We start from the raw sequence: 57,671 nt of genomic DNA, 5'->3' as shown, positions 1-57,671 counted from the left end.
CGACCTGCCAATCGGCAGCCACGCGTTCGAAGTGCACGTACTGGACGGCTGTGGCAACTCAGACCTTGCGATCCTGCCATTCGACATCATCGACTGCAAGGCGCCAGCGCCATTCTGCCTGAACGGCATTGCGATCGAGCTGATGCCAGTAGACGAGGACGGCGACAACCTGCCAGACCCGGGCGCAGGCATGGCTGAGATCTGGGCGAGCGACTTTGTCGACTTCTCCACTCAGGCGGGCGACTGCTCTGAGCCAATCAAGTACTCTATCAACCGTGTAGGCGAGCCTAACAACCCTGACCAGACCGGCCTTGTGCTGACTTGCGACGACGAAGGCACGCTGGTGATCGAGATCTGGGCGTACGACGCAGCTGGCAACAGCGACTTCTGCGAGACTTACATCCTGGTACAGGACAACATGGGCGTATGCGGTGCAGCAGCACCAATGGCAGCCGGTGCAGTCAATACCGAGGACAACGAGCCGGTAGAAGATGTACAGGCCAGCCTTTCCGGCCAGGCTTCTACAGCGATGACGACTCAGAACGATGGCGCTTACGTATTCACGAACCTGACAGCAGGCCTTGACTACACGATCACGCCACAGCGCGACGGCGACTACCTCAACGGTGTGTCTACGTTCGACCTGGTACTGATCAGCAAGCACATCCTGGGCGTAGAGCCGCTCAATAGCCCTTACAAGCGTATTGCAGCGGATGCGAACAACTCCGGCAGCATCACCACGCTCGACCTGATCCAGCTGCGCAAGCTGATCCTGTCGGTCAGCACGGAGCTGCCGAACAACACGAGCTGGCGCTTTGTGGAAGCAAGCTATGTGTTCCCTAATCCGGAGAACCCATGGCAGGAAGCCTTCCCTGAGGTGGTCAACATCAACAACCTGCCGGCAACGGGCATCCACGGAGCGGACTTCATCGCCGTGAAGATTGGTGATGTGAGCGGCGATGTAGTGGCCAATAGCTTCTCTGCGATCGACGAGCGGGGCTTTGATGGCCGCTTCCAGCTGGAAACGGCGGACGAAGCCCTGAAAGCGGGCAACGAGTACCGCATCCCATTCACCGCGCCACAATTGGCAGCCATTGAAGGCTTCCAGGGCACGCTGGAGTTTGATGCACAGGCACTGGAGCTGGTGGACATTCTGCCGGGTACCCTCTCAGAGGGGCACTTCGGCCTGACACAGGCTGCACAAGGCCGGGTAGCAATGAGCTGGAACTGGGCATCCGAAACGGTGGTGCCAACGGACAGTGAGCTGTTCACCCTGGTACTGCGCGCCCGCACGGACGTACAGCTGAGCGAAGCCATGGGCATGAGCGATGCGGTGACGCCGAGGGAAGCTTACGGCAATGGCGGCACGTTTGAGGATGTGGCGCTGAGCTTTGGCACAGCAGCTGAAGAGCAAGGCCTGTTTGCCCTCTACCAGAACCAGCCGAACCCGTTCCGGGAAGAAACAGTGATCGGGTTTGAGCTGCCGGAAGCGGTGCCGGCAACAGTGATGATTACCGATGTATCTGGCAGAGTACTAAAGGTTTATCCGGTTGATGGAGTTAAAGGGTACAATCAAATTAGTGTGAAAGCCTCAGATTTGGCGGTTCGGGGAATCGTTTCTTATACCGTCAAGACTAAAGACCACAGCGCAACCAAGCAGATGGTTATCGTAGAATAAGGAGTTTCAGGGGAACCTGGACATATATCAGAGACCGGGCATTCAATTGAGTGTCCGGTTTTTTGTTTGTATTCTATATTTTTCAAATGCCCAAGGCTGATCGATGTCTTCAGGCACCGCTTTGTACAGATTAAAACAAGGCAAAAGCGAGATTAAAACCTTTAGTTGACTTTCGGGTTTTCTCCTAAAAAAGCATGTTCCGCTCCTTCCTTTTTATGCTGGTCCTGCAGGTACTATGGATAGCTACCGGTACTACACAGTCAGATACTTTGCTTACCACAGGCTTAGACTCGGCAGTAATCGTCCGTACCACACGTCTGCCCGTACCCGCTATCAGAGCCCCTTACAGCATTCATCAGCTGCAGGAGGCAGACTGGCAAAACGGGCGGCAGCATTTGTCATTAGCTCCGGCGCTCAGTCAACTGCCCGGTCTGCTTATCCTCAACCCCAATAATTTTGCGCAGGACCTTCGGTTGTCGGTACGGGGCTTTGGTGCCCGCTCAGCTTTTGGCATTCGTGGCATTCAGATATGGGTGGACGGTCTTCCGGAGACCACGCCGGATGGGCAGGGGCAGGTCGATAACCTTGATGGGGGCATTTTGAATCAGGCCAGCTTGCTCAGTGGGCCGGCTTCGGGCATGTATGGCAATGCTGCTGGCGGCGTCATTCAGTTGCAAACGGAAGCCCCTCCGGAATCAGCGATGGCGGAAGCCCGGCTAAGTGCGGGCAGCTACGGTTTTCAACGGTATACGCTGAAGGGTGGTGGCCGGAGTGGAGCTTACAGTTGGCTGGCTTACGGCGCACACACCCGGCAGGAAGGCTATCGGGCGCACAGCAGGGTGGAAAATACCCTGCTCAATGGCCGGTTGCGTCGGCAGTTGGGCGATCGCGGCCAGGTAGAGCTGCTGCTGAATTATGTCAATAGCCCCATCGCGCAGGACCCCGGCGGGCTTCCCGCAGAGGCCCTGTCAGAAGACCGCCGTCAGGCCTGGGGGCGCAATTTCCTCTACGACGCAGGGGAATCCGTAGAGCAGGGTAGGGCAGGGCTGACCCTGGACTATGCCCTGACGGAGGACTGGCAACTGGAAGCTTATGGCTTTGCGTTGTTCCGGGACTTTTCCAATCTGTTGCCTTTCGAAGGGGGCGGGGCCGTAGACCTTTTTCGCCAATTTAGTGGGCTGGGAGGGCGCTTGCGGCATAGCGGGACCTTGCTTGGGCAGCCCTGGCGTCAGGTTTGGGGGGTAGATGCACAGGCACAGCGCGATCAGCGGGAACGCTTCGACAACCTGGAAGGCGAACAGGGCGATCTCGTCTTTAATCAGGATGAAGTCTTTCGGAGCTTAGGTTTGTATACGGTGCAGGAATGGCAGCCGGTCAACCGTATCTGGCTGACCGCTGCATTGCGCTATGATGCTAATTACCTTTCGGCAGAGGATGCTTTCTTATCCGATGGGAATGACTCCGGCGACCGGTCGTACCAAAATTTTAGTCCTTCCGCCGGCATCAGTTATGACTATGCATCGGGCCATCATACCTACTTCAATTACAGCTACAGCTTTGAAACCCCTACACTCAGCGAGTTATCGGCTAATCCGGGCGGGGCGCAGGGGTTCAACGAAGATTTACAGCCGCAACAGGCTCATAATTACGAGGTGGGGCTGAAGGGGCAGTTCGCCTCAAAGCTGGCGTACCGGATTGCTGCTTTTTATATCCAACTGGAGCAGGAACGCCTGCCCTATGAGCTGAGCGATAGCCCGGGTCGCGTATTTTACCGCAATGCGGGGCGCTCCCGCCGGCAGGGCGTAGAGTCCTGGCTGCAATGGTCGCCATTCTCCAACTGGAAAGGGCGGCTTTCTTACACCTTCTCGGACTTTGTCTATCAGGAGTATGAGGCATCAGGACTGGTATTTGATGGTAATATTTTGCCGGGGATTCCACGGCACCTGTGGTCAGGTATGATTGCCTGGCAGTATTTGCCAAAAGGCAGCGTAACCCTGGAGGGGCGCTACCTGAGTGAGTTGTTTGCCGATGACTCGAATACGGCAACAGCACCGGCTTTTCTGGAACTCAACCTCCGGGCTACGTATGGCATTGCATTTAAATGGGGTGAACTACAAGCCTTTGGCGGCATCAACAATCTGCTGGATGCCCGGTATGTCAGTAACATTCGGCTGAATGCCTTCGGAGGGCGCTTTTTTGAGGCAGCACCCGGGCGGAATGTCTACCTGGGGCTACAAGTTGGATTGCAGCGGGATAAGTCCTAGAGAAATATTCCGTACAGCACCGTATTGAAAATAGCCAGGAGGATAGCCAGGAAAAAGGCAGATTTGAAATTGTCAATATGAAACCCTTTTAGGAAGTAAGCCGCAATAAGTAGCAATGCACCATCCACCACAAAGCTAAATAGCCCCAGGGTGAGGTAGCGCAGAGGCGTGGTGATAAAGTCCAGCACACCGCCCAGCGTAGCGTTCAGGATGGCCAGAACTATAGCCACCAGCATGGCTCGTACAAAGTCGTCAATGCGTACGCCATTTAGGAAATGGGCGCCAGCCATGAGTGCCAGCGCGTTGAGGATGAACTTCAGCGCCCAGTAAGTGGGACCGTGGGCATCGAGTAAAAGCAATTCCATTACTGAGTGTTTTTCAGTTGTTCCTGTAAGTCTTTGATAGCCTGATCGCGTTCTTTGATTTCACGCTTGAGGCGGGCATTCTCCTTTTTCAGGGCTTCAATACTTTCTGTGGCGGGCTTTTCGGAAGTCTTTTCTTTAGGTTTGCTGTCTTTAGCAGGGGCTTCCTTTGGCTGTTCCGTGGTCTCCATGCCGGTTATCGATTTGAAATTGGCAATCGGGTCCTCTCCGTTGATGTAGGAGGCACCGGCAAAGGCCAACGGCACAATGATGATCATAGCGAGCAGGAAACGGGCGAAGGGCGTAACTTTTCTTCTTGGCATCGGTGGTATTCTGTGTTGATTACGGTACAAAAGTACATCCTGAGCTGACGAGTTGCCAGATATTTCTACTTAATCCGGCAGAAATGCGATATACGACCTCTGGTCAGGCCCTAAATTGATCGTTCTTATTTAGGATGGGGGTATTAAAATGATATTTTTGTGCAGGGCGGGGCATGCCCGCTCATCAAAAACTACTGCTATGCCAGAAGCTTTCATTTACGATGCCCTGCGCACACCCCGTGGAAAGGGGAAAAGCAGCGGTGCGCTCTACGAAGTCAAGCCCGTCGAGTTGCTGTCGGCCACCCTGCAGGCCCTGCAAAGCCGCCACCCGGTTGATCCTGCCCGACTGGATGATACCATTATTGGATGTGTGACGCCCATTGATGATCAGGGGCACAATATTGCCCAGGCTGCCTTGCTGCACAACGGCTGGAATACTTCAGGCGGAAGCCTTCAAATCAACCGTTACTGTGCCTCTGGTCTGGAAGCCGTCAATCTGGCGGCGATGAAAATACGTTCGGGCTGGGGAAATCTGTTGCTGGCGGGCGGTGTGGAAAGCATGAGCCGTATACCCATGGGCACAGATGGTGGTGCTCTGCTCTTCGATCCAGAAGTGATGGCCGGAGCGCACTACCTGCCACAGGGTGTTGCGGCTGACCTGATTGCCACCCTGGAGGGCTTCTCCCGGGAAATGCTTGATGAATATGCCTATCAGTCTCAGCAGCGGGCCCGGCACGCGGTGGAAGCCGGCTACTTCTCAAAATCACTGGTGCCTATTTATGATCGAAATGGCCTGTTGATCCTGGACCGGGACGAGGCGGTCCGTACGGATGTGACGATGGATAAGCTCAGTCAGCTAAAGCCTGCATTTGAGCACCTGGGGAGGATGGGGTTTGACGATATGGCCCTGGAGCGTTATCCGGTGCTGGAATCTGTCCAACACGCCCACACAGCCGGCAACTCCTCTGGTATAGTGGATGGAGCTGCGCTGGTGCTCGTAGGAAGTGCGGTCGCAGGAAAAGAAGCTGAGTTGAAGGCCCGGGCGAAGATCAGGGCTGCTGCGACCGTTAGCGTAGACCCTACTTTGATGCTAACCGGGCCGGCACCTGCAGCTGAGAAAGCGCTTCAGCTAGCCGGGATGACGGTAAAGGACATAGACCTTTGGGAGTGCAATGAAGCCTTTGCTTCGGTGGTCCTCAAATTCCAGCGCGAGCTCAAAATACCCGATGGCAAACTGAATGTGAACGGTGGCGCAATCGCCATGGGGCACCCTTTGGGAGCTACCGGTGCCATGCTGCTGGGCACCCTGCTCGATGAACTGGAGCGGCAGGGTAAGCAAACCGGTTGTGTAACGCTCTGTGCGGGCGGAGGGATGGGGATTGCCACCATTATTGAGCGGGTTTAGCCGTAACTCGTTTTCCATGAATTAATGCTCAGCGCCAAATCAATAAGCTAATGATTTATTACAAAAAAGATACGGACCATATAGTCACCCTTACCCTCGATATGGCAGGGCGGGATACCAATATCATCAATCATGAAGTCAGCCGTGCTTTCTTACCTGTAATTGAGCACCTTCGGGCAGAAAAACAGAAAGGGACTCTAAGGGGCGTCATTATCACCTCAGCCAAAAAGACGTTCTGTACCGGTGGTGACCTGGAGTACCTTTCCAAAACGGATGATCCGGAAGCCATCTTCCAACTGGCAGAGCAACTAAAGACCACTTTCCGGGCGTTGGAAAACCCAGGGGTTCCGGTAGTGGCTGCGATCAACGGTTCAGCATTGGGCGCGGGGTTTGAATTGGCGCTGGCGTGCCACCACCGTATTGCCATTGACAAGAATACCACCCGTTTTGGATTTCCGGAAGCCCAGTTGGGGCTCATCCCGGGAGGAGGAGGTATTGCCCGGCTTACCTGGCTGTTGGGCGTTCAGAAAGCCTATCCCATTCTTACCGGGGGGCATCGTTACAATCCACAGGAAGCCCTGCAACTGGGGCTGATTGATGAACTGGCGGTCAACGACCGGGAAATGAAGGAAAAAGCTAAAGCCTGGATCATGAATACCCGGGAAGCCCGCCGGCCCTGGGACCAGAAAGGGGCAACGATCCCGGGCGGAACTGCAAAGGACCCGGCAGTGGTCATCTTTCTGCGCAACGAATCAGCCCGTCTGTTTGCTACCGGTGCCCACCGCCTGCCCGCTCAGCGTGCTTTGCTCAACATTCTTTACGAAGGGTCAAAGGTGGATTTTGATACGGCCAGCCGTTTGGAAAGCCGCCATTTTACGAGCTTGTTGCGCAGCAAGGAGACCAAAAATATGATTAAAGCGTTTTGGTCAGACCAGAACTTCATCAAAAACGGCGGCAACCGTCCTAAGGGATTTGGGAAATTCCGACCGCGTAAAGTGGGGATTATCGGCGCCGGGCGCATGGGGTCCGGGATAGCCTACGTGTGTCTGGACTACGGTATGGAAGTAGTACTCAAGGATGTATCTAAGCCCATTGCCGAACGTGGGCTCGACTACGTCAGCAAACGGTTGGAGCAAATGAAAGCCAGCGGGCGCAAAAAGCCCGAAGAGTGCGAAGCCATGCTCAGGCGGATTCAAACCACCGAGTCTTCCGCTGATTTTGAAGACTGTGACCTGGTCATAGAGGCGGTCTTTGAAAACCGGATGGTCAAACAAAAGGTCATGCGGGAGGCTGAAGAATACATTGATGATTACAGCTTGTTTGGGACCAATACCATTTCAATCCCCATCACGAAACTGGCTCAGGGGTCACTCCGGCCAGCGAATTACATCGGGCTGCACTTTTTCCCACCTGCTGAAGAAGTGCCGCTGGTGGAGATCGTAAGGGGGGCTGAGACCTCAGACGAATCGGTAGCCCGTGCCTTTGACTTTGTGAGGGCGATTCGGAAGACACCAATTGTAGTGAAGGATGATTGGGGGTTCTTTGCAGCACGGGTACAGAACACCTTCATTTTGGAAGGCATAACCATGCTGTCCGAGGGTTATCCTCCGGCATTGATTGAGAACCTCGGCGTTCAGGCAGGTATGCCTAAAGGCGCGTTGGCCCTGGCTGACCATCTGGGGTTGAATATGGTATTGCGTTATGAGAATCAGGCTGCAGAGCACTATGGGGCGAAGTATATTCAGCACCCTGCAGTAGAGGTGCTCCGGGTGATGCTCGAGGAGCTGCAACGCCCGGGTCAGCAAAAGCGGGCTGGCTTCTATAATTATCAGGGCGAGCAACCCGCTGGGCTCTGGAAAGGGCTTGAGGAGGCATTTTCCAGTAGTAAGAAACGGGCGAAGCACGAAGAGTTGATGGAGCGCTTTCTGTTCGCACAGGTCCTCGAAGCGGTTTGGTGTATGCAGGAAAAGGTCATCCACTCGGTACCTGCTGCCAATTTGGGCAGTATTTTTGGCTGGGGCTTTCCGGCCTTCAAAGGGGGCGTCATTCAGTACGTTAATGATTATGGTGTAGAGGCTTTCATCAAGCGCTGCGGCGTCTTTAAAAAGAAATATGGCCAACGGTTTAGTGTGCCGAGTAAGCTGAGGTCAATCGTAAGCCGGTAAGGCGGTTCCGGCAGGCGGGGTTTTGGGCAGAGCTACCAAAAAAGTGCTGCCTTTGCCAGGCTTTGACTGAAGCGTAATCGTTCCCCCAAGGCGCTCCGCCACTTTTTTGCACATGGCAAGCCCTATACCGGTCCCGCTGTACTGATCGGGTGGGTGAAGCCGCTGGAACATGTCAAATACCTTTTCCTGGAACTCGGCAGGTATACCAATTCCATTGTCTTTGAATGTGATGACCCACTTTGCAGAAAGGGCGCTGGCCGATACTTCAATGGACGGATGGCCTGTTGAATTGTATTTTATGGCATTGTCCAGGAGGTTCATACAGAGTATGGACAAGAGGTTGGGCGAAGTCTGTATAGTGGGCAAGTCCCGTAGCTTTACCTCGAATTCGTCGCCATAGGTTCCGCGCAGCTGTTTGGTACAATCCATTAGCAGCTTGTTCAGGTCAGTGGACTCTATCTGGTGCTCATCGGGGTTATTCAGCCGGGAAAAGTCAAGGATATCTTCAACAAGAGTATTCATTTGCCGGGCGCCTGCCCTGGCAAACCTGAAGTAGGTATGCAGGTCGTCGTACTTGCCCTTTTCCAGATCGCGTTCTGCCAGTCCCAGGAAACTGGAGATATTCCGAATGGGTGTCTTCAGATCATGAGAGGCAATATAAGCGAACCGTTCCAGCTCAATATTTGCTTTTTGAAGCGCAGCGTTGGAGGTTTTAAGCGATTTCATCAGTTGAGCTTGCTCCTCTTCATACTTCTGGTTTTCATGAAAAAAGTAGGTGATCATAAGGCTGACGGCAAGGGAGGTGCCGATAAAGGTAATGATGCTGTCCAGTGGGTCAATCCTGGCCGCTAACGGAGGGCTGATCGAGAGCAGTGCAATACTGGAACCGGTAAAAAGCAGTATGATGAATACAATAAGTGCAATGCGGACCGTCCATTTTTGGTGGAAGATAATAGCGGTGGTAATAAACACGAACAGGGTATAGCCTGCACCTATTGAAGGACCGTAAAGTAGGAGTACCGCAGTCAGTAAAAGTGGCAAGACAATATTGGCCGCATACCGGGCTGCATGATGTAGAGTGAAGTAGGATAACAGGAGTTCTCCAATAAAAAAAAGCAAAATAGGCAGCAATACAGTGACTTCTGGACCTTTTAGCAGAAGATCTTTTATTCCAACCAGTAGCGCAACGCTCGCTCCTGCCAGATTGAGCCGGTTCAGGATTACAATGCGGGCAACTTCCACCCGGTTCAAGCCAGGTGTGACGCCCAACTGGGAAATCCATGAAAAAATGCCGGGTTTGGTGTACATAGTTGCTGAAAAATCAAATCTATCCACAATGTACTGGGTTTTCTGGTTTTATGGCACTTTCCGGTTGTGTTTTGTCGAAACTTATTGGGCTGGCCGGTTTCGGAATTAGATATTATTAATGTGGGTTTTTTCCAAAAAGAATTCTGTTTTGTAAACCTTTTTCAAGGTGCTTTGTCTCACTTTTATAATTTAGCGGGGCCTGTGTTGGCGCTGCAAAAGATGCATTAGTAAACATGTCGGAGCACTACGATTACATCATCGCCGGGGCAGGTGCCGCCGGGTTGAGCCTAGCCTGTAATATGGTGGACGGGGCACTGTCCAGCGCCCGGATTCTGCTGATAGATCAGGACCTCAAGCAGAGCAATGACCGGACCTGGTGCTACTGGTCTGATGAAACGGATGACCTTGAGCACCTGGTGTACAAATCCTGGTCTCATTTATCTTTCCTAAACGAGGCGCATCAACACGGCGGAGCGCTTGGTCGTCTGACTTACAAGATGATCAGGGGAGGAGATTTCTACGAATATGCCTGGGCTAAGCTACGCGATTACGCGAATGTATCCTTCCGGCAGGAGCGGGTACTTCATTATCATTCCACAACAAATGGCGCCGGGGTAGTAACCAACCGTGCATCTTACACCGGAAAGTACATCTTCAACAGTTGTACGCTACCTAAACCTGACCCCGGGGCACACTTTCTTCTTCAGCATTTCGCAGGCTGGTGGATAGAGACCGAATCACCTGCTTTCGACCCTCAGAAAGGCTATTTGATGGACTTCCGTACCCCACAGAAAGGAAGTACCCGCTTCTTTTACCTCTTACCAATCGACGAACGGCGCGCATTAGTTGAGTATACTGTTTTTTCTCCTGCCCGTTTGCAACCATCCGAGTACCAATCCGAATTAAAAACTTATGTTGAACAAACTTTAGGGATTTTGCATTACACCATCGCAGAATGCGAGTCGGGAGCTATTCCCATGACGGACCAGATAATGCCAAAGGAAATGTACCCTAATGTGATCAATATCGGAACAGCAGGTGGAGCCGTCAAGCCCACGACTGGCTATGCTTTCTCCAGAATCCGGCAGCAAGCGGCACAGGTTTGTGCACAGCTCGAGTCAGGGCAGTATCCGGACAGTAGAGTCAAAAGCCCCGTGCGTTTTCGGTTCTACGATCAGTTGCTGCTCAATATTTTACAGAACAGAGGCGATTTAGGGAAAGGCATTTTTTCCAGCCTGTTCCGGTATACGCCGATCGAGACGATATTCCGTTTTCTTGCTGAGGGGACAAAGCTGTGGCAGGAAGCAAAAATATTTTTGCGGTTGCCCATCCCAACGTTTCTTAAGGCAGTTTGGCGCGTATTCGGTCCGATGAAAGCAACACCCAGGGAGAGGAAGGCTTCTGATCCTGCTGAGAAGGCACCGGTTGCCTGGGCTATTCCTGTTCAGGATAAATTACAGACACCATGACATCCAGGTACCCTGTACTTTACCGGTCCATTCAGGGCATAGCGCTGCTTGCTGTGCTACTGAGTTTGCTGGTGCCAGGCTGGCTGTCGAGTGTACAGCTGATTGTTGCGCTGGTTATGATTCTGCTGATCGGGATCCCTCACGGAGCAACAGATTATCTTATTTTTCAGCAACTCTCCCGCCCGCTCTGGGGCAGTCGGGAAATGACCCGGTTTTACATCAATTATATTCTGCTGATGGCTGCTTTTGCTGCATTATGGTGGATACTTCCGGAATTAGCGCTCCTTGTGTTTCTCGGTATTTCAATCTACCATTTTGGTCAGTCCAACTGGAATTATGTAGGGTTTCAATCCAAGCTGGAAGCTGTAGGGACGCATGTGTTGTGGGGGAGCTTTGTGCTGTTTGTGCCCATACTCTGGCATTACGAAACTGCGGCACCAATTATTGGCAGTATAACGGGGGCCCCTGCTCCACAAATCAGCGGAGCCTGGAGAGAGGCGGTCAGTATCACGCTATTGGTGCTTAACCTATGGCTTTGTGTTTATTACTTTGTGCAAGACAAGGTCACGAGAAAAGAATTCATGGATGAAGTTGTCAATCTTTTCGCATTGGCGCTTTTGCTAATTAATCTGCCATTGCTGCTGGGGTTTGCCATTTATTTTGTCTGCTGGCATTCCTTGAGCTCGATGATGGATCAGATACGTTTTTTCAGGAGGCAGGTACAGTCCTATAATGTGGCTCAGTACATTAAAAATGCATTGCCTTTGAGTCTGGCTGCAATCGGAACACTTGGCGTATTCGCTTTCGCACAGGTGAAAATGGATATTCCGCTCAACATTGGAATTGTGTTTGTGTTTATCTCCGTGGTAACACTGCCACACATGATTTTGATAGACCAATTGTACCAGGAAGGCAATGCTGCTTCGGCATATAATTCCATGAACAAAGAATTTTGAATCATTTGGTTCGGCGGTTTGAAAATTTGACAAATTTTTAAACCATTTTTTCACGACGCTGTTAGTGCAGTGTCTTTTAACAGTTCTTTAACGTAATTCAATAAATCTAAATCATGGACGCATTAGTAAACATCCAACCCTTGCTGCTTGCGCAGCTCAAGTCCGGTGATTATGTAGGTTTTACCTTCTTCATCGGTTCAATGGCCATGGCAGCCGCCACGGTATTCTTTTTCTTCCAGTTTAGCCAGGTGAAAGGCAAGTGGAAAGACTCCATGCTGGTGTCTGGCCTCATTACCTTCATTGCAGCGGTACACTACTTCTACATGAGAGACTTTTGGGCAACCAATCAGGCTTCTCCAACGGAGTTCCGCTATATTGACTGGATCCTGACAGTGCCCCTGATGTGCGTTGAGTTTTACCTCATTCTGCGCGCTTTCGGTGCAAAGGTCGGTCTGCTTTGGAAGATGATCTTCTATTCACTGGTGATGCTGGTAGCCGGATATCTCGGTGAGACCGTTTTCCGCGATCAGTCTCCACTTTGGGGTTTCATTTCCACAATTGGTTACGTTGGCATTTTGTACGAAGTATGGTTTGGTTCTGCCAAGCGCCTGTCTTCTAACTCCAACGATCCTAAGCTGCAGAAAGGCTTCAATGCACTGGCATGGTTTGTCTTTGCCGGCTGGGCGATTTACCCGATCGGTTACATGACCATCGACACAGGTTGGCTGGCAGGGGTTATCCCGGGCGAGTCTATGGACATCATCTACAACATTGGTGACGCTGTAAACAAGATCGGCTTTGGTCTGGTGATTTACTCACTGGCGATCTCCAAGTCAGCTGAAGGCTCAGAGGAGTCTGTTGGTGTGGGTGCAGGAAAAACGACTACCAACGCTTAAGGAGCAGATACGGTTTGCATTGAAGAAAAAACCTGCACTCAGGTTTCCACCAAAGCGCAGGTCAATAATGCATTAGTAAACTATAACTGCAAAAGTAAGGGTTTTAAAGCATATCTGAAATCCTTTGATGGCGGATAGCATTCAAAAACACTTACAATCGTATCTTTTCAAAAAGAAACTTAGGGGCACGGCAGTTTTGCCGTTGCCCCTTTTGGTGTTTATACAGTCTAATGAGAAATTTTTTCTAAAGCCTACAAACGGAATTGGTAGGGAATTGACTAAAAACGACGTCTATTTCCAACTTTTTTTCCTTTCCGCTCTTTCCTGTGTGGATACTATACTTTTCAGAACTATCTCAAATTGATAGCTATGCGCAAAACCTTAAAGATCATTGGAATTGTCTTTGCGGCATTAGTGCTGCTGGCCTTAGGTGCTGCCTGGCTGGCCAACGAGCCGATTCCGGAAGGCACACCCGGGGCAAAAGCAGATGAGCTGGCGCGCGAGATGCAGCAGGCGGTCAATGTGGAAGCCTGGAATAACACCCGGTTTGTACGCTGGTCTTTTCCCGGCGGGCATGATTATGTGTGGGATAAGCAGGCGGGGCTTGTTCAGGTAAAATGGGGAAGCAAAGAGGTACTGCTTCGTACAGATGGGCCCAACGGGAAAGCGTGGGATAGCGAGCAGCTCCTGAAAGGGGAGGCTGCTGAGGCGGCGGTTCAGGAAGCCTGGGCTTATTTTTGCAATGACTCTTTTTGGTTGAATGCGCCCGCCAAAGTTTTCGACCCGGGTACTCAGCGGGCTTTGGTAGACCTGGAAGGCGGTGAAAAGGCACTGCTTGTCACCTACGAAAGCGGAGGCGTGACCCCCGGGGATGCCTACCTTTGGCACCTTGGAGCAGATGGTAAGCCGGAACGCTACGAAATGTGGGTTTCAATCATCCCGATCGGGGGGCTGGACGCCACCTGGGAAAACTGGACAACGTTGTCTACAGGTGCCCAAATCGCCACGACCCATAATCTGGGCATTTACGAGATGAAACTGACGAATGTAAAGGGAGGGCATTCCCTTGATCAGATTGGCTTGGAGTATTACCCTTTTGAGGCACTGGGAATCAGGCAGTAAGTGCCACTTACCTGATAGAAAGAGGGCGCGTTATGAGTTGTAAGGGTTGAGCAACGGAAGGTTAATCAATCAGGGCCTGAAGCTCTGATTTGATAAATGCACCCAGCTCGCTGACGTATGACCTGGAAAAATTAAACTCGATACCAGCGGCCTGGTAGATTTCCCGGACATTGCGGGTATAGCCGAGTTTAAGTGCGTTCAGGTAATCCTTTATGGCAGCCTCGGGCTCTTCCCGGTACCTTTTCCAAATAGCGATAGCGCCAAGTTGAGCCATACCGTACTCGATATAGTAAAAAGGCACTTCAAAAATGTGCAGTTGTTTATGCCAGAGGTGTTCCAGGTAATGCTCCAGTCCTGAATGGTCGATGGTTGGAGAATTAAAAGATTTCATGATCTGCATCCAGGCCTCCTGCCGGTCTTCCTGCTGATGCTCAGGGTGCGTGTACACCCAATGCTGGAATTTGTCAATCGTTGCGATCCAGGGCAATACCTTGAGGACGTATTCCAGTTGGTTGATTTTTGCCCGCCGCAGTTCTTCCGGGTCTTCGAAAAAGACATCCCAATGCTCCATAGTCAGCAGCTCCATGCTCATCGCTGCCAATTCTGCAACCTCGGAAGGCACGCGCTTAGCGGTCTTGAGTTTGTAATGGTTGGTAAGCCGGCTATGTACGGCGTGGCCGGCTTCGTGCATTAGCGTGCGCATATCGCTTAGGGAAGTCGTCGCGTTCATGAAGATGAATGGGATACCAGTCAGGTGGAGTGGCATATTGTAGCCACCAGGCCGTTTGCCCGGACGGGAATCCAGGTCAAGGTGCCCCAGCTCACTCATGATTTCCAGGGTCTGGCCGAACTCAGGGTGAACCTTATAAAGGCAGGCGGTAGATTTCTCTACCAGGTCATCAATAGTCTGGAAGGGGCGAAGGGGCTGGTCACCAGTAGGGTCGACAAACAAATCCCACGGGCGTAGCCGTTCCAGTTGAAGCGTTTCCTGCCGGTACTGGTTCAGCTCATCAACGAGCGGGACAATCTCCGTTTGAATAGAGTGGTGAAAATCCTCACAGTCCCGGACCTCATAGTCAAAACGGCCAAGTGCCCTAAACTTAAAGTCCCTGAAGTTTTCGAATCCTGCATTCTTTGCCATCTGATGCCGCATATCTTTGAGGGTATCAAAGAGGTTGTCCAGAGGCGCTGTTTCTTCCAGCAGACGGGCATGGATTTTGTGGTATACTTCCTCACGGTAGACCCGGCTGGGTTCTTCGAGTAGAGAAGAAGCTTTCTGCAGGGTCATTTGCTTGCCATCTACTCCTATGGTCATTTCGGAGAAGATCTTAACGTACTCTTTGGATTTTAGTTGGATTTCAGTAGCCAGAGGGATATTTTCCTCCCGGAACAGGTTTACGGCATTGCGGATACTACGCAGGTGAATGAGGTACTGGCCCTCATCTAATTGTGTAATATAAGGGCAGTTGACCAGTTTTTCATTGAGTTCGTTCTCAAGCGCGGTGATTTTAGGCGCCAGCTCCTGCACGGCATATTGATACAGGGATTCGGCTTTATCATCGGTACTGTCTATAGTGATTTTGATATAACGCCAGGAAAAAGCTTCACTGACCACAGCATCCAGTTCGCTCTTATCTTTCAGCCATTGTTCAAGTTCCTGCTTGGTATGAATCTGCCGCTTGAGCAAATCCCGGTAGTAAGGCTGAAGCCTTGACCAGGTCGTCACTTTGAACTCCTTAGGCACAAATGCTCTTTCATGTTCTTGCAGAACAGTAGCCGTCTTGGTCATGAGAATCATGATTTAGGGGTGCCGCACGTTTCTACAGTTATACGGGCACACAACGGGAATGTATATTTTCTCACAGTTGGTTGTTCCCCCCGGGAACCACAATCGTGAAATTTTCCCTTCAATGATCGAATGTTGTACCGGGGGGTACGTTAAGAAGGTTTACGCTACTTACTGCTATTTGTTACCCAATCTGAGGAATTTGTTTGGGAAAAGCGCCGAAGAGCAATCAAGGTGGGGGGATGGGCTGGCACGGAAGCGAGTCACTGGGCGCTTTGAGGGGGAGCGTCCGTGCCAGCTAAGTGCCGTTTTATTCTTCTTCTTCGCTTTCTGCTGAATCATTCAGCAATCCCGCTTCATCGAGGTAGTTAAACCACTTTATCACTTTCTTGATATCACCGTTGAAGACCCGGTCCCGGTCGTAGGTCGGTAATACCTCAGCGAAGTATTCGTGCAGTTCCTCTGATTTGGCAGATGCAGCAGGGGGCGGATTATCCTCCTGTTGTTGTTTCATGTTTCGGAACACTTTTTTTAGCTCCATGGAGTCTCCGTCATCCGTAAAGATGGAGATAGACTCCAGGGGGGTAAATTGGTGCTTCCGTGAAGATGCAAACCGGCGCTTGCCCGATTGGACATCTTCTATGATTAAGCCGTTGCTGCGGTTGGCTGCCATTCGGTATATGCCGGATAAGCCGCTTACCGCTATGAGTTGTTCTAAATTCATAAATTACGTGTCTCCTTATTTACTTAAGGCTGCAAATTTAACAACAAAAACCTGAATTGCTTAGCCTAAAGAACTTGTTCTTTTACGGAGATCACTATGAAGGGGGGATGGGGGCTATTTAGCCTTGAGGGTAGTACGACAAATCTACGGATTAATTTCAGCGAACACAATTATTAGCCCTGTTAATTGGGATATTCATACCAAACTTCTGCCATTATTAAGGATGCGGCCAGCTTCTTCTTTTGCAGGGGTATGGCCTGAACATACCGGGCTATTCCTCCTCTTCCCGTTTCGACAGCTGCCGGAGCTGGCTTGGGAGCAGGCTGATTTTCCCTTTGCTGAACCGCTCCAGGCTAAGCGCAGTAACAATATACAACTCTGTAATACCAGGGACGGGCATGAAAATCAGGCTAAAAAAAGGCAGAAACCTGGGTAGGTCTTTGAGTTGCTCTATGGCTGCCTTTATTTCCTGTTCAGATGGCAGGGGGGTATCTCCGTGAGGCCGGAACTTTCTGCGCAGCAAACGGCTAAGGGTGATGGCCATTTCGCGGGTTTCCACAGCTTCCATCTTTGCTGCCCGGCCCAGTTTAAGTGTGTTTTCTGCTACGGCTTCCCACACCAGGTACATCCCGGCTTTTCGGGCTTTATAGAACCGCAGTTGCTCGCCGTACTGAAACAGGAACAGGCCAAGGTTGGCTTTACTGCTGATCAGATCATCTTCCGTAAGGCGGAGCCTGAAGGCCAGCTCTTCCAGCAGGTGAATCTCCTGCAAATCAATTTCAGCATCAGCGTATACCCCCATCAGTGCAATATCCAGCAGGAAACGCCGCCCGGCCCAGTGGAGGTTTTCCGGTACCTGTATGTCCCAGGCAGAAGGGCCGGAACGGATGAGGTTGCGAATAGCATGCTGTTCTCCTGGTGTCAGGATGCGGGCAGATTTCCGGAACTGCCGGAGCAGAAACTTTTCCTGGCGCGTGACCTCCCAGTCGGCATGTACCGCTGCTGCGATAACCTTCAGCGTGAGGATCTTCAGGGCCTTCAGTTCTTCCTGCAAAGCGGCTGCCCATTCAGCAGAGGGCTCCCCGCTAAGTTGTTTTTCATAATACCGCTGAAAGCCGTAGATGTCCCAAAACAAGTGGCTGTTGATGCCGCTGCGGCGAAAATCAAAATAACTGCGCTTATACTGTACCCGCTCAAAGAGGATTTCCTCGACAAAGTTATGCGTTTGCCCGGCGCCCAGCCCGTGCAGTTGTTGGTAGTATTGGCGCAGCGTACGACCAAACCTCGCTACCATATCCTTATATGCCTGCCCGGTAGGTTGCCCTTCGATGAGAAGGGCAGTGTAAAGCAAGGTGTCAAGCAGGATGAATTTTGCTAAATCCGGGCGCTTCATCCGCTGTATACGTCCATCGGTGGCTTCAAACGGGTAGGCAACGGGAAAGCCGAAGGAAATCCCGGAGCGCTGCATGCACTGGTAAAGCGGATGGTGGAGGCTTTCAAACCGCTCCCCATGCTGTATGAGCGCTTCCGGCAGCTCAACCGGTACTGTGGGCATTAGCGGTTTGTCCTGACGGTAAGCCAGGTATTGTTCCAGCCAGCTCTTTGATTTAAAATTCAGCATGCAGTTGGGTAATGGCGTAAAATGTTTCCGTGCCTAAAATAATGCCCGTAAGTTAGCACCTTCAAAATTATTCGCTCTATGGACTATTCTGCTCTGCCAAAAGTAGAGTTGCACCTACATCTGGACTGCTCGGTCAGCTACCCGGTAGCCCGTCAGCTGAAGCCCGGCTTATCTGAACAGGTTTTTGAGGAGGAGTTTATTGCCCCGCCCAAATGCAAAGACCTGGCTGATTTTCTAAAGCGGGCTGTAAAGGGCTTCGAGCTGTTGCAGTCCCGCAAGGCATTGCGCCTGGCTACGCTGGACTTGCTGGGAACCCTGCAGGCAGAAAAGGTCATTTATGCTGAGATCCGGTTCGCCCCGCTTTTGCATGTAATGCAAGGGCTGTCCCCTGAAGCGGTCGTGGAGACCGTACTTGAAACCCTTAAAGAGGGACAGCAGGAGAAAGGTATACACACGGGGCTTATCCTCTGTACCCTTCGGCGGTTTGGTGAGGCGCAGAGTATGGAAACTGCACGTTTGGCTGCACGCTACCACGGTCAGGGAGTTGTAGGCTTCGATATCGCCGGAGACGAAGCCAATTATGAACTGGCACCACATATCTCTGCTTTTCAGTACGTGCACGAAAAAGGCATTCCGGCTACGGCACATGCCGGGGAAGCCCGGGGCCCGGAAAGTGTGCGGGAGTCTATGAAGTACCTTCACCTGAGCCGGATCGGGCACGGCGTCCGCATTACTGAAGACCCACGTTTGATGGACGAGGTCCGGGCTGCAGGGCTACACCTGGAAATTTGCCCCACGAGCAATATTCAGACTGATATTTATCCGGCTATGCCCGACCATGTGGTCCACCAATTATTACAGGAGGGCTTCCCGCTCAGTATCAATACCGATGGCCGGACGCTCGTCAACGTCTCACTCAGTGAAGAATACCGGCGGATCGGAAATGCTTTCCATTGGTCACCTGATCAGTACCGGGCAACTATAGGTGCCGCTATTGATGCTGCTTTTACGACAGAAAACATAAAATCCGGGCTGCGCAGGCAAATCCGGGAAGCATGGGGTGACGGTTCATAACCGATGGCCTACGGTTCAGGGCCCGATATCTACGGCTGATCAGAAATAAGTGGTGGAAGGGGAGAGAAGCGTACACCTTTGTACCATCACTCACAAATACCTAATCTGATCATGACTCGATTTTTCTTATTTCCGATACTCCTGTTCATTGCAGGGACCCTTTTGGCACAACCGGTGCAAACCATCAAAGGAACGGTAACTGACCAGCAATCTGAAATGCCTGTCATTGGCGCCACGATTGAAGTGCTTAGCGTCGAGCCTTCCAAAGGCACTGCTACCGATCTTGACGGGCGTTTTGCCATTGAAGGCATCCCGGTGGGGCGGCATCAACTTCGCATTTCCTACCTGGGGTACGAAACGGTGACCATTCCTAACGTCCTGGTGACCGCCGGCAAGCAAACCGCTCTCAACCTCAGCCTGCAGGAATCCATTGTTCAAATGGATGAGGTAGTGGTCACTGCTAAGGTGGAGAAAGGCAAGGCACAGAACGAAATGGCGACCATCAGTGCCCGCTCTTTCAACCCCGAAGAAGTTACCCGCTTTTCGGGTGGGCGCAACGACGTGGCCCGCCTGGCAGGAAGTTTTGCCGGGGTAGCCGTAGCTGATGACAGCCGCAACGACATCGTCATCCGGGGCAACTCGCCTACGGGCGTACTTTGGCGCCTCAATGGCATTCCCATTCCCAATCCCAACCACTTTTCCACGCTGGGTACCACCGGCGGACCGGTCAGTGCGCTAAATCCCAACCTGCTCAAAACCTCCGATTTCCTGACTTCAGCCTTCCCGGCGGAGTATGGCAATGCCCTTGGCGGCGTTTTCGATGTGGGCTTCCGCAATGGCAACCGGGATGAGCACGAGTATATGTTCCAGATGGCAGCCTTCAGTGGGCTGGAAGCTATGGCAGAGGGCCCGTTGTCCAAAGCCAAGAACAGTTCTTACCTGGTGAGCTATCGCCACTCGTTTGTTGGGCTGGCGGACCAAGTGGGGATACCGGTCGGTACCAATGCCACGCCCAACTACCGCGACCTGAGCTTCAACCTGGATTTCGCCAATGGAAAAGCCGGGAAATTTACCCTGTTCGGTATCGGTGCAACCAGCGATATTGACTTCCTGGGTGATGAAATTGACGAAACAGACCTTTTCGCCAGCCCGAATGAAGATGCCTATGCCGATTCTCAATTGGGTATTATTGGTTTGCGCCATAACCTTATTGTTGGCGAGAATGCTTACATCCGAACTGTGGTTTCCGCTTCCACGGCACGCACCGGTTTTGAACAGGATAACTTCCTGGACGATGGAGAAGGCAAACTCCGGGTTACCGAAGTCAGCGACGTGACCAATACCCTGGCGGTATCTTCTTTCCTGAACAAAAAATTCAATGCACGATTTACCCTGCGGACAGGTATTGTGGCAGAAAACTATCAGCTTGATACCCGTGTAGACGACCGGGACGACCGCCCTGACCTTGATGAGGACGGCGAGCCTGACTGGGTCGTGGTGCGGGATTTTGAAGGCAGTATGACGCTGATGCAGGCCTTCGCGCAAGGGGTGTATCGCTTCAATGATAACCTGTCGCTGCAGGCGGGGGTGCACGCCCAGTATCTCGACATCAATAAAACCTCAGCAGTAGAGCCACGTGCCACCCTAAACTGGCAGGTCCACCCTAAGCATGCCTTTAGCCTGGGCTATGGCCTGCACCACCAAATGCAGCCGCTGCCGGTCTTCTTCTTCACAGAAACGGACCCTGTCACCGGCGAGCTGGTGCGGTCTAACGAAAGCCTGGATTTCACCCGCAGCAACCACTTCGTATTGGGCTACGACTGGAGCATCGCCCCGAGCTGGCGGGCCAAAGTGGAAACGTACTATCAGGCCATTAGCGATGTGCCGGTGCAGCCTTTCGCAAGCAGTTTCTCCATGCTCAACGCCGGTGCAGACTTTGTCTTCCCGGAAACAGGGCGCCTGGTGAATGAGGGCACCGGGACGAACTACGGGCTGGAACTTACCCTGGAGAAATTCTTTAGCAGCGGGTACTATGGATTGCTGACCGCTTCGTTCTTCGATTCCAGGTATGAAGGCAGTGATGAAATTGAACGCAATACCGCTTTCAACAACGGCTACGTGGTCAACTTCCTGGCAGGCAAAGAATTTAAGATTGGAAAGGACAAGCGTAATGCCCTGACCTTTGACATGCGCCTGAGCAATGCCGGTGGCCGTTACTACACCCCGGTTGACCTGGAAGCCTCAAGAGCTGCCGGAGTGGAGGTGCTGCAGGAAGGTGTGGCATTCAGTGAGCGCTTCGATCCCTACTTTCGCCTCGACCTGAAGTTTGGCTATCAGCTCAACAGCAAGAGGAAGCGCTTGTCCCAGCAGTTCTTCATCGACTTGCAGAACATCACCAATAATGACAATATCTTTGATTTGCGCTACAACCCAGAGACCAACAACGTTGACCGGGTGCTGCAATCCGGGTTTTTTCCGGACATCATGTACCGCTTACAGTTTTAATTTCCTAAACTCTTGATTATCTTACTTACCGGAGTTGGGTTGTTTCCAGCTCCGGTAGTTTAATGTTGAGGCCATGAAGCACCAAATGACAGTCAGGCAAGCCATAGGAATAGACGATCGGCTTTTGATGTGGATAGGGATTCCGCTGCTGAGTTTTTTTATTCCGCTGCTGCTGTTTAATGGTACATTAGAAAGCGGCCTGCTCCGGTATTTGCCGAAGTGGGGCATCTCATTTATGTATACAGTAGCCTATTGGTTGGTTAGCCGTCAGATCTTCATTTACTTCCGCAGGCGTTATACCGGCGCTAATCAAACCACTATGCGCCTCCTTTATACCGGCATTGCTCTGGTGGTGGGGTTCGTGCTCGTGAATATATTGCTTTGGAAAATTTGCCAGCCAATATTGGCCCTGGTGCCTGAGCAAAATGCGGAGGATACGAGTATGATTGCCGGCTCTTTGCTCATCGTTGCGCTGGTGGGTACGATTTATGAGTCCATTTATCTTTACCAGAACTGGAAGCGCACTTTGCTGGAGACCGAGCAGCTGCGCCGGGAGCAGGTCGAATCCCAACTGGAAGGCTTGAAAAACCAGGTGAACCCACATTTCCTTTTCAACAGCCTTAATACCCTGACCTACCTCATCCCGGAGGACCAGGAAAAAGCCGTGCAGTTTGTGCAGAAGCTCTCAAGGGTGTACCGTTATATTTTGGAGATGAAAGACAAAAAGCTGGTCACCCTCGCAGAAGAACTGAAGTTTTTGCACGCCTACGTATTTCTGGTTAAGGAGCGCTTTGGGGACAACCTACAGGTGGAACTGGATGTGCCGGAGCCTGCCAAAGCCATGCAGGTGGTGCCGCTTTCGCTGCAAATTTTATTTGAGAATGCCATCAAGCACAACGTTATTGCGAAAGGAAAGCCGTTGACGGTAGCTGTAAGGGTGGAGGGCGGTAATCTGGTGGTGGTCAATAAACTGCAGCCCAAGGCACAAGTCATGCCCGGCACCGGCACTGGTCTGGCCAATGTGAGGAACCGCTACCGGTATTTCACGAATGACCCCGTGTCAATCTCGGCTGATGACGGGGTTTTTGAAGTACGCCTGCCGATGCTTCAGGTCTGATGGTTTTTCCGTAATTTCGTGTTTTCTGGAAAAAAGCGGAGCAGAACGCTCCCGGAAAATACCTGAAGTTATGATTTCAAAAAACATGGAAAATGCCCTCAACGAACAGATCGTTTTGGAGGGCTACGCTTCTCAGTTGTACTTATCTATGGCCTCCTGGTGTGATGCTCAGGGGCTGGAAGGCTGCGCACAGTTCATGCACCGTCAGTCCGAGGAAGAGCGCATGCACATGCTGAAAATCTTCAAATACCTCAGCGAAGTAGATGCTTTTGCGAAAGCGCCGGGCATTGATCAGCCCCCGCACGAGTTTGACTCGGTGCAGGCGCTGTTCGAGCAGGTGTATCACCACGAGCAGAAAGTGACGGCGTCTATTCATAAGCTGCTCAAGATTGGCTACGACGAAAACGACCACACCACGCTCAACTTCCTGCAGTGGTATGTGGAAGAGCAGCGGGAGGAGGAAGCACTGATGCGTACGATTCTGGACCGTATCAAGCTGATCGGTGGTGGGCCGCAAAGCCTATACTACATCGATAAAGAGGTGCAGCAGGTCAATGCACAAGCGGAAGCCGCCGAAGCAGCGGAGGAATAATACATAACCGGTTTCCCGCATGGAAGAGCAAATTCTGGATTATTTTGGTTCGTTTGAGGAAGATAGCCGCATCGTTGTGGCCAAGCACTTTTTCAGGGCATCAGAAGCGCACCTTTATGCAGCCCGCCTGCGGGAAGCCGGTATTCCTCACTATATTTCCAATACTAACATCATGACCGCCCTTCCTCTGGGCGGTGGAGGCGATATCGGGCTGCATGTCCGCGCTCAGGACCTGGAAGAAGCCACCCGCATCATCGCCCGCCTGGATTTCCAAAAACAGCAATCTGCCGACCCTGACTTCCGCGATGCCGACCTGGACGACATTGAGTATCAACGTCAACTTAGCGAGGCTTCTACGAATGAACGTTTACATCCCTACTGGTATTGGGCCCTTGTGCTGATCGCCCTGCTAGTGGCGTTGAGGGCGTACCTGCGTGCCTCAGGGGCGGTGAACCGGTGGTGGGATTTCTTTTGAAATTGGGTACATTGTTTTTTTGCATTATATTGAAGAAATTTAATCTCAGATTCCATGGAAGATCAGGAGAAAGGAAAACAGCGTACCCGTATTACGGACAGTAAAAATGTAGTCAGCGGCTCGAATATTGAAGGGCAGAATATTCACATTGGGGATATCATCCACCAACATTCCTCTTCTACGCCTCTTGGTGGTCAGGAAGATGCCGAATCGATCAGGCAGCTAATTGGCAAAGGCAAACTCAAACAAGCTATGGAGGCTTTGGCGGTTTTTGCCAAGGACAAGGGAGATGGTGATGTAATCGATCAGGTAGATCTGCTCAAAAGCCAATGGGCGGCTTTCAATAAAGAAAACAGAATGAGGCTGCTCTCATATGAGGATTCTACGTTGCAGCGCAACAAAATCACTCATAGCATGCTCGAATTATTACGCGAGTTTGATGAGTAAAAACTTAACAGAGCAGGATAGAAGAGTGGTAAAAGCTGGGGTAGAGCTATTACAGGCGCATTGTACCTATACTCAGGCTTCTGTGCACAGGAAAATTAACTCACCTTGGGTGTAAAGTAGCAATCGCTTCTTTGAACAACATTATCAACGATAAACCGATAGGCGCCCCTCTTGCCCGAAAAGTCCGTTTGTCCATGGAGAAACTGGTCTGGCATGAACTTGGACGGCAATGGAATACCAGCAAGCAACAATTCCTTTCTGATGAACGCCCTTTAGGTTGGCAGCCTGATGTAGTATCTGAAGCGCAGCAGGCCGAAGCATCCGGTTCTTCTTGTTCTATTATCCGGCCAGAAGGGCGTTTGTCGATAAACGATAAGGTTGGGATCATTAATGCGGCACAACATGAGGTGATTGAGTTTGGGTTAAGGCTGCGCACCTTTTCAAATTATTTTTTGACCAGAAGTGCGTATGAATTCAAAAACCATATTGTCGCTCAGCTCAACACAGGTGTCCATTTTAAGCTGTATTTGCTGGATCCTGATTGCAATGAAGCTCGGTTGTATTTCAATGACCGTGCCCGAGTGTTGCCCGAAGAGCGTGAGGGGCAGGAACAAGCTCGTGCATCAGTTGAGCGGCTGTCTCAAATCAAAGAAGAGTTAGTGGCGGCAAACAGCCCGGGAGACTTTCAGGTCTTCTTTTACCGGCACATCCCCGTTGCGCACTTCTTAATTATTGATGGTGAAAGCTTGTCCGGGCAAATGGTATATGCTCCTTATCTATACGGCATCCGACGGGCGGACTGCCCGGTTTCAGTGATTAGCAAGCAAACACACCGTCAGATTTTTCGAACGCATTACCAGTCTTTTCTCGCGCTCTCGAAGGATGCAACTCCTGTTTTCTAAAGGTTTTAAACATGACAATGAGGCGGATGTCTGTGCCTGAATTTATATGAATTCATATGGAATAGTGTGAATGTCATTCCTGTTCATATTTGATGTTTAGTGCTCCCATCTTTGTGGTAAATACCATAGAAGCTTACTGGCTTTCCTGGTTTTCGCTTCCTTCCCGAAGCTAACCAATGGCAGCCGTTTCGTGCCACTTTAGGCAGAGCCCGTGGTATCCTAAACCACATTTTCTTATCTAAACATCTTGATTATGGATCTTATCCTGATGATGGAGATCCTGGAGATCATTATTGAGGAAATTGTATTGCCTTAATGTTTGGTTTTCAGTGATCCGCCGATTGCGGCCTTCAGTGCAGGACAGTTGCTTATTCCATGGAAGAAGCGCTTCGTAAACAACTTTCTGTGCTGGAGTTAGTAAATTTTTTGTTTGATCCAGGATTGGCACATGATGGGCTCGCCGTCTAGTTTTTCAAAGACGGCTTTGGCATTTTTATTGTTGGTAATTGCTTTGATAACCTTCAGGAGGTTTAGGAAAGCAACTTTGGCGGATTCCCCTATATCTTGGTGTGAGGAAAGGAAATCCTGAAAATTTTTGCAGTGGTCCATGATGATATCGTAGCCGGCATCTTGCTCAACAAATGCCAGTAACTGAAAGGTCCGGGCACGGGCTTCAAGCCTGGAAGGCACCGCTTTTCTTAGTGCCAGGAGTTGATGCACCCGGTCATATTGACCTTTGTGAAAGGCGATCATAGATTTAGCAATAGCAATGGCAACCTCCTGTTCTGTATCAGGCAGCTTGTTGCCGTTCTGGCTTAGGTATGCTTCTGCCCAGTCTGTCTCTTTTTCTACACAGGCTGTTGCAATGGTGTTCATGAAGCGGTTGCTGGTCAGTAAGTTGTGGTGGTGAAGCATTTCATTAAGGGCCGCGTTGTTGTACCAATCTTCGAAAATGGCGGTGTTCACAGACGCATCCTGATTTCTGCCCTGACGGCTCATAGCGTTGACGCAATACCCATGCAAGATCATCTGAAGGTCCGGGCTGAATTTTTGGCCATGTTCGATATAGAAAGCCAGCAGCGTATCGAGTTTGGCACCGTCAGTGTAGGCGTCATTCAGCCCTTTGGCCAGGTTAAGCCCTCTGCGCAAGAGGTCAAGCGGTCTGTTTTCAGCTGCTGTTTGGTCATCCACAGTGAGCTTCGCATGGTTGTCCACAGGGAGTGGGTCATCCAAGACATTTTCACGGTTTTTAAGCTCCGCCTGATAAAGGGTATGAGCGGCCTCGTAGAAATCATCGAGTAACCTGGTTAGCACAATCAGCCTTTCCTGACCGGTTTCAGTTTCCTTCTTTTTGGTGTCATTGGTGGAGAAATAAAGCAGGTGGTTTAAATAAAGCTGATCAAATAAAGACCAGATGCTTAGGTATTCTGGCTGCTGAACCAACTGCCGGACTTGTTCTGATTTGCGCTCAAACAGATTATGGGCACCCTTTTCCTGGAAAATTTCAAGCATTAACAAGTCCCGCCGCTTTTGCCGGTTGGTTTTTTCCATGCCAGCTGCCGATTTAGGATTGAGTTTTTCCAGGATGAGAAAATCCTCCAATAGGCTATACAGGCGGCTGGTGGCTTCAGTGATGCTTTTTGGTAATACAGATTTAGACCGTTGTTCCCGCAGGGCTTTCGCAACTTCGGCTTCACTGAGGTACTCATCAGTTAGCTCATCAGGGCAGTGCTTTTTGAGCAGGGCAAGCAGGTCGGCCATCAAAGAGTTCTTACCAACTCCCCCTGCTGCATATTTGAAGAAGGCTTTTACCTCCTGTTCAGGCATTACCCGAAGTAGCTGTACGATTTTGGTGTTGAGCATAGCCAGTTGTTTTACTGAAGCAGCATGTGCATTCAGTGTAAAAGTAGAAAGGGAAAGGGTAAGGATCAACAAGTACTAAATCCGGGAAAAAGAAATACTTGATTAAGTTATTGATAATGAGTGTTTAATGTGTTTTAATGGGTGTTTTCGCTGCAAGAATGGCGCTAAAATCCGGTTGGTAAACCAACAGGATAAGCCGACTTTTACATCATGCTACTGAAGTTCAGTGCACTAAGAAACTAAACTCGCATAATGTTTCACTCTCAGAGTGGAAGCCTTTTTGTGCTGGTGGGCCTGTGGCAACATGGGCTCACCTTCATATGCGAACAAAAAACCAAATGAATGAATAGCAACCGTCTGCACTTCATCTGAATACCCTAATCTCTAAACAGAGTTAGATGAGGCTGGCAGCATCACCCAAAAAAGAAAAGGCCATGGCTCAAGAAGTTAGAAAACAAGTTGTTGATGTTTTTACCCAAAAACTGCAGCGCAATTTTAGACTCTACTGTCAGGAGCAGTCGCTGCCCTCGGATTTAGAGCAATTTACGACCTACCTCATTGATCACGGTATCGTTGACAAACATACGATTCGCCACTACGCTATTCTCGAAGTCTTCAAAGAGCTCTACCCGGCAAATGAACACAAAAAAACACAAACAGTGGAGCAGCTGGCCCGGCGGTTCAATGTATCTGTCAGAAGTATTTGGAATGTGCTGCAGAAGCGTCGGTTGTAATAGGCCATTGTCGAATTGTCAATTAATTTTATCGTTTTGAACAATAGTCCGTGGGGAAAATGACGCATAGGCATAAAAAAGGGGAAAGTTGTAATTTGGGAGTTCCTACACACTCAAACCAACTTTGCCCCTATGAGCGTCAAAGCACTCACGGAACAAATATTACGAAAAATTTCTACAAATAACCGTTGGCAATACCGATTTATGCTGCACTTGTTTCCATTATGGCTAGCTGTGCGAGGCCGGTACAACTTCACCAACCTTTCGCGCTGGGGCGAATACGGGGAAGATACCTACCGTCAGAACTTCGCCCGCCCCTTCGGTTGGCTGGAGTTCAATGCTGAGCTGGCTTCGCAACAGCTTGGGCAGCACTTGGCTATTGCTTTTGACCCTTGCTTTGTACCAAAGAGCGGCAAGCATACAGCGGGCATAGGCTACTTCTACTCTGGCTGCGCCGGCCGCGAGCTGCGCGGCCTGGAGTTTTTGGGTATAGCTGCTGTGGACCTGGCGGACAAAGCAGCCCTCCATCTCGAAGCCGTCCAGACAGTAGGCCTGAAAGAGGGGGAATCGCAGCTTGCTTTCTATGCCCGTATCCTTTGTGAGCGCAAAGAAGCCCTGTTGAGGCTTTCCAAGTATGTCACTGCGGATGCCTATTTCGCCAGGGAGCCTTTCGTGGATACGCTGCTTGGCGAAGGGTTCCAACTGATCACCCGCCTGCGCAAGGATGCAAGGCTGCGCTACCTTTATAATGGGCCAAGGCTGAAAAGAAGAAGGGGGCGCCCTAAAACATATGACGGCCGGATCAATCCTTATGCCCTTCGCGAAGACCATTTCACGCCATGCGCACAAGCAGAAGACGGTTCGTGGGCTGCTTACCAGGCCACTGTAAATGTACAGTCTTGGAAGCGCAACGCTAAAGTTGTCATCGTACATCACTTGGACGATCAGGGGCAAGTAAAATCCGCGAAGATTTATGCCTGCACCGATACGGGCATGGATGGCGCAGAGGTACTGCACGCTTATCAGTGTCGCTTTCAGATTGAGTTCCTGTACAGGGATGGCAAGCAACATGCAGGGCTGGCCCACTGCCAGGCACGCAGTCCGCAAAAGCTGCACTTCCATATCAACACGGCCCTCACAGCCGTATCGCTTGCTAAAGCAGCATACTACCTCAGCGCCCCGCCGCAGGAACACAAAGCGTTTTCTATGGCAGACGTTAAAACCCAGTATGCCAACGATTTATTGCTGGACCGATTTATTGCCACGTTCGGCATCGGCGCACAGCTTTCAAAAATTAATTCCATCCGCGAGCGCTTCAGGGCTATAGGCAAAATTGCAGCCTGATTTGCCACGGACTATTGTTGATAAGAGATATATGATTTTAAGTAAGCTGTCGGTTTAATTCATAAAATTAAACCGACAGCTGTTGTTTAGCAATCTCTGGGATAAAGGGCTTCCTACTTCACCACTACCTTTTCCACATAAACCCGCTCGCCCTGCCGGACTTCCAGCAGCACCGTGCCTTTAGGCAGGTTGCTCAGGTCCAGGGTCTCATCCGCCTGTCCGTCAAAGCCGGGGAGTGGGCGGTGCAGAAGCTCCTGTCCACTCAGGCTAAGAATGCGGAGCGTAGTGGGTACCGCCTCACCTTTAAAACGTACCCTCAGCTCTCCGCTCGTTGGGTTGGGGGAGACCCGGAACCGCTGTAACTGCAAAGGCTGAGATGACAGCCCTTCCTGCGAACCAGGCTGACCAGACTTGGTGTAGATTTCAATTACGCCATTTGCAGCGTCCTGACCATACTTCTCAATGGCGGCTTCTCCTTTGAGCACACTGATGCGGTCAATATCATCAGGCTTAATGTCAAACTGTTCTTCAATGTCTTTAACACCGGGATAAGCTATGCCGTTAAGCACAATCAGTGCCGCCGGGCCATCGGGGCCGCTCAGGCGAACAGACTTGTCCTCTTTTGGATAACCAATCACCCTTAGCGCATCTTTAGGAATTTCTTCTTCTTCCTCGTTTTCCAGGTCGGGCAGGCGGAAAGCTACGGGCAGGTTAAATTCAACAGCTACCTTTTTGCCGCCCTGCTCACCGGGGATCCAGGTGATTTCCTCCTGCATCAGCCGGGCAATACGGCGTACCTCTTCATCCAACACCGGAGCAACGGAGCGTACTATGCTGTATTCCCGGACCTCGCCGGTGGGTGCAATGATCAGCCTGACAACAACAACGCCTTCCGTGCCGGCTTTCCGGGCTTCAGCCGGGTATTTGATGTTTTGGTAGACGAATTCCAACAATCGCATTTGTGCACACTTTTCTCTTGCCTGTGGTTCTTCCAGCTCTTCACAACCGGGAAAACGTGGCATTTGCTCCGCTACTTTGAAGATATCCCCGTCAGCCGGAGCAACTTCCTGTACTTCTTCGGCTTTGTCCTCCAGTTTAAAGCGGATGGGAAGCTGAAGGGCAACGTTGACCTTGCGCCCACGCTGCACGCCTGGCACCCAGGTTATTTCCTGCTGCATTTGCTGAGCGACGCGCAGGACTTCTGCATCAAGTGCTTCATTGACCGGGCGGCTAATGCTGTAATCCTTAATGGCACCTTCCTTGCCGATGACCAGTTTTAGCACTGGCATGCCTTCTACCCCGGCTTCTTTGGCGGCTTTGGGGTAGATCAGGTTTTCGTAAATGTAAAGCATAAGCTCCTGATTGGCGCAGGCCTGCCGCTCTTCTGCATTGGCAATGTCCTCACAGCCCGGGAAGCGGGGCATCTCTTCAACGACCTGGAAAACCTCGTCGCCACCATCTGCTGCCGGCAGCTTGAATTTGAAGGGCAAGGTCATTTTTGCTGCCACCGCCTGTCCGCTTTCGTCCGTTGCCGGTACCCAGTCGGGTAGCTGGCGAACGACAGCCACCGCTGCCTGATCAAGTGCCTCTCCGGCGCTTTTAAGGACTTTGATGTCCTCAACTGCTCCGCTTTTGCTTACTGTAAATTCAACTACCGCCATACCTTCCTGTCCGGTCGCTTTAGCCGCTTCGGGGTACTTTAGCTTTTGCTGTATGAATGCCATCAGCTTTTCAGTGGTGCATTTTTGCTGAGCGGCTTCCAGCTCCAGGGTTTCGCAACCTTTGAAGACCGGTTGGGGCCCTTCCCCATCATAGATCGCTGATTTAGCCTGGCCTGCCGGGGTGGCAGGCAAGGTAAAGGCAAATGCCAGGGCGGCCAGCAGCGGCAGCGCAAGCGCATACCACAGTAGTTGATGTCGGTGTGATTTCTTCTTTGTCATCATTAGAATCCGTTTTTTTAATTGTACGTGTGAAAAATGGTTAGCTAAGGCAATCGCTTGTCCGGATTGCGATTGCCGGATCAACAAATGGCCGTATGTTGTTTTCTTGGAGTGGTGCAGCACGGCTTCGTCAGCCAGGTATTCGTGCACCGTACGCAGAGAGCGGGTGTATAGATAAATGAGCGGATTGAACCAGAACAGCACGCCCAGTATTTCAGCAATCAGAATGTCGAGGCTGTGCCAGCCGTCCATGTGGGCTTGTTCATGCCGGATGATTTTTGCAGCATCGGCCTTGGGGTAGGCGAGTGCCCGGCTCCAGAACAGCAACCGGAAAAAGGAAAATGGAGTGTGTAGGGTAGGGGTGCTGACCAGGGTGTACGTCTGCCGTTTATGCTGCTCACTTTTTCGGTACAGCGCATAAATCTGCCACATGCCATAGAGCAGCCGAACGCCTGCTACGGCAACACCAGTCCAATAGATCAGGAGCACAACAGACCGCCAGTTGAGCACGGGGGAGCTGCTTTCCGGTGCGGCTGTTTCCGGTGCGGCGGTCACAATGACCTCCAGCTGCTGTACCCCAATGGTGATAGGCTGCATGTAATATGCCGCTTGAAGGGCAACAGCAGAGGGGGCTTCGGGCACCGGCCATTCCAGCGTCGGTAAGGCCAGGCTGATGATCAGGGTGAGCATGAGGTACGCCCGGTTCCAGCTGAAGAAGGTGGTCCGGCTAAGCAACAGTGCATAGAGCAGGAAAAAAATGCCCCAGCAAATGCTGACTTGTAGGATATAGGATAGCATGATCGTTCGGTTTATTCTTCTTCAAGTTTACCCATCAGGTCATTGAGCTCCCGCAGGCTAAGGTCTTCCTCCTGCACCAGAAAGGAAACGAGGCGGTTCATGGAGCCTCCGAAGTAATCTTGTACCAGGGTGCGCACGGACTGCCGGCTGTATTCGTCCTTGGTGACTTTGGGCTCGTACACGAAGGTCCGGCCATAAGCGGTGTGTTTCAGGAAGTCTTTCTTGTCGTCCAGTATGCGGACCATCGTGGATACTGTGCTGTGTGGGGGCTTTTCCAGCCCCATTTCTTCCACCATGTAGTTGCGGATGTCGCTCACCGTGCAAGGTGCAATCTCCCAGATAATCTGCATGATCTCTTCTTCCGCTTTCGTTAGTTTATTCATTATGCGTTACTGTTGAAAGTGTATGATTTCTTTTAATTGCCCGATACGCTGCTCGGTATAAGCCTGATCAAGGCGGAGCCCTTTTTCTATCATTTCGGCTGCAAAGCCAAGCTCATCCATAGCCAGGTAAATAGTGGACAGCCGGGTGATGACTTCCGTATCTGCAGGATTCAAGCTGTGAGCTTTGATAAACTGTTGGAGCGAGTGGATCGCATCCCCCTGATGCAAGGCAATATTCGCTGATTTTTTGTAGTAATAGCTATTGGTGCTGTCTATTTGCGTAAGCTGGGTAAAGTAGGATTGTGCTTTTCTGTAGTTCCGCTCCCGCTCGTAGATACTGCCTAAAGCGCTAAGCGCAGTGGTATGCAGGCTGTCAAGTTTCAACGCCTCGCCATAAAACAGTTTGGCGTCCGGATAGCGCCCAAGCTGTGTGTGGCAATATCCGATCCGGAGCAGATAGGGAATGTGCCCGGGCCGCCTGATATAGCAGGTGCTTAGTTGCCTGAGGGCTCCGTCAAAGTCGTAAGCGGCGATCCGGCGTTCCGCTTCTGCAAAGTATTGCTCCAGCTGAAGGCTGTCCTCCACTTGTGCAGTCCCAAAGATTGGGAAGAGTAAAATGGCTAAAAATGCTAATAGCTTCATGGTATACTTACACTTCTATGGTATACAAATCTATAACGTATTTTTTAGTTATAAAAGCTTTTAACTAATTTTTTAGTTATAAAACGTATTTTGCCGTTGTAGATGAGCGAAAAGTAGTTTTTGGTGGGAAGGCTGCTTATTTTTTGGAAAAAAGAATTAATTTTAGAGCAATAAGCAGAGTTGGACAACACTTTAGATAAACATAACACTCACCCAGGTTGGCGTATACAGCGCCACGGAACAGTCGGCGACCCATTTTGTCTCATGAAAACCCTCCGCTATCATGTTTATCTTGTTGCTTTGTTTTCTTACCGCATTTGCGATGGCCTATCTGGCTATCCCGTACATCATTAAGATCGCCCGGGACCGTAATCTTTGCGAGGTACCGGGGGAGCGTAGTTCGCATACCATCAGTACGCCTGCTCTGGGAGGTATTGGTATTTTCTGTGGTACGATTTTTTCGGTATTGATGTGGACACCGTTTCAAAACTTTGCCAACTTACAGTATATACTCTGTGCCTTGCTGTTGATGTTTTTGGTTGGCCTTAAGGACGACCTTGCTCCCATTCTGCCTCAGACTAAATTTGCTGCACAGTTTTTCGCAGCGCTGATCATTGTTTTGCAGGGCAGTATTTATCTGGAAGGCTGCTACGGGCTCTTTGGTGTGCATGATATTTTGCATGTGAATGTTTTTCGTGCGCTGACCATAATTGTGTTTATGCTTATCATCAATGGGTTCAACCTGATCGACGGTATCAACGGGCTGGCTGGTAGTCTCGGGACCCTGGCTGCCGGTATGCTGGGGGGCTGGTTTTTCTGGGTCGGGCGTATCGAGCTATCCATTTTGTCTTTTGCGATGGTTGGTGCCTGTGTGGCTTTTCTCAAATTTAATTATACGCCCGCCAAAACCTTCATGGGCGATTCCGGGTCCCTTGTCATTGGCATGACTTGTTCGATTTTGATCACTTCCTTTATTGAGGTCAATTACCAACTGCCTGGTGGTAATCCCTACAAAATAAATAATGGGCCTGTTTTTGCAATTAGTGTAGCGATTCTGCCGGTTTTTGATACGGTGCGTGTTTTTCTGACCCGCATTGCCCGCGGGCAGTCTCCTTTTGCGCCCGACCGCCGTCACATTCACCATTTGCTCGTTGATTTTGGCTTTAGCCACACGATGACCACGGCTATTCTCACCGGCGTCAGCATTCTTTTCATTACCTTGGTGGTGGTGCTGGACGGCTTGTTGGGGCTTCATGCACTGCTATTGTTAATCATCAGCCTGGCAAGTGCACTGACGTATTACCTGCACTGGGCCGTAGGGCGCTATCGGGCAAAAAAAATGGTATTCTAGTTTCATGCAGGCAGTATTTTGGGTGTTTCTGGGTGGTGGATTCGGTAGTTTGGCCCGCTTTGGCATTGCCAGGGCGCTGCATTTCTGGAACCCTGGCTTCCCCTATGCCACCTTGTTCGCGAATATAGTCAGCTGTATCCTGCTGGGTTATCTGATGGGGCAAGCCCTGCACGGGCGTATCAGTCAGGAAGGGCAATGGCTGCTCATGACTGGTTTTTGTGGTGGGTTCAGCACGTTCAGCACTTTTTCCGGGGAATCCTTTAGCCTCCTGCAGAGCGGGCAATATGCTTATGCACTGTTAAATCTTGGGGGGAGCCTCCTCCTTGGGTTGATTTGTATATATTTGGGGCTACGCCTTAGCGGATAACCAAATTGCAGTATAACCCTATGGAGCTTACCCACGAAATCCTGGAACGCCTGGAACAGCTGGAGGAAAAATATTCCGTCATGGGGCAGGATATCCTGTCTTATCTGGACGGTCTATTGTATGCAGATTACCTCACTTACTGGGATTACATTCATCTCGACACCCTGTTGAGCCTACAAACGCCGGAAACACCCTTTCCCGACGAGAAGATTTTCATTCTTTATCATCAGATCACAGAGCTTTACTTTAAGCTTAGCCTGCTTGCTATTGAGCAACTGCTTGATGCGGAAGCGCCCGGGCTTGACTTCTTCAAACGGCAGGTCACCCGCGTCACCCGCTACTTCGACAGCCTCGTCAGCTCCTTTGATATTATGGTGGAAGGCATGGACCGGGACGAATTCCTGAAATTCCGGATGAGCCTGCTGCCTGCGAGCGGCTTTCAGTCGGCACAGTACCGGAAAATCGAGTTGATGAGTACGGATATGTACCGCCTGGTGCACGGCAGCAAACGGGAAGAAGTGAAACCGGACAGCCCGGTGGAGGAGTTGTACCAAAGGTTATATTGGAAATCGGGTGCCACCGAACTGGCCACGGGCAAGAAAACCCTCACCCTGAAGCAATTTGAGCAAAAGTACGCAGAGGAATTTCAGGATCTGGGCAGGGAAATGCGCCACCGCAATCTTTGGCAGGCCTACCTGCGCCTACCGGAGGCTGACCGTCAAGACGAAGAACTTAAGCAACTGATGCGCCATTACGACTTTAATATCGAAGTGCGCTGGCCGCTTTCGCATCTGCGCAGTGCGGTACGGTACCTGGATGCTAAACCACAGGTGATAGAAGCCACCGGCGGGACGAACTGGCAGGACTATCTGCCGCCCCGCAAGCAGCGCATTATTTTCTTCCCTGACTTGTGGACGGATGAGGAGCTGGACAACTGGGGCAAGAGTATCCGCTTTTAAATACCTTGCTCTTCCTGCAAACGGCGGCGGTGCTTAAGGTCAAGGTTGACTAAAATAGCGAGGGACATAAAGAAAAACGGACCTACCTTATCGGTCTCAATCAAATCATTGATGAGTTGCATCACGGAGATAATAATGATGCACAGCATCGCCATCATGGCAATCTGTTTGTCTCGTTTGGTGCGGGCATTGGCGTATATGGCTTCGCCCCGGACCAGTGCATAGAAAATCAATATCAGGAAGAGGAGTAACCCCGGTATGCCCTGTTCCACGAGGGTCATCAGGTAGTAATTGTGAATGCCGGATCGTTCCGGGTTGTCACTGACATAAGTTGTGAAACTCGTGACGGTATAAGACTTATAGAAAAAGTAAAAGTTGCCCGGTCCAAACCCGAACAAAGGCTCCGCAGCGGACATATTGAAGCCTGCGACCCACCGGTAGAGGCGTTCCATCGTTGAGATATCTTCCAGTTCGTAAGTGGCTTGTATCAGGTTGTTGAAATCCTTGTGAGTCACGGTCGTTTCATAGTTGGGCGCATAGTCAAGATAGCGGTTATCGCTGATCATATAAACGAGCCCGGCGATACTACCGGCTACAGCCAGAGCCAATACCCACTTTGTCAACCGCCAGCGCAGTATATAGTATGCACCGATTGCTGCCACAACAGCTACATAAGCCGCCCGGGTATAGGACAGCTGTATTGCGATCAGAAGCACTGGCAGGCTTAGGGTAATGGCCCAGCGGGCCAGGCTCCCTTTGGGGTACCATTGCCGCATGAACCATACAAACGGGGTAAATAGCACGATGATGGCCGCGTAGGAAACATGGTTGCGGTAAAAAGGGGTAAGCACCCAGTGAATTTCCGCAAAAGTGAAGCCCTGAGTGGCATGGCGTGCTGTAACGATCAGGATGGTAACGATCAGGGGCGCAAATACAGACCAGAAAAAGCGTTTGAGATCTTGTTCTGTTTTCAGCATCCGGATTGCCAGGAAGTAGAATGGGGCAATATACCAGAGCTTTCCTGCCAGAAACTTAAAGGATACGACTGGCTGATGGGATAAAAAAGCACTGATGGCTATCCACCCGATATGAAGGCTCAGCAGCAGGGTAATGGGATGCAGCAGAGGTCTTTTGTCTATGCTGAGCCCCTGCCGGACTAAGAGAAGGACACTAACAAGCATGAGCCCCACCATCAGGGGTTCTGTGGGAAGGTCCAGCCCCAAACCATTGGGCAATTGCAGTTCGGTGGAAAGGGGTATGCAGATAAGCAGCAGGGTGAACACCGCCCGCACATCCACAATTGTGAGGTACACAATGATGCATGCCGCAGGGATGGCAGCCAGGAAGTACCAGGAGCCGGCAATGGCTGTAAAGAGCGAAAGCATCATCAGGGCAGCGTAGGCCAGGAAAAACCGTTGTGGTTGTCCCTGCTGTGCCCACCAATGGTGGATTCGGTCTAAGGTGCTATGTACTCCTTTTGCTTTCAATTAGGATCCTTTGTAAACAGATTTCCAGTCGACATCCTGATAGGTGTCCAGAATTAAGACACCAATGACGGAGAAAAGAAAGGCAATGGCTACTGCGCCAATCACGATGAAACTCCGCTTGGGGCGGGATTTAATAAGCGGCACTTCTGCTTTTTCCACCACTACAATAGATGGTATATCGGAATTATAGACGGACAGGGTCTGCTTCAGGCGCTCCTTATCTTCGCTAAGGGTAGCATTGGCCTCAAGGTATTGGCGATTGAGGGTGCCCACTTCGGCCATACCATCATTGAAGCGCTCCATACGCTCAGAAATATTGTCATAAGCCCCTTTGATGCCCCTGACCGCAGCCCGCAGCTGCAGGATGGTGTCCCGGGGCACACCCTGTGTTTCCTCAAGGGCTTGGAGCCGCGCCTGGCTTTGCACCAGTTTGGCTTCCGCTTCTGACACCTGACTGGTAAGGGCTTCAGATTGCCCGTCGATGTTGTATATCCCATAGCGGCGGCGCTTGGCGATCAGGCTATCGCTCAAGACTTTTAGCTGAGCTTCTTTGCTCTCAATATTACTTTGATAGGAGTGTATAGTCCGTAGTTGCCCTTCCCGGATGAGTTGCCGGGCCATTTCACCGATTTTGCGGCGGGCGGTATTGGCCATAGCAGCGGCCATGGTGCGGTCTTTGTCCTCCACACTCAGCTCAATGGCATCCCGTTTGGTCTTTTCCACCTCATAAAGCCTGGCAAATTTATCCCTTACCTTAAATTCCGCCTTGGGCTGGCCGGGGTCAATTTCGTAGTGCTGGTAGAGTTGGAAAGTATCCACGAGGAAGTTGATCAGCATGCCCGACTGTGCGATGGTGAGCAATCGGTCGATGTCATTTTCATTACCATAGTAGGCCGTCCGGGTCTGTCCGTCACCAAAGAGGGCATCAGGTTTGGCCTGGTCCGGGCTGACGGCCAGGAATACCGTAGTACCCTTGTAGTAATTGGGGAGGAACAGGCTGATCGCTACCGCTCCTATACCTGTCAATGCGCAAACGGTGATAATCTGCTTCTTCCAGCGAAAGAGCGTCCGAATGATATCTAAAAGGTTGTCTTTCTGTTCCATTTATCTGTACTGGTCAAAAAATTTGTGCAAAAGTACTCCCTTTAGCTTGAATTTTAAGGCTTTGCCAAAGTTGGATGCACGAAAACGATATTATCAGAATCTATGCCCTGCTCCATATACCAGTTTTCAATATCTGGCAAGGGTAGCAAGCTGCCGCTTTGCTGAATAGCATGGGGTGTATATCCTGCCTTCAACAGGTCTTGTGCAGCTTCCCGGTGTGGGGTGTTGCTCCGTTCCGGATTGAGGTACTCCATCACAATCGGCACAGGGTGTTTATGCAAAAATGGCAGTGCGCCCTCAATGACAGCCGCCTCTCCACCTTCCACATCAATTTTGATCAGGTTTGGCGTAATGGCCGCTTCTTCTAAAAAACGGCTGAGCTGCACACCTCTGACTTCTTTACGCTTTGGCTGATTGCCTTCAAACCAGTCCTGCCCCTCAAATTGCTTCACATCCGTAGAGTTATACTCTGAATGCAAGGGGTCAAATTCGAAAAAAGTAACCGCTTGCCCATCAGCATTAATGGCTGCGTGTACTGCCAGACAGTTGGGAAGGGCCTTAAGGTTGGCAGAAAGGCAGGAAAAGGTGTCTTCAGCTGCTTCAAAAGCGAATACTTTACCGCCTTTTCCTACAAGCGTAGCCGCAAGCAGAGAAAAGTAGCCAAAGTGCGCTCCAATATCCATAAATACATCGCCGGGCTCCAATTGCTGAATCATGAACCGGGCCAGTCGAATCTCTGAGCTATGGGTTTTTCCGCCAACGAGATAAAGGTCCGTGCCGGCGGGAAGGACTACCTGCATCCGTTCACCAAAAAACGTCTGTATTGTTTTTAGTTTGCCTTTGCGTTGATAACGATACAACGTTTCCCGGAACCCAATAGCATAAAGGTATCGTGCGGGGGTAGCCCGCAGGCGTTGCCATTTAGAACCCTCCGCGAAATGCTCGACCTCTTTCAGGGCTTTTAACAGTTGTTGCTTCATGGATGTGACAAAAACTTGAAGAGGCGAAGGTACAAACTTCGGCCTATTGTCTGTGTACCAGTATTCGCTGGCTTCCAAACAGCTGGCCACAATGGGTGGCGGTTAGGAAGTACACACCTTGCGGTAAATGTGCTACCTGAAGACTGAAACTAAGCTGTGTTTTTGCGATTAAAGTCTATAATCGAATTGCTTTGCCATACAAATGACAGTGCGAGCACTCCACCTATACCTAAAATTGCGAGAAACGACCAATACCAATCGAAAGGAGCCCAGTAATTTAGGCTTTGCGCAGCCGCCAACAGCAGGAGAAGTGAGCCCGCCAGTTGCCCCCAGGTTGTGAGTGGGACCCTGAGCTGCAACTGCCGTGAAGCCACCCATAGCTCACCTGCAATAATAAACACCTGTGTAGCCAGGGTCGCAATGGCAGCGCCCTCTGCCTTCAGGCTGGGAATGAGCCAAAGGTTCAGGGTCAGGTTAATGCCCAGTCCGATACCGAATACATAGTTCAGTTGCCGGGTATGGTTGCTGGCAACGAGCAGGGTACCAAAGACATACGTCCCTGAAACGGCCAGGTAGCTTGCACAGAGGAACACAAGAATGCGGCCGGAGTAAGCCGAGCCACTATCATACAGCAGCTCCATAATCTCAGTATGGTAAGCCCCTGCGCCCACCAGTAAAATGAGGCCGCTAAGTGTGATGAGCTTAAAGCTAAAGTAAGCCAGCGGTGCTACCGAAGTTTGCTCCTTTAGCATGCGCGAGAATAGGGGCAAAAGTAAGCCGGCAAAAAGAAAGCCTACCATGTTTGCGGCTTCGTAAAGCCGGTAGGCCGAAGCATATAATCCAGCTTCCGTTGCTCCGTCCGGCAGCAACTGCTCAATCATGAGGCCGTCCAGGCGGTAATAAGCTGACATAAGGAAAATACTCAGGGCATAAGGGGCACTTTCCCGAAGCAGGTAGCGCAAAAATACCGGGTTGATGCGTAAGCGGAAGCGAGGGAGTCTGCGCGCGACAATACTCATGGCGATCAGTGCCGTCATACTGAGCGATGCCGTCTGTGCCCAGACAAACCATTCTATCCGAAAAGGCCCTGGCACCAGGTTGCCCCAAAGCAGCACACTGCAAATCAAGATGAGCAACAACCGATCGGTAACCGAAAGGAGGCTGTCCAGCCGGTAGCGCCCCAGCCCGGATACATTCGAGCGGAGGTACAGTACGAGTGAAAACAGGATTTGATTAAATGCGATAAAAAGCAGCAGGCTAAAGTGCGGCAGGGTATAGCCCGCCCACCAGCCTATGCCTAACACAAGGGCCAGATAGAGGATCGATAGGAGCCCTTTTAACACGATCAGGTTTGGAAAGTACTTGACCAGCAAGTGCCGGTGCTGCGCAATATTCCGGTTGTTGTAGTTCTGTATCCCGAAGTCGTTGACGATCTGGAACAGGAACGTGAAGTTGAACAGGGCGAAGTACAACCCGTACTCGCTTTCAGATACCGTGTTCTGCACCGTCCGGTCGATTCCAAAAAGGTAGAACGGCTTGATCAGCAGGTTGGCCGTCAGCAGGAAAACGATATTGAGGAGGAACTCACGCTTCATGGGCGCAAGGTAAGGCCTTTTACTCGTACCGCAGAGATTCGATGGGGTCCAAACGGCTGGCTTTCATAGCCGGGTAGAGCCCGGAGAGCAGACCGACGCCGGTGCAGGTGACAATAGCAATGATCACCCAAGCCCAGGGAAAGAGGAAACTACCGCTGGCAATGATGGCTACGACATTACCCGCCAGTACGCCCAGGAATATTCCAATCAGCCCGCCAATGAGGCTAATGGTCACCGCTTCGGTCAGGAACTGGGTGAGGATATTGCTTCGTTTGGCTCCAATGGCTTTGGAAATACCAATTTCCCGGGTACGCTCCGTCACTGAAACCAGCATGATATTCATCAGTCCAATAGCAGCGCCGATGAGGGTGATCAGCCCGATACCCACTGCAGCCCAGCGGAAGTACGTGGTGTTTTCCCGGATTAGGCCGATAAGGCTATCACTTTTGGTGATTTCGAAGTCATTGTCCTGAGCAGCTTCGAGCCCACGGACATTACGGAAAACGGCGGTAGCATAATCCGTTCCTATATCAATCTGATTCGCATCATTTACAGCGATCATGAGGTTGTAGTTGGTGCGGCTGCTGCCGTAGTAGCGCTTGCCGGTTTGGAGCGGAATAAGCACGCGGCGGTCTTCATTGCCACCCATACTCGATCCTTTCGACTGCATGGCGCCTACCACCTTGAGCTTGATGTTGCCGGCATGAACGTACTGGCCTACGGCTTTCTCGGGTTGCCCTTTGAACAGCTCGTCCACTATTTCAGAACCAATGATGGCAATAAACCCGCCACGGATGGATTCCAGATAGGTGAAGTTCCGCCCGGCGGCCAGCTCAAATCCTTTGGATTCGAGGTAGTTCTCGTCAATGCCGAAGAGGCCTACGTTGGGGTTCGTTTTTTCATCTGCGCGTTTGATGGTGGCGGTTCCAGAGCAGGGCAGGGATACGGAAACCCGGGCCGGGAAGTCGTACGCTTCTTTGAAAGCCAGTGCCTGGTCATAGGATATGGGCTCGCCGATCTTTTCGCGTCTTCCACCGCGGTGTCCCCGCACGCCTTCTCCACGGGGCTCAATGTCGAAGGTATTGGCACCAAGATTAGAGAGGTTGTCGCTCAGGGAGTTGATACCTACGTCGATGGCGGTGAGGATGCCTACGAGGGCCATAATCCCGAAAGCAATGATCATCAGGGTAAGGATGGCGCGGAGCCAGTTGGACCGGACGGTGCGCAGGGCGAGGGTGATGTTTTCGCGTAAGCTCATGGCGTGGCTTTGTTTTTACAAATTCGAATGTAGGGGTTTTTGGGGGAAGGTGGGAAAAAGTTCGATGAATGGGGGGTGGGAGTCGGCGGTTGGGGGTGGGAGTCGGGTAGTGGGCAGTCTGGGCAGTGGGCAGTCTGGGCAGTCGGCAGTCTGGGTAGTGGGAGTCGGGCAGTGGGCAGTCTGGGCAGTGGGTAGTGGGTAGTGGGGCAGTGGGGTAGTCTGGCAGTGGGCAGTGGGGTAGTGGGGTAGTCTGGGTAGTGGGCAGTCGGCAGTGGGCAGTGGGGTAGTCTGGCAGTCGGCAGTGGGCAGTCTGGCAGTCGGCAGTCTGGGCAGTGGGTAGTGGGGCAGTGGGCAGTCGGCAGTGGGTAGTCTGGCAGTCGGCAGTGGGTAGTCTGGCAGTCGGCAGTGGGGTAGTGGGGCAGTGGGCAGTCGGCAGTGGGTAGTCTGGCAGTCGGCAGTGGGTAGTGGGGCAGTAGGGTAGTCTTGGAGTGGGCAGTCGGCAGTGGGGTAGTGGGGTAGTCTGGGTAGTGGGCAGTCGGCAGTCTGGGCAGTGGGTAGTCTGGCAGTGGGTAGTGGGTAGTCTGGGTAGTGGGCAGTGGGGCAGTGGGTAGTCTGGCAGTCGGCAGTGGGGCAATGGGTGGGCTAGAGGCCTCCGGGAAAGAGTGGGGAGTTTTTGAGGTCGCTACTATGATAGGTGGTTCCGGAGGAGGAGTTGCTTAGATCGATGAGTGGGATTCGGTAGCTGGGGCAGTAGAGGTCTTCGGTGAATTGCTTTTTGGGCGTGAGGCAGGCGTTTAATTGGTAGGGACCGGGAGTTAGGGGCTGGAGTAGGAAGGATGCGGTTTCGTGGCCAACGTAGAGGGCTTTGAGGGTTAGCTCTGTATTGGCAGGCAGGTTGATGGTGTAGTGGCCGTTGAAGTCTGCTTCAGTACCTTTGATGAGGGTGTTGTCTTGGTAAGCGGCGATGGTGCAGAAAAGGAGGGGGGCTCCGGAGGGGTCTTGGATGGTACCTTGCAGGGTTATGATGGAATCAGGTGTTGTTGGGCTGACTATATCAATGGGCGTGGGAGTTGCCTGTGTTATGGAGTCAGTGGTGGTACAACCAGATAGGATGAGGGCGAGTGCGGCAAAGTATACGGGGAGGCGCTTCATAGCAGGGATGTTTTTATGAAGAATGCAGGCCGCCCATAAGGAGTTCTATGACTTCGGCTTCCACCGCCTCGGCAGAGCGGGACTTGCCATCCTGAAACCAGTCGTAGAGCCAGCGCACGGAGGAGAAGAGGGTGTAAAGCATGACGTTGGGGTCCATTTGCCGGAAGGCACCGCTCTTCATGCCGGTACTGAGGATGTTGCGGAACCGCTGTTCGTAGTCCTTGCGGAGCGCCTTGAATTCGGAAAGGTAAGGCTCATTGAGGTGGCGCCACTCGTCGTTAAAAGCGGTGACAGAGGTGGCGTCTTCCATAGCGGTCCGGATGTGGAGGGACAACAGGGCACGGACCTGTGCGGGCGCATCGGCACCGGATTTTTCCACCTCTTCCATACCGGAGATAAAGCGGTGGGCATTATCAAAGCAGATATTGCGCAGGATTTCTTCCTTGGAGGAAATGTGGTTGTACAGGCTTGAGGCCTTCAGGTTGACTGCTTCAGCCAGATCACGCATGGAGGTGGCCGAGTAGCCCTTGTCGCGGAACAAGTGGGCGGCGGCTTCCTGAATGATTTCCTTCTTGGTCTTCTTCGTTGTCGTTGTCATGCAGCAAAGTTAACTATCAAAATCCACAGCGACCCGGTCCGTTTTGGGGTGGGCCTGACAGGTGAGGATGTAGCCGGCAGCCAGCTCATCGGGCTCCAGAGCGTAGTTGACGTCCATTTCCACTTCCCCTTCGGTTAGTTTGGCGCGGCAGGTGCTGCAGACCCCGCCTTTACAGGCAAAGGGCAAGTCGGCACCCGCTTTCAGCGCACCGTCCAGGAGGGATTCGGCATCGGAAGCGAGGGGGAATTCCACCGTGGTACCGTCCAGGGTGATGGCGACCATAGCGTCCACCTTAGGCTGATCTGCACTGCTTTTGGCTTTGGGGGCGGGCGCTTTTCCGTTGCCGGTATTGAAGAGCTCGAAGTGGATTTTTTTGCGGTCCACGCCGTGTTGCTCCAGCACCTCCCGGATGCCCTCGATCATCGGGAGCGGCCCGCAAAGGTAGAAGTCATCTACTTCCGCTGTATCAATCAGTTTATCGCAAATCGTAGCGCACTTATCGGCAGAGATGCGGCCGCTCAGCAGCGGGCTGCCCAGCTTTTCGCGGCTGAGTACGTGGTAGATGCGCAGCCGGCCCATGTGCTCGTTCTTCAGCCCTTCGATTTCTTCCCGGAAGATGATGCTGTCCACCATGCGATTGCCATAGAAGAGGGTGAACGTACTCATCGGCTCCTGCTCCAGTACAGTCTTCATAATGGACATCACCGGCGTAATACCCGATCCCGCCGCAAAGGCCACATAGTGTTTGGCTTTCGCCTGATCTGGCTCAGCGGTAAAGCGGCCCATAGGCGTCATCACCTCCAGCTCATCGCCAGCCTTCAGCGTTTCATTGGCATAGGTGGAGAAACGGCCCTCCGGCACCTTCTTCACCGCCACGCGCAGCCCTTCGGCCGGCGTACTGCAGATGGAGTAGGAGCGGCGCACCTCTTCACCATTGATTTCCGCCCTGAGCGTCAGGTATTGTCCGGGCAGAAAGGCGTACTCCGGCTGCAGCGCTTCCGGCACTTCAAAGGCTATAGACACACATTCTTCGGTCTCAGGCCGCACTTCGCGTATCTTCAGAGGATGAAACTTTGGCATTGCTGTTCAGTCTTTTCTATGAATAACGATACGAATGAACGTTCGTTTGCAAAGATAGGAAAAAGGTTGGGAAGCTTTGCGTCCGTCTCCGTAAAGTGTTGCAGGTGTAGAGCTTAAGCCCGGGCTTTTCCGGGAGCTCTGCCCCAGCTTCATCCTGGGAAACCTGCCGGATCCCAGTAGAAATCGGGACCTGACAGGAGCCCTTGCCCAGAGGTAGCCTACCTACAAAATGTTAACCAGCCGCTCCCCCCGGGCCGTGCGCAACAGCCCCACACCTTCTGCGCAGCCACAGCAAACCCATTGTAACCCGCGTCCCTGAATCACCAAGCTTTGTGCTTCCTACAATGTTTTTTTGATAAAAAAGCTCAAAAATTTGGAAATATTGCGGGGGGGGGGTAAATTTGATCATCGCTCAAATATAAAAGCACATAATAAAACAAGAATTGAATTTTTTGCAGTATTTGTGTTGCTTGCAGCACGATCTGTTGTTCGGGCGCTCCGTTCATTTCGATTAATTGCACCAGGTTTTTTATTCATGTTTTTGCACGACTAACCGGCTACAAGTCCGGCATTAAAAGATGGTTATGTATCCTGTGTACAGATTAGTACCTGGCCGTTCTATGCCTAATGGTGATGGCCGCTGGTGTTGTATTGAATACCGTCACCGGTGCGCCGGAAGTGCAAAAAAGTCAGTTTTGAATGAAAACGTTAAGCGTAGCTATTTCAAACCAAAATATCATGTAGTATGAAAAAATCACTGTTGAATTTGCTCTACCTTCGTTTAGCATGCCAAAAGATTTTGTGCGGATTTTGCATGGTAGGTCTCGTGTTGCTGGCCACTTCCCAAAAAGGTTACACCCAGTGCAGTGTATACCCTAATCTTTTAACCGCCAATTTGAACAGCGCTAATTCGACGCTATCCATATCTGAGATAAGTTGTGAACCTTGCCGGGTTGGAGTTGGCGAGAACCGCAACAGATGCATCTGCCGGGAGGATTGTAAGCGCATGATTCCCCCGGAAAGTCTTATTGATGAAATACAAAATGATTGTATCGAAGATTGTGCAGATGAGTTCCCTAATGATCCTAATTCATATCACCATTGTTTAGGTTATTGTGATGAATTGCCTTTTCAGGATTATTATGACTGTTTATCAGACTGTGGTAACTATAGTCAGTTGAGGCGCCCTGTAGAATATGAATATCGGATAGGTGTATGGTATGCCACTGGATTCGTACCTTCATTTACTGGGGATCCTGACGAAATATTTCAAAGTGAAAATAACGGCGCTCCTCCGGAAACAATAAGTGTATCTTTGATGAATACTCCATCAGGAAGTTATAGTTATTGTTACTTCACATTCTTGGAAATCTCCTACGACGATGGCACCTGCTGTCACTTCATCAATGCAGAGTGCGTATCTATTGGTTAATTTACTAATTTAAAACCCACAAAACATGAAAAAGATAACACTTCTGGCAGCACTCGCCATACTGATGCTTGCCGCTTGTGAAAAGGACACCGTGAATACTGCTGGGAACAACTCCAACGGTGAACTGGCAAATCTGACGATCGGCATTGTGAGAGATTACCTGCCGTTGGATTTGGTCAGGCAAAACAGCACAGTAGTCTTTAAGAATGCCGATGGAGAAGAAAAAAAGCTTCAGATTCACTGGCTGGAAGAAGAAAAGGAGAAGGCATACGGCAACCGTACTTACGAATCAGAGCACATTGCCATCTGGTATTTGGACGAAAGTGACCGGACTTACCAATTGAAAACCATTGCATCAGCAAACTATACGGAAGGAGGAGCCAATGAGTTCGTCACGAGCTTGATAAACACAACAGTTAATAATGGTCTTTCTACTGCTTTATCTTCGATATCCATATCAGCCGACAAGTCGCCCTTGATGTGTGACTTGTTGCCATCAGTCGATATTCTGGGCAAGACTTTCGCAGACGTTTACACCAGCGGGGTGGTTTTGGAGGATGTCACCTCTTTTTCCCGGCTATACTACACGATAGAGCTGGGTGTCGTAGGCTTCGAAGGCTGGGAGGGAGAAATGTGGGTGCTGGACCGTTTTGAGGAATAGAAACTGATGAAAACCCACAAGGAGGTGGATATCGCCCGGATCAGTCAGGGCAAAGGGTGGCATGAACTGGGCGAAGCAGAACTAAAAGCCCTGGAAGACATCGCGTATTACGGGAGCACCGGTGCAGGAGTCCGCGCCCAGAACATCCTGAATGCCTTTTACGGGGCGGGGCAATACCACGAGCCCATCCTCCCCACTGGCCTACAAGCCCTATCCACACCGGGCAGCAACCGGGCTGAAACCACGAAAGCACCCAAAGTGCCGGCTCAGGTACAGGCATTCCCCAACCCGGCCCGGCAGTCGGTCACCTTCCGGTGTACTTTGCCGGAAGGCACGGAGCAGGCGGAGCTTAGCATACAAGACGTAAACGGGCAGACAATAGCCGTGCTGCCCATCGTGCCGGGCCAGGCGACAGCCTCCTGGGACAGACGGCCTTACCCCGCCGGGCTGTACTTTTATACCCTTCACCTGCCCAATCATCGTTTAGCGACCCAAAAATTGGTTATCTTACGGTAGGTTAGAGCATCCCCCCGGCGCAAGCACTGTCCGACATAGTTATACAACGCCAGTACTGGCCCGTATGGGAAGTCGGTACTTTCGCCGGGGGTACTCTGGTTTGACAAATGCAATCTGCTGTACATATTCATCACATTGTCAGGCACTCAAAGCCCTCAATGTTCATTATTTTGCTAAAAATTGCCCTATGCCACTAAGAATACTCCTGATTTTATTGGTCCTCAGCAGCGCTTCCTTGCTGCCTGCACAGGAGGAGTCTTTCAATAAGCGCTATTACTTTGGTTATGCTGCGGCCATTATCAATGGGGTCTACCCTACAGACAGCTGCATTTACATCACGGGGCTGGCCGCTGATACTATACCGCCCTTTTATCCTTCAGGCTTATTTTTTGCTAAGCTGGACCTGAATGGGGAAGTCGAACATACGGCTTTTGCCCATCCGGAAGGGCAGGTTATTGAAAACTGGAGAGGTGGGCTGAAGGCATTTGGTGAAGGTTTCCTTACCAGCGCTATGATAAGAGATACCAATTTTAGGGCTGCTTTGCTTTTCTTAAATTCAACAGGGCAAATTGCTAATGTAATTGATTTTCAGAGCTTTTTTCCTCCACATGACCAATCTTTCTTAACTACCTATGAACCCATAATTGGCGTCAATTCTACAATACTATTGCCTACCTATGACCGTAATCCTCAGGGAATTAATAACACAGAAACGGTACTCCAATTGTTTAGTAAAGAGGGGGAATTAATTTGGCGGAATAATTTTGGTGCTTTTGATTTGTGGGATGCGCCAGTTTCTGCAAGTGCTGTAGACAGTTTTTTTGTAATAGGAGAGTTACATGCCAATTTTAATAAAGTCAACAAGAATTATACTTACCAACACCACATCTACGCCATCGACACCCTCGGCAACGTCCAATGGAACTACCTCAGCCCGGTTGATGAGCTGCTGAGCGAACAAATGGCGATCCACGCGGAGCCGGACGGCAGCGTCATTGCCGCCTGCTTCAAAGGCGAAGAGTTTTCTGTGAATGCGGTTTCGGGGGCGATCAACTGGAGCCCGGCCTACATCTACAAGCTCAACCCGCAGCATCAGTTGGAGTGGGAAGTGGAGTTTCATGAGCCTTACCCGACAATGGGCTACAGTGACCTTAATAAGGTTCTAGCCCCGGCAGATGGAAGCGGGTATGTGATAGGCGGGCATATTTCGATATTAGAGGAGGGTGAAGCAGATGTCGTTGGTTGGCTCGCCAAAGTGTCCCTGGATGGAGAAAAGCTTTGGAACCGCAAAATAAGATATCTGGAAGTCCCTGATGTACTTGAAACGCACGAGATATTCGACCTAAAAGAAATGCCCGGCGGCGGCTACATCATGGGCGGGCAGACCATATACGGCAATGAGCCTTCCGGGCCCATACAGCGCGGCTGGCTGCTGCGGCTGGATGAAGAAGGCTGCCTTGTGCCCGGCTGCCACCTGGTCAGTACCGAAGAGGAGGCTGCTGCCCCGGCCCTGTCCCTCCACCTCTATCCCAACCCGGCACAGGAATACCTCTATGTGCTGCTGCGGGATGCAGGCATTGCCCACCGCCGGGGCGCTGCCCTGCAATTGCTGGACCTGCAGGGGCGCATCCTGCAGTCGCACCCCGTCGGCCGCATTGATGAGGTGACCAGCATACTGCCGGTTCGGGGCCTACCTGCCGGCGCCTATGTCCTGCGCTATGTGGCAGACGGTCAGGTTTTGGCGGCGGAGCGGGTGGTGGTGCGGTAGAAAAAATCGTTTTGCAGTTTACCTTACCTACTACCGCAGGGCACATTTAGGAATCCTGCACCGCATGAGCTAAATTGACATTGTCGTTTATCATCAGACCATTTAAACATAAAATATGAAAAAGACAACATACGCCTACTCCCTGTTGCACCTGCTACTTGCAGTGACTGTAGTTTCGCTCAAAGCACAGGATTACAGCCCTTTAGTCATAGAGCAAGCCACCTGGCAGATCATTGCGATAAATGGAAATGTTTATACCCCCTTTGGCTACACTATTGAGGGGGATACCACGATTGAGTCGGTAGCGTACAAGAAAGTTTATTATTTGGATTTGTACCCCGATACCTTCTCAGTCGACTACGCTATTGAAGACCGATGGCTTTTTGGGGCCCTGAGGGAAGATACTGCTGCCCGCAAGGTCTACACGATTATATTCGATGAAACATGGGGTGGTTTCTGCACCATCGGTAGTGAGTTTGAACTCTATGATTTTTCAAAAGGCATTGGAGATACGATTAGCAATTGTTTGACTTTTCCTGACATAGAATACCCATATATCATTGATGCCATCGATCAGGAGGAAGTATGGGGGCTTAACCGGACTCACATCCAAACCTCACAGTTCGGCATTGAAGAATCGCTGATTGAAGGCATTGGATACTCCGGTGGTCTTTTTGTTGAAGCTCTTTATTTGCCCAGTACTGCTGATTGGGGGGTGTTCCTTCATGATTATTGTGTGGGTGCTGCAGCGGACTGTGGATTGCTCAGCAGTACGGCTTCTGAAAAGATGCTGCCGGTAGTCCGGGTATTTCCCAATCCGGTAAGGCAGGGTGAGCCACTGTGGCTCGAAAAGCCGGAAGGTATAGCTGCTTACCATACCGTAGAATTGGTGGATGCTATGGGGCGGGTTTGTATCCGTCAGGCGTACACACCACCCGCCGATGGGCAATACCTTTCAACCAGCGGATTAGCTCCCGGCTTTTATGTGTTGCAGTTCCGCAGCCAAGACGGGCAGCTTTTGCAGGTTGAAAAAGTAATCATAGAGTAGGGGCATGGATGAAAGAGGTAAGCTTGTATTATACCGACGATAAAGTGGTTTGCCACAGCAAACCGACTTGATGTCGGCATAAACGCTGGAAAGTGGCCTGCGCCTGTCCTGACAAGCTTCGCTTCGTCACGGGCCGATGTCGCAAATCCAAGATCCCGACATTTATCGTCGGTGACCACTTTGTTAAGCGTATACATCAAGCCTTGCGAGCCGCTCCAAGCTCTACACTCACGAGGGCCATCACCACCAAAACCTCTCCGATGAAATAAGCCACGCCCAGCCAGGTCAGGGTGTCGAAGCGGTAGGCCACGATCCCAAGCGTAGCGATACAGTAGAGGGTATTGGCTACTGCGATGCCGGTCAGAAAGGGGGCTCCGCCTTCTTTGATCCGCCAGTAGCAGGTGAGGGAGTAAACGGCAAAGCAAGCGGCAACGCCCGCCAGGATGTAGAGCAGGGAGGCAGGCATGCCAAATACCGGTTCGTACCGGGCAAGCACCTGACTGAGCAGGAGGGCGGTGATGATGGCACCAATGCCGTCGATCAGGAATAGCTTGTTAATCGTAGCTTTGGCAGGCATAGGTTCGTTTTTACCCGGTTGGATGGAAGGAAAGGGTAAATGGTTAAACGCGCTACTGACCATTCTGTTCTTTATGCTTTAGCTGTCCGCGTACTTTCTCAAGGTATTTTTCATCTACTTCCAGAACACGGCAAATCGTGGTCAAGGCTCCCTGCGCAGTACCCAGACCCTGTCCGGGCGGCCGCCCCACAGCCACCGTTGGTAAGTAAAGCCGGCCTGCATAGCGTAGCCGGGCCTTGGGCCGAAGGCGATCATCCACTCATCATCATCCACCCACCACCAGGATTTACCGGGCTGCCCTTTGCGTGCCGGGTGGTAATGATGCCAGCCATTGTACTCATAGCCAGCATCCACCCGCTGCATGCGGATATCATTGCGCTGCAGCCATTCAAAAGCCTGTGCCCGGGCGCGGTTCCAGGCAAGATAGTCATGGGTAGCCAGCATGCTGAAGAGCGCAAATATTAGGAGGACTGCTCCTTTAAACCATGCCTGTGGCTTTGGGGCAAGGGTTGCCAAGAACAGGATAGCCGAAGCCACGCTCAGTAGCATATACCGATCGAAAAAACCGGTGACCGACATAGCCAGGAAATTAGCCAGATTGAGCAGCAGCAGAAAAAGGAAGAAATCCTGCTGTTTTTGATTCAGCTCACGCCAGGCACTTAGGCCAACCCAGGTCAGCAGGCTGGCTGACAGCTGACTGATGTAGCCCAACGTATACATCGTCCATGTTGGCAACTGTGGCGTATTGCGGAGCTGAAAAGTGTATACATCGCCCAACAGCTCCGGGCCAAGCCCCCAGTTGTACAGGATGTTGCCACCATACGGAAAAACATGACCGGCATAATGCTGCGCGATGAGCAAGCCTGCATTCGCTACTAGTATCCCGGTCATTGGCCAAAGCCGGAAAACGCCGGCAGCCCGCACACGAGACCAAAGAAAGGGGAGTAACGGCAGGCAGAAAGCCCCGAGGTAGACCCATGACTTAAAGCTTTGGCGGCCCAGCTGTGCGAGTACTTCCCCCGGCGCCTCCCGAAGTTGCTGCAGTAACTGCCCCGAGACCGGCAGGTAGTTTTCGCTAATGCCCAACCAGGGTTTTACTGTGTTTTCCAAAAGCAAATAGGCGCTTGCAGCCACCGCTACGGACAGCCCCGCCCAAACCCATCCCCGGATTCCACCGCGCTGTTGCAGCAGGTACCAGCCCCCCATAGCCGGGAAGAGTAAGATGCCCGGTTGCCGGTTGAGGTAGGCCAGCAGGCTTAAAACTACAAAAAGAAGCAGCCACCGGATCTGCCTGCTCTGCTGAAACCTAAAGCCTGCCCAAGCAGCCCAGATAACCAGGGCCAGAAAAGGCACATCGGTCATAAAGGAAAAGGAGAGGTGGAAATACAAGGGGCTGAAAAGCAAAACAGCGGTGCCCACAGTAGCCATGCTTACGGAAACACTAAGCAAGCGGAGCAACCGGAAGAACCCCAGCCCGCCCAGCCCCGCTGCCGCCCAGGTAGACCACCGCAGGCATTCAAAACTAAAGCCTCCGCCCAGTTTGCAAAACAGCGCGCCCCAGGCCACCTGCGTCAGGATATTCGGTGAAAAACGAGCCTTAATTGAGAGTTGCCCCGTTTCGACCCATTGCTTAACGGGGTAAGCGTACTGCCAGTCGTCGTTGAGCGGGAAGTCCCCGCCAAGGCCTACTGCCAGCGCAGCGGCTATCCAGGCCAGCAAGAGCGCTAAAGCGCCGCGATGAAGCGTGATGTAAAACGGAGCCATAGACGATCAGGTAGAGGCGTGACGAGGCAGCAACACAAAAAAGTGTACCCCTCCCTGACGGAAAGATACACTTTTCAGGATCGATTATCCTGGTATGAATTTACAGGCTCGCGACGTGGCGAGTCAGCTTGCTTTTCAGGTTAGAAGCCTTGTTAGCGTGCCAGGTACCGCGCTTCGCCAAACGGTCTACCATGCTGATGACCTTAGGCAGGAACTTCTCCGCTTCTGCTTTCTCCTTCATTTCACGGAGCTGACGGATAGAAGTCCGGGTGGTCTTCTTGTAGTAGCGATTGTGTACACGGCGCTTAGCTTCCTGCCGCATGCGCTTCTTTGATGATTGGTGATTAGCCATTACTTTATGATATTTACATGCTTTTCCAAAAAAGAGACGCAAATTTAAAGCTTCTTTTTAAGATTTTAAAGCTTACCTCTGATTTTATTATGCCGGTAGCTTTACTTTGGTAGTGGAGCCGGTATTGCCAAACAATGAACCGCAAAGCGCGTGGCATTCCAAATCATAGTGGTATCTTTAGCAGCCAAAATTAAGAGGAAGATCAAAAAACAAGAATTACACTATGAGAAAAAAATTACTGCTGCTGCCGGTGTTGTTTTTCGCTGCCATTAACCTCACACAGGCACAGGTATGGCTGGAATTAGGCGCCAAAGGCATGATGGGCATGACCGGGCTGGCCAACGCCAATATCAATGGGGATGCCGACCACGATAGCTCCCTGGGTTTTGCGACTTCCCTTGGCGGAGTGGCCAACCTGAATTTTGGCGATTACCACGGGCTGACTTTTGAAATGCTGGGCGCCACCTACAGTCATTCCATGACTTACCGGGGGGCAGCCGGCAACCGTACTGTCAATATGGAGTGGGAAAGCATTGATGCCTACCTGCTGTACCGTTTTTTCCGGAGCAACGGCGCTTTTGCAGAACTCGGGGGCAAGGCGACTTATCTGCGTGGTGCGCAGCAATCTTTTGGGACAGACTGGTCAGATGTTTCGGGTAAGTACACCGACCGCTATTGGTCAGGGTGCTTTGGAGTGGGCGGTTTTGTGACCGCTAATAAGGTGCTGACCGTCAAAACCGGAATACGGGCAGAGTACGCCTTTACGGACCTGATGTCAGCCGAGGGGCAGGCAGAAAACTACCCCACCTTCTACACCAACTACGATACTTATGAGGAAACACGACCCTTCCGGATTGGCTTCTACATGGAAGTGACCTTTGGTGTGGGTGGCATTGCGCAGTCACAGTGCGGTGCCCGTGGTGTGATATTCGGCACCGGGTACAACTAGCCCAATAAGCCATAATTATTCAAAATAAAGCAAGTCAAGGGCAAATAATAGCGCCCGGGCTTGCTTTTGTTTAAAAGCCCTCTTTACTTAGTAGCTTGACGGAAATAAATGGTACAATTTTCTTTAGGATTCACCAAAATTTTCACACAACTTCCCTCTGGTCAGTTGTTTAGAAAATTTTAGCGAATCAAAATTGTATCATTTATTTTTTTTCTCCGTCTTTTAGGGCAAATTTATGCATAGGCAGTTGCGTATCCGGCGAACGATACCTGCTGCCGCGTGTTTTCGAACAAAAAACATAATCCGTAACCATAGCAAGTAATGAACGATTTCTCATTTATAGCTAATGCTCACCCATCGTACATTGATTCGATGTACCAACAGTACCTGCAGGACCCTAATCAGGTGGAGGAAACCTGGCGTGCCTTCTTCCGTGGCTTTGACTATGCGGGCACCGCAACCAATGGCCATGCAGAGGGTGCTACCGCTGCTTCTTCTGAGGCCCTTGACAAAGAGTTCAAGGTGCTCGCCCTGATCAAGGCCTTCCGCAACCGCGGGCATTTATTGTCTACCACCAACCCAATCCGGAAGCGCCGCGACCGGCAACCGAACCTGAACCTGGAAGACTTCGGCCTCTCTGAAGAAGACCGTCAGCTTTCCTTCGAAGCGGGCCGGGAAGTGGGCATCGGCAAGGCTACCCTGCAGCAGATCATCGACCACATGCGTAAGGTGTACTGCGGTAATATTGGTATTGAATACCACCACATTCAGGACCGCGAAAAGCGCCGCTGGATACGCACTAAAATGGAAGGTTTAGAGCCGGACACAAGCTATGGCTTCGGTAATGATCAAAAACGACGCATTCTCGAGAAATTGAATGGGGCAGTGGTTTTTGAAAAATTCCTCCACACCAAATACATCGGGCAGAAGCGTTTCTCTTTGGAAGGTGGTGAGAATACCATCGTTGCATTGGATGGCCTGATTAATAAAGGTGCCGAACTCGGTGTTCAGGAAGTCCTGATCGGAATGGCTCACCGGGGTCGCCTGAATGTGCTGGCCAACATCATGGGCAAGACTTACGCTCAGATTTTTAACGAATTTGAAGGCACGGCCGTGCCGGACCTCAGCTTTGGCGATGGCGATGTGAAGTACCACCTCGGCTTCTCCTCGCAGGTAGAGACGCCTTCCGGCAAAAACGTACACCTGAAGCTGGTCCCTAACCCTTCTCACCTGGAGTCTGTCGACCCGGTAGTGGAAGGCTTTGCGCGTGCCAAGGCCGATATTTTGTACAATAGCGATTATGACCAAATCCTGCCCATCCTCATCCACGGCGATGCGGCACTGGCAGGGCAGGGGGTGACCTATGAAACCGTACAGATGAGCAAACTGGCGGGCTACTACACCGGCGGTACCATCCACTTCGTGATCAATAACCAAATTGGCTTTACCACTGACTTTGATGATGCCCGTTCTTCTACCTATAGTACGGGTGTAGCCAATGTGGTACAGGCCCCGGTTTTCCATGTCAATGGTGATGACCCGGAAGCGGTGCTGTTTGCCACAGAGTTTGCGATCGAATACCGGCAGAAGTTCAACAACGATGTCTTTATCGATATGGTGTGCTACCGTAAACACGGGCACAACGAGGGCGATGATCCCAAGTTTACGCAGCCTGAGATGTACGACATCATCAACAATCACCCGGATCCCCGGGAAGTGTACAACAGGCGGTTGGTTGAACGCGGTGATGTCGATAAGGAATTGGCTGAGGAAATGGAAGACTCCTTCTGGAAACTGCTGCAGGAGCGCCTGGACGAAGTCCGTGAAAATCCACTGCCCTACGAATATCAGGAGCCGGAGCAGGCCTGGCGGGAGCTAAAGAAAACAACGACGCCCGAAGACTACCGGGAGTCACCTGATACCGGCATAGACCGCGAGGCTGTCGATAAACTGATTAAGCACCTGACCTCCTTCCCGGATGGCTTCACACCACTAAGCAAAGTGAAGCGCCTGATGAAAGGCAAAAACAAATTGCTGGAAGAGAACAAACTGGACTGGGCGATGGGCGAACTCCTCGCTTATGGCAGTATTCTCATGGAGGGTAAAGATGTGCGCATGAGCGGTCAGGATGTCCGCCGGGGCACCTTCTCCCACCGGCACGCTGTGGCTTATGATGCGAAGACGTATGAGCCCATCAACCGCCTGGATGGTATTCAGGAAGGGCAGGGGAAATTCCGTATCTTCAACTCCCTGCTATCTGAGTTTGCCGTGCTGGGCTTTGAGTATGGCTACTCCCTGGCTTCCCCTGACAATCTGGTCCTCTGGGAGGCGCAGTTTGGCGACTTCTACAACGGTGCCCAAACCATCGTCGATCAGTATATCTCCGCTGCCGAGAGCAAGTGGCGGCGGATGAGCGGTTTGGTTATGTTGCTGCCTCATGGATACGAAGGGCAGGGGCCTGAGCACTCAAGTGCCCGACTGGAGCGTTTCCTGCAGGCTTGTGCTGAATTCAACATGACGGTGGCGAACGTGACCAAGCCGGCGAACTTCTTCCACCTGCTGCGCCGTCAGCTGGCACGCCCGTTCCGCAAGCCTTTGGTGGTAATGTCGCCTAAATCGCTGCTCCGCCACCCCGAGTGTGTATCAGATATCAGCGAGTTCGAGTCCGGGAATAGTTTCCAGGAATTGATTGACGACCCCTATATCGGCCCACGCAGTGGCAAGAAGGTCAAGCGGTTGTTGCTGTGCAGTGGTAAAATCTATTACGATCTGATGCAAAAGCAGCGCGAAGATGACCGCAAGGATGTGGCTATCGTTCGCCTGGAGCAGCTCTACCCGCTGCCCGATCAGCAACTGCAGGCGATCTTCGACCGCTATCCTAATGCCGAGCCATACTGGGTACAGGAAGAGCCTTCCAATATGGGAGCCTGGCAGTACATCCACTCCATCTTCCTGGCTAAGGAAGTGGTGGTGAATACCGAGCTGAAGCACATCGCCCGCAAAGCGAGCGCCTCTACTGCGACCGGCTTCAAGGAAGTCCATGATCAGCAGCAACAGCGTATCGTCAACCTGGCCTTTGGCGAGGAGTAGGCTTGCCTGAAGTGCATTAATTGAGCAGAGCCGCTTCCGGAGTTCCGGGGGCGGCTTTGTCGGTTTTGCGGGTATGCCTTTTTGTGCCTTCCGGCAAAAATGGACGTACTTGCTAAAACACCGAAATCGTTGTAACTTGACAATTAACTGAACGGATACGCTATGGAGACTTTGCAGTCAAAATATATATATGAGCAGGAAAGAAATAAGCCAATGCCCGATAAATTTCATGCTTTCATACAGCAGCAACTGTTATTTTTAATCAAATTAGCCTACCGTGACCGGTTCGAAGTGCTGCCGGAGCTCAATATCCTGTTTGGAGAAGAAAGGAATGTTCCAGACCTGGCGCTTTTTGAAAAAGGTCAGCTCGACCTGACGTATAATGAAACCAACATCGCGGAAATTCCCGTAGGGGCTATCGAGATTCTATCTGGTCAGCAGCCCATACAGGAGTTGGTCATCAAGCTCGAACGTTATCTGAATGCAGGGGTGAAATCGTATTGGCTGGTGGTACCGGATTTGCGGTCTATTTATGTGTACCACCACCGGAACGACAGTAATATTTTTGGCAGCAATGATGTCCTCGTTGATGAGGTACTGGGCATTGAGCTTGAGCTCCAGGAAGTATTTGGCGCTCTTGAGCGGAAAGGCTAACTTTCGCTCATTCAAATCCATCCTTATGTCCATC

General features: G+C 51.4%; 50 protein-coding genes (2 of these 50 running past the window's edge). 29 read left to right on the top strand and 21 right to left on the bottom strand.

The window, feature by feature from the left end; translation table 11 throughout:
• Nucleotides 1–1,678: the end of an SdrD B-like domain-containing protein gene (locus ACO08I_RS10455; protein WP_421949284.1), read on the top strand. 13,883 nt of this gene lie to the left of the window's left edge; 1,678 of the gene's 15,561 nt are visible here — the last part of the coding sequence; its start codon lies beyond the left edge, outside the window; the stop codon is at nucleotides 1,676–1,678.
• 194 nt (nucleotides 1,679–1,872) lie between these two features.
• Nucleotides 1,873–3,942, top strand: a complete 2,070-nt coding sequence (locus tag ACO08I_RS10450) for a TonB-dependent receptor family protein (RefSeq protein WP_282775652.1) — start codon at nucleotides 1,873–1,875, stop codon at nucleotides 3,940–3,942.
• On the opposite strand, the gene ACO08I_RS10445 is transcribed toward ACO08I_RS10450, so the two are convergent.
• The gene (locus tag ACO08I_RS10445) at nucleotides 3,939–4,307 is read right to left on the bottom strand and encodes a phage holin family protein (protein ID WP_282775651.1); all 369 of its coding nucleotides are present in this window, start codon (nucleotides 4,305–4,307) and stop codon (nucleotides 3,939–3,941) included. The two genes, ACO08I_RS10450 and ACO08I_RS10445, sit on opposite strands and share 4 nt — an antisense overlap.
• Nucleotides 4,307–4,627, bottom strand: a complete 321-nt coding sequence (locus tag ACO08I_RS10440; protein WP_282775650.1) for a hypothetical protein — start codon at nucleotides 4,625–4,627, stop codon at nucleotides 4,307–4,309. The genes ACO08I_RS10445 and ACO08I_RS10440 overlap by 1 nt, the downstream gene beginning before the upstream one ends.
• A 199-nt stretch (nucleotides 4,628–4,826) precedes the next feature.
• Between ACO08I_RS10440 and ACO08I_RS10435 the strand changes: the two genes are divergently transcribed.
• Entirely contained in the window at nucleotides 4,827–6,032 is a 1,206-nt protein-coding gene (locus ACO08I_RS10435) for an acetyl-CoA C-acetyltransferase (RefSeq protein ID WP_421949283.1), read from the top strand.
• Nucleotides 6,033–6,082: 50 nt separating this feature from the next.
• Entirely contained in the window at nucleotides 6,083–8,197 is a 2,115-nt protein-coding gene (locus ACO08I_RS10430; protein WP_282775648.1) for a 3-hydroxyacyl-CoA dehydrogenase NAD-binding domain-containing protein, read from the top strand.
• Here ACO08I_RS10430 and ACO08I_RS10425 read toward each other — a convergent pair.
• Complete coding sequence (locus ACO08I_RS10425; protein WP_421949282.1) at nucleotides 8,180–9,532, bottom strand: sensor histidine kinase; 1,353 nt, start codon at nucleotides 9,530–9,532, stop codon at nucleotides 8,180–8,182. The two genes, ACO08I_RS10430 and ACO08I_RS10425, sit on opposite strands and share 18 nt — an antisense overlap.
• A 206-nt stretch (nucleotides 9,533–9,738) precedes the next feature.
• Here ACO08I_RS10425 and ACO08I_RS10420 point away from each other — a divergent pair, with 206 nt between their 5' ends.
• The 4 genes from ACO08I_RS10420 (at nucleotide 9,739) to ACO08I_RS10405 (ending at nucleotide 13,948) form a co-directional block, all read left to right on the top strand.
• Nucleotides 9,739–10,974, top strand: a complete 1,236-nt coding sequence (locus tag ACO08I_RS10420) for a lycopene cyclase family protein (protein ID WP_421949281.1) — start codon at nucleotides 9,739–9,741, stop codon at nucleotides 10,972–10,974.
• 71 nt (nucleotides 10,975–11,045) lie between these two features.
• Nucleotides 11,046–11,930 carry a Brp/Blh family beta-carotene 15,15'-dioxygenase gene (locus tag ACO08I_RS10415; protein ID WP_421949280.1) on the top strand — a complete coding sequence of 295 codons (885 nt, stop codon included), beginning with the start codon at nucleotides 11,046–11,048 and terminating at the stop codon, nucleotides 11,928–11,930.
• A 113-nt stretch (nucleotides 11,931–12,043) separates the two neighbouring features.
• A complete protein-coding gene (locus ACO08I_RS10410; protein ID WP_044221904.1) occupies nucleotides 12,044–12,826 on the top strand; it encodes a bacteriorhodopsin-like in 783 nt (260 codons plus the stop codon).
• A gap of 369 nt (nucleotides 12,827–13,195) precedes the next feature.
• Nucleotides 13,196–13,948 carry a hypothetical protein gene (locus ACO08I_RS10405; protein ID WP_282775644.1) on the top strand — a complete coding sequence of 251 codons (753 nt, stop codon included), beginning with the start codon at nucleotides 13,196–13,198 and terminating at the stop codon, nucleotides 13,946–13,948.
• 61 nt (nucleotides 13,949–14,009) lie between these two features.
• Here ACO08I_RS10405 and ACO08I_RS10400 read toward each other — a convergent pair whose 3' ends face one another.
• The 3 genes from ACO08I_RS10400 to ACO08I_RS10390 all read right to left on the bottom strand — a co-directional run bounded on the left by ACO08I_RS10400 (nucleotide 14,010) and on the right by ACO08I_RS10390 (nucleotide 18,079).
• Entirely contained in the window at nucleotides 14,010–15,737 is a 1,728-nt protein-coding gene (locus tag ACO08I_RS10400; protein ID WP_282775643.1) for a M3 family oligoendopeptidase, read from the bottom strand.
• A gap of 307 nt (nucleotides 15,738–16,044) precedes the next feature.
• Entirely contained in the window at nucleotides 16,045–16,458 is a 414-nt protein-coding gene (locus tag ACO08I_RS10395; RefSeq protein WP_282775642.1) for a DUF5606 domain-containing protein, read from the bottom strand.
• Between the two features lie 271 nt (nucleotides 16,459–16,729).
• A complete protein-coding gene (locus ACO08I_RS10390; RefSeq protein ID WP_421949279.1) occupies nucleotides 16,730–18,079 on the bottom strand; it encodes a hypothetical protein in 1,350 nt (449 codons plus the stop codon).
• Nucleotides 18,080–18,157: 78 nt separating this feature from the next.
• Here ACO08I_RS10390 and add point away from each other — a divergent pair, with 78 nt between their 5' ends.
• The 7 genes from add to ACO08I_RS10355 all read left to right on the top strand — a co-directional run bounded on the left by add (nucleotide 18,158) and on the right by ACO08I_RS10355 (nucleotide 25,191).
• The gene (add, locus tag ACO08I_RS10385) at nucleotides 18,158–19,153 is read left to right on the top strand and encodes an adenosine deaminase (RefSeq protein ID WP_421949278.1); all 996 of its coding nucleotides are present in this window, start codon (nucleotides 18,158–18,160) and stop codon (nucleotides 19,151–19,153) included.
• 111 nt (nucleotides 19,154–19,264) lie between these two features.
• Nucleotides 19,265–21,658: a TonB-dependent receptor gene (locus ACO08I_RS10380; protein WP_421949277.1), complete on the top strand. Its 2,394-nt coding sequence runs from the start codon at nucleotides 19,265–19,267 to the stop codon at nucleotides 21,656–21,658.
• 73 nt (nucleotides 21,659–21,731) lie between these two features.
• Nucleotides 21,732–22,775, top strand: a complete 1,044-nt coding sequence (locus ACO08I_RS10375; protein WP_081968764.1) for a sensor histidine kinase — start codon at nucleotides 21,732–21,734, stop codon at nucleotides 22,773–22,775.
• Between the two features lie 85 nt (nucleotides 22,776–22,860).
• A complete protein-coding gene (locus ACO08I_RS10370; protein WP_421949276.1) occupies nucleotides 22,861–23,367 on the top strand; it encodes a ferritin in 507 nt (168 codons plus the stop codon).
• A 19-nt stretch (nucleotides 23,368–23,386) separates the two neighbouring features.
• Nucleotides 23,387–23,842 carry a putative signal transducing protein gene (locus ACO08I_RS10365; RefSeq protein ID WP_421949275.1) on the top strand — a complete coding sequence of 152 codons (456 nt, stop codon included), beginning with the start codon at nucleotides 23,387–23,389 and terminating at the stop codon, nucleotides 23,840–23,842.
• Between the two features lie 54 nt (nucleotides 23,843–23,896).
• A complete protein-coding gene (locus tag ACO08I_RS10360) occupies nucleotides 23,897–24,289 on the top strand; it encodes a hypothetical protein (protein WP_282782422.1) in 393 nt (130 codons plus the stop codon).
• A 194-nt stretch (nucleotides 24,290–24,483) separates the two neighbouring features.
• Nucleotides 24,484–25,191, top strand: coding sequence for a hypothetical protein (locus tag ACO08I_RS10355; protein WP_421949274.1), 708 nt, complete (start codon nucleotides 24,484–24,486; stop codon nucleotides 25,189–25,191).
• A 414-nt stretch (nucleotides 25,192–25,605) separates the two neighbouring features.
• Here the strand turns inward: ACO08I_RS10355 and ACO08I_RS10350 are convergent, their stop codons facing one another.
• A complete protein-coding gene (locus tag ACO08I_RS10350) occupies nucleotides 25,606–27,054 on the bottom strand; it encodes a hypothetical protein (RefSeq protein WP_421949273.1) in 1,449 nt (482 codons plus the stop codon).
• Between the two features lie 398 nt (nucleotides 27,055–27,452).
• Between ACO08I_RS10350 and ACO08I_RS10345 the strand changes: the two genes are divergently transcribed.
• Both ACO08I_RS10345 and ACO08I_RS10340 read left to right on the top strand, forming a co-directional pair.
• Complete coding sequence (locus tag ACO08I_RS10345; protein WP_282782416.1) at nucleotides 27,453–27,788, top strand: HTH domain-containing protein; 336 nt, start codon at nucleotides 27,453–27,455, stop codon at nucleotides 27,786–27,788.
• A gap of 204 nt (nucleotides 27,789–27,992) precedes the next feature.
• A complete protein-coding gene (locus ACO08I_RS10340) occupies nucleotides 27,993–29,132 on the top strand; it encodes a transposase (RefSeq protein ID WP_421949272.1) in 1,140 nt (379 codons plus the stop codon).
• Nucleotides 29,133–29,245: 113 nt separating this feature from the next.
• On the opposite strand, the gene ACO08I_RS10335 is transcribed toward ACO08I_RS10340, so the two are convergent.
• The 3 genes from ACO08I_RS10335 to ACO08I_RS10325 are packed head-to-tail and all read right to left on the bottom strand — an operon-like array spanning nucleotide 29,246 to nucleotide 32,895.
• Nucleotides 29,246–31,870 carry a TonB family protein gene (locus tag ACO08I_RS10335; protein ID WP_421949271.1) on the bottom strand — a complete coding sequence of 875 codons (2,625 nt, stop codon included), beginning with the start codon at nucleotides 31,868–31,870 and terminating at the stop codon, nucleotides 29,246–29,248.
• Between the two features lie 11 nt (nucleotides 31,871–31,881).
• Complete coding sequence (locus ACO08I_RS10330) at nucleotides 31,882–32,253, bottom strand: BlaI/MecI/CopY family transcriptional regulator (protein ID WP_044221935.1); 372 nt, start codon at nucleotides 32,251–32,253, stop codon at nucleotides 31,882–31,884.
• 6 nt (nucleotides 32,254–32,259) lie between these two features.
• Complete coding sequence (locus ACO08I_RS10325) at nucleotides 32,260–32,895, bottom strand: tetratricopeptide repeat protein (RefSeq protein ID WP_421949270.1); 636 nt, start codon at nucleotides 32,893–32,895, stop codon at nucleotides 32,260–32,262.
• A gap of 283 nt (nucleotides 32,896–33,178) precedes the next feature.
• On the opposite strand from ACO08I_RS10325, the gene ACO08I_RS10320 reads away from it, so the two are divergent.
• From ACO08I_RS10320 to ACO08I_RS10310, 3 genes are read left to right on the top strand one after another with little or no spacing between them, the layout of a single operon-like run.
• Nucleotides 33,179–34,246 carry a glycosyltransferase family 4 protein gene (locus tag ACO08I_RS10320; protein WP_044221941.1) on the top strand — a complete coding sequence of 356 codons (1,068 nt, stop codon included), beginning with the start codon at nucleotides 33,179–33,181 and terminating at the stop codon, nucleotides 34,244–34,246.
• Between the two features lie 4 nt (nucleotides 34,247–34,250).
• Nucleotides 34,251–34,613: a fluoride efflux transporter CrcB gene (crcB, locus tag ACO08I_RS10315; RefSeq protein ID WP_421949269.1), complete on the top strand. Its 363-nt coding sequence runs from the start codon at nucleotides 34,251–34,253 to the stop codon at nucleotides 34,611–34,613.
• Nucleotides 34,614–34,633: 20 nt separating this feature from the next.
• Nucleotides 34,634–35,572: a tryptophan 2,3-dioxygenase family protein gene (locus ACO08I_RS10310; protein ID WP_421949268.1), complete on the top strand. Its 939-nt coding sequence runs from the start codon at nucleotides 34,634–34,636 to the stop codon at nucleotides 35,570–35,572.
• On the opposite strand, the gene ACO08I_RS10305 is transcribed toward ACO08I_RS10310, so the two are convergent.
• From ACO08I_RS10305 to paaE, 8 genes are all read right to left on the bottom strand, one after another.
• Nucleotides 35,569–37,059 (bottom strand): O-antigen ligase family protein, encoded by a 1,491-nt coding sequence (locus ACO08I_RS10305; protein ID WP_421949267.1) that lies wholly within the window; start codon nucleotides 37,057–37,059, stop codon nucleotides 35,569–35,571. The genes ACO08I_RS10310 and ACO08I_RS10305 overlap by 4 nt on opposite strands.
• Nucleotides 37,060–38,163 carry a Wzz/FepE/Etk N-terminal domain-containing protein gene (locus tag ACO08I_RS10300; RefSeq protein WP_421949266.1) on the bottom strand — a complete coding sequence of 368 codons (1,104 nt, stop codon included), beginning with the start codon at nucleotides 38,161–38,163 and terminating at the stop codon, nucleotides 37,060–37,062.
• Between the two features lie 53 nt (nucleotides 38,164–38,216).
• Nucleotides 38,217–39,143: an FkbM family methyltransferase gene (locus ACO08I_RS10295; protein ID WP_421949265.1), complete on the bottom strand. Its 927-nt coding sequence runs from the start codon at nucleotides 39,141–39,143 to the stop codon at nucleotides 38,217–38,219.
• A 149-nt stretch (nucleotides 39,144–39,292) separates the two neighbouring features.
• A complete protein-coding gene (locus tag ACO08I_RS10290) occupies nucleotides 39,293–40,738 on the bottom strand; it encodes an oligosaccharide flippase family protein (RefSeq protein WP_421949264.1) in 1,446 nt (481 codons plus the stop codon).
• Nucleotides 40,739–40,757: 19 nt separating this feature from the next.
• Entirely contained in the window at nucleotides 40,758–41,996 is a 1,239-nt protein-coding gene (locus ACO08I_RS10285) for an ABC transporter permease (protein ID WP_044221956.1), read from the bottom strand.
• A gap of 642 nt (nucleotides 41,997–42,638) precedes the next feature.
• Nucleotides 42,639–43,148: a carboxypeptidase-like regulatory domain-containing protein gene (locus tag ACO08I_RS10280; RefSeq protein WP_421949263.1), complete on the bottom strand. Its 510-nt coding sequence runs from the start codon at nucleotides 43,146–43,148 to the stop codon at nucleotides 42,639–42,641.
• Between the two features lie 13 nt (nucleotides 43,149–43,161).
• Nucleotides 43,162–43,746 (bottom strand): TetR/AcrR family transcriptional regulator, encoded by a 585-nt coding sequence (locus tag ACO08I_RS10275; RefSeq protein WP_421949262.1) that lies wholly within the window; start codon nucleotides 43,744–43,746, stop codon nucleotides 43,162–43,164.
• A 9-nt stretch (nucleotides 43,747–43,755) separates the two neighbouring features.
• Nucleotides 43,756–44,826: a 1,2-phenylacetyl-CoA epoxidase subunit PaaE gene (paaE, locus tag ACO08I_RS10270; RefSeq protein WP_282775625.1), complete on the bottom strand. Its 1,071-nt coding sequence runs from the start codon at nucleotides 44,824–44,826 to the stop codon at nucleotides 43,756–43,758.
• Between the two features lie 745 nt (nucleotides 44,827–45,571).
• Here paaE and ACO08I_RS10265 point away from each other — a divergent pair.
• The 5 genes from ACO08I_RS10265 (at nucleotide 45,572) to ACO08I_RS10245 (ending at nucleotide 50,251) form a co-directional block, all read left to right on the top strand.
• Complete coding sequence (locus ACO08I_RS10265) at nucleotides 45,572–46,258, top strand: hypothetical protein (RefSeq protein WP_421947291.1); 687 nt, start codon at nucleotides 45,572–45,574, stop codon at nucleotides 46,256–46,258.
• Between the two features lie 25 nt (nucleotides 46,259–46,283).
• Nucleotides 46,284–46,919, top strand: a complete 636-nt coding sequence (locus tag ACO08I_RS10260; RefSeq protein ID WP_044221961.1) for a hypothetical protein — start codon at nucleotides 46,284–46,286, stop codon at nucleotides 46,917–46,919.
• Nucleotides 46,920–46,925: 6 nt separating this feature from the next.
• Complete coding sequence (locus ACO08I_RS10255) at nucleotides 46,926–47,435, top strand: T9SS type A sorting domain-containing protein (RefSeq protein ID WP_421949261.1); 510 nt, start codon at nucleotides 46,926–46,928, stop codon at nucleotides 47,433–47,435.
• Nucleotides 47,436–47,622: 187 nt separating this feature from the next.
• Nucleotides 47,623–49,203, top strand: a complete 1,581-nt coding sequence (locus tag ACO08I_RS10250; protein WP_421949260.1) for a T9SS type A sorting domain-containing protein — start codon at nucleotides 47,623–47,625, stop codon at nucleotides 49,201–49,203.
• 115 nt (nucleotides 49,204–49,318) lie between these two features.
• Nucleotides 49,319–50,251: a T9SS type A sorting domain-containing protein gene (locus tag ACO08I_RS10245; protein WP_421949259.1), complete on the top strand. Its 933-nt coding sequence runs from the start codon at nucleotides 49,319–49,321 to the stop codon at nucleotides 50,249–50,251.
• A 196-nt stretch (nucleotides 50,252–50,447) separates the two neighbouring features.
• On the opposite strand, the gene ACO08I_RS10240 is transcribed toward ACO08I_RS10245, so the two are convergent.
• From ACO08I_RS10240 to rpsT, 3 genes are all read right to left on the bottom strand, one after another.
• Nucleotides 50,448–50,828 (bottom strand): hypothetical protein, encoded by a 381-nt coding sequence (locus ACO08I_RS10240; RefSeq protein WP_421949258.1) that lies wholly within the window; start codon nucleotides 50,826–50,828, stop codon nucleotides 50,448–50,450.
• Between the two features lie 141 nt (nucleotides 50,829–50,969).
• Entirely contained in the window at nucleotides 50,970–52,592 is a 1,623-nt protein-coding gene (locus ACO08I_RS10235; RefSeq protein WP_421949257.1) for a glycosyltransferase family 39 protein, read from the bottom strand.
• 100 nt (nucleotides 52,593–52,692) lie between these two features.
• On the bottom strand, nucleotides 52,693–52,944 hold the full coding sequence (gene rpsT, locus ACO08I_RS10230; protein ID WP_044221978.1) for a 30S ribosomal protein S20: 252 nt from the start codon (nucleotides 52,942–52,944) through the stop codon (nucleotides 52,693–52,695).
• Nucleotides 52,945–53,167: 223 nt separating this feature from the next.
• On the opposite strand from rpsT, the gene ACO08I_RS10225 reads away from it, so the two are divergent.
• The 4 genes from ACO08I_RS10225 to ACO08I_RS10210 all read left to right on the top strand — a co-directional run.
• Nucleotides 53,168–53,893 carry a hypothetical protein gene (locus tag ACO08I_RS10225; RefSeq protein ID WP_282782784.1) on the top strand — a complete coding sequence of 242 codons (726 nt, stop codon included), beginning with the start codon at nucleotides 53,168–53,170 and terminating at the stop codon, nucleotides 53,891–53,893.
• Between the two features lie 321 nt (nucleotides 53,894–54,214).
• Nucleotides 54,215–56,983, top strand: a complete 2,769-nt coding sequence (locus tag ACO08I_RS10220; protein WP_421949256.1) for a 2-oxoglutarate dehydrogenase E1 component — start codon at nucleotides 54,215–54,217, stop codon at nucleotides 56,981–56,983.
• Nucleotides 56,984–57,196: 213 nt separating this feature from the next.
• A complete protein-coding gene (locus ACO08I_RS10215) occupies nucleotides 57,197–57,637 on the top strand; it encodes a Uma2 family endonuclease (protein ID WP_421949255.1) in 441 nt (146 codons plus the stop codon).
• A gap of 25 nt (nucleotides 57,638–57,662) precedes the next feature.
• Nucleotides 57,663–57,671: the 5' portion of a uracil-DNA glycosylase family protein gene (locus ACO08I_RS10210; RefSeq protein WP_421949254.1), read on the top strand. It continues 681 nt past the right edge of the window; only the first 9 of its 690 coding nucleotides appear in the window; it begins with the start codon at nucleotides 57,663–57,665; its stop codon lies beyond the right edge, outside the window.

This window comes from Phaeodactylibacter xiamenensis, from assembly GCF_965229835.1.
GTDB lineage: Bacteria > Bacteroidota > Bacteroidia > Chitinophagales > Saprospiraceae > Phaeodactylibacter > Phaeodactylibacter xiamenensis.
The sequence above is the reverse complement of the archived record's forward strand: the minus strand, read 5'-3'. Positions and strand labels throughout refer to the sequence as shown.

Excerpts from the sequence above, each read along its gene's own strand:
- ACO08I_RS10285 (WP_044221956.1), bottom strand. The coding sequence starts at position 41,996 with ATGAGCTTACGCGAAAACATCACCCTCGCCCTGCGCACCGTCCGGTCC.
- ACO08I_RS10435 (WP_421949283.1), top strand. The coding sequence starts at position 4,827 with ATGCCAGAAGCTTTCATTTACGATGCCCTGCGCACACCCCGTGGAAAG.
- ACO08I_RS10290 (WP_421949264.1), bottom strand. The coding sequence starts at position 40,738 with ATGAAGCGTGAGTTCCTCCTCAATATCGTTTTCCTGCTGACGGCCAAC.
- ACO08I_RS10250 (WP_421949260.1), top strand. The coding sequence starts at position 47,623 with ATGCCACTAAGAATACTCCTGATTTTATTGGTCCTCAGCAGCGCTTCC.
- ACO08I_RS10240 (WP_421949258.1), bottom strand. The coding sequence starts at position 50,828 with ATGCCTGCCAAAGCTACGATTAACAAGCTATTCCTGATCGACGGCATT.
- ACO08I_RS10440 (WP_282775650.1), bottom strand. The coding sequence starts at position 4,627 with ATGCCAAGAAGAAAAGTTACGCCCTTCGCCCGTTTCCTGCTCGCTATG.
- ACO08I_RS10345 (WP_282782416.1), top strand. The coding sequence starts at position 27,453 with ATGAGGCTGGCAGCATCACCCAAAAAAGAAAAGGCCATGGCTCAAGAA.
- ACO08I_RS10235 (WP_421949257.1), bottom strand. The coding sequence starts at position 52,592 with ATGGCTCCGTTTTACATCACGCTTCATCGCGGCGCTTTAGCGCTCTTG.
- ACO08I_RS10400 (WP_282775643.1), bottom strand. The coding sequence starts at position 15,737 with ATGACCAAGACGGCTACTGTTCTGCAAGAACATGAAAGAGCATTTGTG.
- ACO08I_RS10220 (WP_421949256.1), top strand. The coding sequence starts at position 54,215 with ATGAACGATTTCTCATTTATAGCTAATGCTCACCCATCGTACATTGAT.
- ACO08I_RS10280 (WP_421949263.1), bottom strand. The coding sequence starts at position 43,148 with ATGAAGCGCCTCCCCGTATACTTTGCCGCACTCGCCCTCATCCTATCT.
- ACO08I_RS10325 (WP_421949270.1), bottom strand. The coding sequence starts at position 32,895 with ATGAAGCTATTAGCATTTTTAGCCATTTTACTCTTCCCAATCTTTGGG.
- ACO08I_RS10390 (WP_421949279.1), bottom strand. The coding sequence starts at position 18,079 with ATGCTGAATTTTAAATCAAAGAGCTGGCTGGAACAATACCTGGCTTAC.
- ACO08I_RS10225 (WP_282782784.1), top strand. The coding sequence starts at position 53,168 with ATGAGAAAAAAATTACTGCTGCTGCCGGTGTTGTTTTTCGCTGCCATT.
- ACO08I_RS10445 (WP_282775651.1), bottom strand. The coding sequence starts at position 4,307 with ATGGAATTGCTTTTACTCGATGCCCACGGTCCCACTTACTGGGCGCTG.
- ACO08I_RS10450 (WP_282775652.1), top strand. The coding sequence starts at position 1,873 with ATGTTCCGCTCCTTCCTTTTTATGCTGGTCCTGCAGGTACTATGGATA.
- add (WP_421949278.1), top strand. The coding sequence starts at position 18,158 with ATGGACTATTCTGCTCTGCCAAAAGTAGAGTTGCACCTACATCTGGAC.
- ACO08I_RS10255 (WP_421949261.1), top strand. The coding sequence starts at position 46,926 with ATGAAAACCCACAAGGAGGTGGATATCGCCCGGATCAGTCAGGGCAAA.
- ACO08I_RS10410 (WP_044221904.1), top strand. The coding sequence starts at position 12,044 with ATGGACGCATTAGTAAACATCCAACCCTTGCTGCTTGCGCAGCTCAAG.
- ACO08I_RS10395 (WP_282775642.1), bottom strand. The coding sequence starts at position 16,458 with ATGAATTTAGAACAACTCATAGCGGTAAGCGGCTTATCCGGCATATAC.
- ACO08I_RS10360 (WP_282782422.1), top strand. The coding sequence starts at position 23,897 with ATGGAAGATCAGGAGAAAGGAAAACAGCGTACCCGTATTACGGACAGT.
- ACO08I_RS10300 (WP_421949266.1), bottom strand. The coding sequence starts at position 38,163 with ATGGAACAGAAAGACAACCTTTTAGATATCATTCGGACGCTCTTTCGC.
- rpsT (WP_044221978.1), bottom strand. The coding sequence starts at position 52,944 with ATGGCTAATCACCAATCATCAAAGAAGCGCATGCGGCAGGAAGCTAAG.
- ACO08I_RS10295 (WP_421949265.1), bottom strand. The coding sequence starts at position 39,143 with ATGAAGCAACAACTGTTAAAAGCCCTGAAAGAGGTCGAGCATTTCGCG.
- ACO08I_RS10375 (WP_081968764.1), top strand. The coding sequence starts at position 21,732 with ATGAAGCACCAAATGACAGTCAGGCAAGCCATAGGAATAGACGATCGG.
- ACO08I_RS10260 (WP_044221961.1), top strand. The coding sequence starts at position 46,284 with ATGAAAAAGATAACACTTCTGGCAGCACTCGCCATACTGATGCTTGCC.
- ACO08I_RS10380 (WP_421949277.1), top strand. The coding sequence starts at position 19,265 with ATGACTCGATTTTTCTTATTTCCGATACTCCTGTTCATTGCAGGGACC.
- ACO08I_RS10365 (WP_421949275.1), top strand. The coding sequence starts at position 23,387 with ATGGAAGAGCAAATTCTGGATTATTTTGGTTCGTTTGAGGAAGATAGC.
- ACO08I_RS10430 (WP_282775648.1), top strand. The coding sequence starts at position 6,083 with ATGATTTATTACAAAAAAGATACGGACCATATAGTCACCCTTACCCTC.
- ACO08I_RS10340 (WP_421949272.1), top strand. The coding sequence starts at position 27,993 with ATGCTGCACTTGTTTCCATTATGGCTAGCTGTGCGAGGCCGGTACAAC.
- ACO08I_RS10275 (WP_421949262.1), bottom strand. The coding sequence starts at position 43,746 with ATGACAACGACAACGAAGAAGACCAAGAAGGAAATCATTCAGGAAGCC.
- ACO08I_RS10370 (WP_421949276.1), top strand. The coding sequence starts at position 22,861 with ATGGAAAATGCCCTCAACGAACAGATCGTTTTGGAGGGCTACGCTTCT.
- ACO08I_RS10320 (WP_044221941.1), top strand. The coding sequence starts at position 33,179 with ATGTTTATCTTGTTGCTTTGTTTTCTTACCGCATTTGCGATGGCCTAT.
- ACO08I_RS10405 (WP_282775644.1), top strand. The coding sequence starts at position 13,196 with ATGCGCAAAACCTTAAAGATCATTGGAATTGTCTTTGCGGCATTAGTG.
- ACO08I_RS10215 (WP_421949255.1), top strand. The coding sequence starts at position 57,197 with ATGCCCGATAAATTTCATGCTTTCATACAGCAGCAACTGTTATTTTTA.
- ACO08I_RS10335 (WP_421949271.1), bottom strand. The coding sequence starts at position 31,870 with ATGCTATCCTATATCCTACAAGTCAGCATTTGCTGGGGCATTTTTTTC.
- ACO08I_RS10420 (WP_421949281.1), top strand. The coding sequence starts at position 9,739 with ATGTCGGAGCACTACGATTACATCATCGCCGGGGCAGGTGCCGCCGGG.
- ACO08I_RS10245 (WP_421949259.1), top strand. The coding sequence starts at position 49,319 with ATGAAAAAGACAACATACGCCTACTCCCTGTTGCACCTGCTACTTGCA.
- ACO08I_RS10350 (WP_421949273.1), bottom strand. The coding sequence starts at position 27,054 with ATGCTCAACACCAAAATCGTACAGCTACTTCGGGTAATGCCTGAACAG.
- paaE (WP_282775625.1), bottom strand. The coding sequence starts at position 44,826 with ATGCCAAAGTTTCATCCTCTGAAGATACGCGAAGTGCGGCCTGAGACC.
- ACO08I_RS10265 (WP_421947291.1), top strand. The coding sequence starts at position 45,572 with ATGAAAAAATCACTGTTGAATTTGCTCTACCTTCGTTTAGCATGCCAA.
- ACO08I_RS10355 (WP_421949274.1), top strand. The coding sequence starts at position 24,484 with ATGGAGAAACTGGTCTGGCATGAACTTGGACGGCAATGGAATACCAGC.
- ACO08I_RS10310 (WP_421949268.1), top strand. The coding sequence starts at position 34,634 with ATGGAGCTTACCCACGAAATCCTGGAACGCCTGGAACAGCTGGAGGAA.
- ACO08I_RS10330 (WP_044221935.1), bottom strand. The coding sequence starts at position 32,253 with ATGAATAAACTAACGAAAGCGGAAGAAGAGATCATGCAGATTATCTGG.
- crcB (WP_421949269.1), top strand. The coding sequence starts at position 34,251 with ATGCAGGCAGTATTTTGGGTGTTTCTGGGTGGTGGATTCGGTAGTTTG.